Here is a 55,559-nt window from a genome sequence, read left to right on the forward strand (position 1 = left end):
CGTATTTTTAGCAATGGTTTTAATATTACCACCTTCACTATATTCTGCTCTTACAATAGCGGCAGACTCTCAATATCATAAAAAAGAAGAAAAAATTAATACAATGTCTCGAAGGTGGTGTACTCTTTGGCCTGCTGCCATACCCGTCCCTGAAGATTGGTTTAAAATTTGTGGAGTTTATTGAGTATAAATTTAATATACTAACCAGTAACCTTATCAGTTATGACAGACAGGTCTTCTTCATATTTGCTATAAATAAGGCCTGGTTTTTCTTGATAAATAATAAAATCCTGGCTGGCTGTTCCGGTCAGTCAGGTTTAGTTAGATGGCTTCACACAGTTTACTCAAGCACAATACTTTTTCCACTCATCAAGCTGCGCTTTCTCACCATCAGCTCCGCTTATTATGTCCTGACAAAAGTTACCCTATAATGAATCTATGCGGAAGGTACTTCTTCCGCATAAGTTATGAGGTTCAGAAGCGATACCCAACACCAATATTAAATCCATTAATTTGTGTCAAGAGCTCACGGCTTCCTTCATATCCCACATCAATAACAAAATTCTTTGTGGGATTCATTTGTACGCCAGCCCCCCATGCCAGCGCTTTTTCATTGATTGACGCTGAATTCGTGTATGGACTACCATCCTCCCAGGTACCGTTTTCTTTATCTCTTGCTTTAAGGATTGCAGCCCCTACCAGTGCATATAAAGAAAAAGAGTCATTTACTTGATAAGTCGGGCCAACCATTAACGAGCCATATTTTACATTCGACTTATCATGGTAGGTTTCTCCGGTATCCTCATCAGTTCCAGAAGACCTGTCATTGTCATACATGTAAGTTAAAGAGGTGATAATCCCTACAGGAAAATCCCCCTGATAATGATACTTAACATTCACCCCACGGATATTACCGCCATCTTTCATTTTGCCTTGAGAGTATCCAGCAGTAAGTGAGTTGGTATCTGCCTGTGCAGTATTTATAGCAAAAATGCCTGCAGATAAGATAAGTACTAATGCTTCTTTTTTCATAACCACTCCTTAAGATTACTCTAATTATGGTGTTCATGAACACCAGTAGCATCTGTCCAACGCAGAAACATAAATCTTCTGTTGGCCAGAAAAATCTGCCTGAAAGAGTTAGTTTATTGCCTGTTCATTTACATTGTGTCTCTTTCAATTCAGTATGTCTATTAACACAACCGAAACAAGTGATAAAAACAAAAACAACACAAAGCGAGCCTAAATCAACATTATAAATCAACTTATTTTATGCGGACTTGACTTACACAAACCATCTGCCATTTAAACTCTCTAAAAATTTGCCATTAGAGATGTAAACTCTTAGCATGTAAATTTTATTTATTGACTGAACAATTACATAATTTATGATATAAAAATAGAGCAAATACCATTAACTATAAAATTTTATTCATGTTGTTTTAAAATCATTTACATTCACAATGAATAATCACAGAATGAAATATTAATATTTAATGCTGTGATGACGATATTGGAATCAAACAGAACGGTGACGGAACGCAGTATATCCTGGCGAATAACCAGCACACCGTTCGTATTGCGCCCGGAGAAATGCAGGTTCTGGAAATTATTCGTGCTGAAAACACAAACAGACAGCCACTGATAAGTGATAATAACTCCACATTTTATCAACATTACTTTACTGGCTTACAGGCACATCAGGCCAGTCAGGACTTGTGGTGTCCACCCGGTTTACCAACACTCTGTATTTTTTCCATTCGTCGAGCTGCGCTTTCTCATCATCTGTTGCGATATCAAGATCAACAGCATCCTGTAACGGCGCGATTTTTTCAGATGCCATTTGCAGGAGCCTGCTTTTGGTTTCTTCCTCCTGACGAAGTTGCGCTGCTTTTTCAGCCGCTCCGTCTTTTACCCACGCCTTACCATCCCATTTCTGGTATTCACCGCCTGGTGAAACTGATGTGACATTTTCAGGCAGCGGGCCGGGAGCGGAGATATAAACCTGATTGCCAGTTGTTGTGTCGTAAACCGTCTCGCCGCGGTGATCCTCCTGCAGACTCCATGTTTGGGTTTCAGCGTCAAATACAGCAATATGACTGGAGGGAATATCAGGAGGGGCGATATCAGTACAGTTTGCCGGTAATCCAGTGTGCGGCGGGATATATGCATCACCTGCGCCAATAAATTCGTTTGTATCTGAACGAAGATTAAAAATTTTAATTGTCTGCGGGGTGTCGCTCATTTTAAACGTCATTTTTTACTCCGGATAAATATTCTGTATTCAGGTGATGGCTGTGGGGATAAGTACCGGGGGAAACAGTATGGCTATGCGCACCAATATAAATATCATCGACCTGATGACGGGGACTGATGCAGGTGTTACCTGATTTTTTGCAATACGTTCTGTAATCACCAAAACCGATATATTCCGTTCTGGCGTTCGGACAAAGCGCCTTTGACGGACAGTATGCCGTTGTGCTGAATACAGCATCCTGGCGGGCGCTGGCGTATTGCCAGTTAATTTCCGAGGCACAGTTAATAAAACCATCCCACGCCAGCTTCATTTGCCGGGCGACACTGTCCGGAGATACCTGACCACACCCGGCCCCCATCGCAGGGAATACCACTGATTTAATTTTCCTGCCTTCCCCGGCGCTTTTATTGTGCTGAAATATCGCTAATAACGCTGCACGTGTTGCATTATAAACCGCGTCGGTGCCGTCGATTATCAGAGGAACGCGCATCGTCGGGGCATGAACCAGCCACGGATGCTGACTGTTACCCGTTTCAATAACAAAGGCGCTGCCGACGGGCTGTTCTCCCAGATATTCACGGATGATATTTTGCTGTACACGTTCCTGTAACTGCAGCCCAAAATATGCTGTTATCGCAGCATCCACGCCGCCATCCATCAAACCGAAAGAGTTTGCCGCACTGACCATGCAGTCAAATTCCGGTATGGTTTCAAACGGTCCTGGGATAATTTCCACATTTTCGGTATTCTGAAAAGAATGTTCAAAAGCCGCAGCCATTGCTGGCACGGGTGCTGAAAGAATTAATTTAATCATGCCAGCCTCACAATATAATTAAATGCGATATTTCTCACTGTTGTTTCCGCATTACCGTCTGCGTCCACAATAACGACGTGTCCGTGTGGACCGATATACATGGTATGCTCGTGTCCTCCGATATAAACTGTATGCGCATGGTCGCCAGCGGCCTGTGTCCATGCACCACCTCCAGGCTGAAATGAGGTGTGATTGGAATCTCCCCAGTATGAATTGATATAACCGCCGAACTGGTGAGTATGGTTGCCCGTGGTATTGGTCGATTTCGTACCGTAATCAAAGGATGAGGTAGATTTTGTCCCTAAGTCAGTATCCTGCGCCCGCGCGGTGTGCGAGTGCGATTTGTTGCCGTCCATCTCCTGGGAGAGTACAGCGCGCCCACTGATGGGCTTACCCTTTATTGTCCAGCCTCGCATGTCAGGAATAACGCCGGACGGATACGCTATAGCCAGTAACGGGTAAGCAGATTTATCGAAGGACTGCCCATACATAAAAGCATAACCACCATCCGGGAGCACATCAGACGGCCATGCAATCGCCGCCCCTACTGGATGCGAATCCGGAGGTGGGTTTAGTGTGGTGTAGAGCATTGCCCATTCGGACCACTCAGCGTCGGCGTTATCTCGATGGCTGCGAATATATGCGGGTGCTGACGCACCGTTTGTCCCGCTCCAGCCAATGAGGATTTCCCCATCACCGGTTCCGGTCAGACGCAAAATATTCCCGTATTGCGTTGGATAACCGTTATTGTAAACCTCGCCCATTATCAGGCCGCTATCGCTGCCTCTTGTCGTACCAGTCAGTGCCGGAAGCGCGCCGCGTGATGCCAGTCTGTTCGCTGCAACAGCCGTACCTGATGCAGGAAGCGCTCCGATATTTTGTACAAACAGCGGCTTTTCCGGAATATCGCCACCGTTCTGTGATTTTAGTAATGCATCGGCGGCGTGATTTATGGTTTCCCGTAAACCAACGTATTCGATAAGACCGTCAACGCTTTTTCCTGACAGCGCTGTCAGTGTATCGTCCAGCGGCTGCTTGCCCGCCAGTTTATTCAGTACCGTAGTAGAAAAATTAGGATCGTTACCCAGCGCGTCAGCCAGTTCTTTCAGCGTGTCCAGCGCTTCCGGCGCAGAACCAACCAACTGTGCCACTTTCGCCGCAACAAACGCTGCTGTGGCAATTTCAATACCTGCAGCTGTGGTTTCCGGCGTTGGTGCCGTTGGCGTACCGGTCAGTGCCGGACTGTCCAGCGGCGCTTTGGTCTGTGCCTCAATCATGACAGCTTTGACCGCCTTTGGCGTGGCTGCCAGCGCTTCGCTGTCACTGTCCGTGGCGCTGCTTAACTTAACGATACCTTTTTTCGTCAGGCTGGCATCTTCCAAGGAAATCACGTCCGCAATGTCTTCTGCCCGTTTTGCGGCATCTTCTGCTCTGGTGGCTGCTGCTCCGGCAGCAGTACTGCTTTGCGCCGCCAGTGATGCGCTGGTATCAGATGCGGCGGCGTGGGTGGATGCCTCCGATGCTGATGACGAGGCGGCTGTTGCGCTGGCCGCTGCTGTACTTGCTGACGTTGCTGCGTTTGTCTCAGATGTTTTTGCTTCGGCTGCCGATGCGGCTGCCGCCTTTTCCGACGCTGCCGCCGCAGTGGCTGACGCACCTGCATCACCGGCACTGGAAGCCGCCCGCGTTTCTGACGTCTTCGCGGCGGTTTCGGATGCTCCGGCGCGCGCTGCTGATGTCTGCGCCGCCGTCGCGCTGGCGGCTGCGGCAGCAGCTGAATCTCCGGCGGCAGTACGGGAGGCATCTGCATTCGCTTCAGATGTTTTCGCTGCGGCTGCCGATGCGGCTGCCGCCGTTCTGGCTGTGTCAGCCGACGCCGCGCTGGCTGATGCCTCCCCGGCTTTTGTGGTCGCCGTACCTGCGCTGCTCTCCGCAGATGCTGCGGATGAGGCTGCCTGTGTGGCTGATGCTTCTGCCGCTCCGGCTGCATTCACTGCTGCCGTGGCGCTTTCCGCCGCCTGACCTGCTGATGTCTGCGCCTGTTCAGATGCCTGCCCTGCGACAGTGGCATTCCGCGATGCCTCCGATGCCTGGCGGGCAACTTCTTCCACCATCGACTCAAAATACCGCAGCGCCTCCGGGCGGACGTCGTCTTCCGTCATGGCCCCCAGAAAATCATTCAGGGTTCCCGGTTTTGAATCATCGTAGACCGTAATAACTCCGGCATGTGACGGGGGATACCCTTCCACCAGGAGCATGACAGTGTACTGCCCCTGCTCCACATCCATGCTGTAGCGCCCGGCGTCATCCGGATTTTCCGATGCCACCGTATTCACGACCACCGTCGTACTGGTCCGGCTGGCTTTCAGCTGAATGGTGCAGTTCTGTACCGGTGTTCCCGTGGCATCTTTCAGTACGCCGGAAATAAGTACTGGCATATTACCTCCATAAAAAAGCCCGCCCGCAGGCAGGCTTTCAGATTCGTTCACATCTCAGCACTGATTGTCCGGGTCGCGTAAATACGCCGGCAGTGAACACTGGACGCTCCGCGTGATTGTTTTTCCCTTTGCCTCGCGGTGCTGTTTCTGCCCACGGTCGGTGCCGGTATAAATCCGGGTCTGGTTTTCAATATTGCTGTTGCCGCTTCCTCTTCCGTTATCGGCAACGGCAGCAGTGGAAAATAAAACGGACAGGGAAAGCCCTGCCGCCAGAGAAATTACGCGCGACATAGTCATATTTGTTCCTCGTTAAACGAAAGGGACCGGAAATCCGGTCAGTTTGTGAAGTTACTCCCCGACCGGGAAACCATCACCAGCGGCCAGACGGAAGCAGACGTGGTGTACTGCCCACGAACCCTCAGAGAGACGCTGATATCCACGACAGGTGAAGTGGTGTAGACCGAAAAGACGACGGTCTGATACATGGCCGGAATACCTGCGGTATACGGCATAACCTCCGCCGTTTTCACCTGGCCGTTAATATTTATCGTGACGGTGATGGCACCGGAGCCACCATTACGCTCACAGTTAGCCATCACCGTGATGGTTTTCCCAATCTGATAGGTGGCGCTGTCGGTATACCGTGTTGAGGTGCTGCGTTCGTCGTTCGTCGCCCTGATGCTCACGCCCTGCATGACTTTTGAGCCGCAGATATCACCGACAAACTCTCTCGCTTCTATCACGCCAGAAAACTTACCGGAGGTGGCATTGATTTCTCCCGTAAACGAGCCTGATACAGCGTTGATATGGCCGCTGATATCCGCATTTTTCGCAGTCAGCTTTCCATCCGGCGTCAGGGAAAATGCCGGAGGATTCCCGCCACTGGTAATGGTCGGCGCGCTCAGGTATTTCAGGAACGCCTCGTTCATGATTATCTGGTCGCCCTGCATGACGAATCCGGGCGTCTCGTTTCCGTTTGCCGGGTTAATATAAGCAATGCGATCCGCCGCCACCAGGAACTGGCTTATCTTCCCGTCAGGCGTGTCTTCCATGCTCAGTCCAAGTCCGGCCACATAATATTTGCCGTCTTTGGTCTGCTCTATTTTGACGCCCCACATGGCGTTCCATTTATCGTTAGCGTCCTGCCACTCCTTCGAAAACTGCTGCAGTTTGCTGGCGTTATCCTCCGTCAGATCTACTTTTTCCAGCAGCTCCTTACCCAGGTGACTTTCAGTTATCTGCCCTTTGAAAAAATCCAGATAGCCTGCGGCATCGTTGCTGGCCTGCCCGGTCGCCTCCACGAATGCGGATTTACCGACCTGATTTACCGCCCGGATATAAAAATAGTAATCCCTGCCTGGCCTGATATTCACGCTGGCCGCTATCCAGTACAGCGCCGTTCCCAGATATCGTGCGGCGTTTTCCACCTGATAGATATCCGTAATCTGCGCGTCTGAAAACCAGAACTCATACTGCACCGTCGGGTCGTATACCGCCTGACGCGGTGTGGCAGTAATCTGGAAATAGCCAGGGGTGAGTTCGATAAATGATGGTGCCGCCGGCGCGGAGATGCTGAACTGTGTGCTCGCCAGGTCTCCCTGTTGTCCCTGGCTGTTCACCGCCCTGACGGACAGGGTGTAGCGCCCCGGCGTCAGCCCCCGGAACCGGTACTGCGTATCCGGCGTTCCTGCGCTGCTTACCAGCCGGTCACTGCCATCTTCCGCCGCCACGTTCAGGCGCAACGAAAAAGAGACGCCCTTAACGACTCGCGGTGTGTCCCAGCGCGCCAGTACCTGATACTGTCCCTCCTCCGCCAGAATTTCTGTGGTCAGATGCTGTATCGCCGGGGGAACAGTGCCGTGAATCGTTCCGGGCTGCGGGTCGAACGATGCCCCGTTGTCCACGATGGACTCTTTTTCCGGAACATGCTGTACGGCGGTGATGGCATACGTTCCGTCGTCATTTTCCCGGACAGCCACACACCGGAAGAGACGCTGGCGCAGCGACGGCAGTTTCAGCCCCCAGACGCTGTATTCCGCCACGCCGTCCGGTATCCGGCTGACCTGAACCTGCACACCGTCGGTAACAGACTGCACGTCCACGCTGACCGGCAAGCCTTCGCCATCCACCAGGCTTATCAGCGTGGTGCCGGACGACGGCAGGGTAATCTCCCTGTCAAGGGTCAGAATGCGGCGGGCGCGGTCAACGGACAGAATCCGCCCGCCCAGGCTGATGCCGGCATAATCCTCGTCGCAAACCTCAATCACATCACCGGGAACGTGGCGCAGCCCCTCCGCACCCACACTAAAATCAACCGTCTGGGTTTCCAGCAGCTCCGTTTTTATCAGCCACAGCCCGGCGCGGTGCGCCTGCCCGCGACTGGTACAGCCAAACGCATCCATTTTTACCAGATTGCGTCCGTAGTGACTGATGGCGACCGTGTCTTCCACCAGTTCCGTGGATGTCTGCCAGCCATTATCAGGGTCGATCCAGTTCACCTCTACCGCATTATGGCGGTCCTTCCGCGCACTGAAGCTGTAACGGAACGGTGTACCCTCATCCGGCATTACCACATTGCTGCGGGTATAGGTCCAGACTGTATCCGAGGGCCTGTCCTGCACGAAGGTCAGCCTCTGCCCGTTCCACACCGGCATACAACGCATGGCGGAGCAGAAGTCGGTCAGCACATCCCACGCCTTACGCTGCTGTGCCAGATACGCATTAAAGGTCATACGCGGCTCTGTCCCGCCGAATCCGTCAGGGACCATCTGGTCGCAGTACTGGCCTATTGCATACAGCGCCCACCTGTCCACGTCCGCCGCGCCGATTCGCTGTCCCATGCCATAACGGGGATGTGTCAGCACATCCCAGAGACACCACGCCGGATTATTGCTGTATGCAGGCTTGAACGTGCCGTCCCAGATGCCGCTGTAGGTTCGCGCTACCGGATCGTAATTCGACGGCACATGAATAATCCGCCCGAAAAAATGGTAATTTCGCGTCACCTGCTGGCTGCCGAACTGCTCAGACTCCACCTGCAGGCCAATTACGGCGGTGTTGGGATAGCGCTGCCGGACATCAATAATCTCGGTATACGACGACCAGACCGTGTTGTTCTGTAACTGGTCAGTGGTACTGTCTGCCGTCACACGTACCATCCGGATACCAAATGGCCGGGGAGGGAGATTATCCACTATCACCGAGGCCAGATACTGTGTGGTTGTTTTCCCGGTAATCGTAATCTCTTTTTCCACCACCCACTGACCATAGCGCTCAAGATGGATTTGCAGTCTGACGGATGTCGGATTGCGGTCGCCCTTGCTGTTGGCCTCCACCAGTGACTGCACGCCGAACGTAAAACGCAGGCGGTCAATATTTGCAGCCGTGATGGTTCTGGTCACCGGATTGTCGTATTTGACCTGTACACCAAGCACCGTCTCGGCGCCGGACGATTCAAATCCCTCCAGCGGGGTCTGTTCCTGCTCACCGACGCGGTATACCACCTTCACGCCGTGGATATTCGTGTTACCGTCGCGGTCCACCACCGGCGTCTGGTTTACCAGAACACTGTGCAGACCGTTCACCGGGCCTTCTATCGGTCCCTCGCTGATGGCATCGATGACGCTCAGTAGCTGCGTGGATTTCAGGTTATCCGGTGCCTCGCGGGGCGTATGCCCTTTTCCTCCGCCCTTTCCCATTTATTAACCCCGTAAAACGACAAAACCGCCCGGAGGCGGTTCTGTCTGAATCTGTTCTGTTGTCAGCGGCCAATCACCACAACCTGACCACCATCTCCTTCATCAGCGGTACTGACTTCCTGGGAAATCACGCGTGACCCCACCTGCATCTCGCCGTACAGCACCGGCAACGTGTTACCGTTGGCAACCATATTATCCAGCGACGAGAAATACGTGTTCTGCCTGCCGTTATCGGTCTGCCTCATTTCGGACATTTTTGGTTTGGGTGCCAGCATCTGCGCCACACCGCCCAGAATCATCGACGCGCCGGTCATATACATACCGGATACCGCCGCCGCCCCCAGCCAGCCTGCCGGGTTCCACCAGGCAACGGCAATCAGCGCCGCACCAAGCACCGCCTGAAACACCCCGCCAGGTTTGGCCCCGGCCAGACGCGGCACAATATGAATCACCGCGCCAGGCGGCAGCGGGTCATGCAGGCTGGTTGTCAGGGTATCAGCCGTAACATCGTCTCCGGCTATGCGTACCTGATACCAGCCGTCGTTCAGTTTCTGCCGGAGACCGGGCAACTGTACCGCCAGTGCCCGGACAGCTTCAGCACCACTGGCTACCTGCAGGCTGACGCGGCGGCAAAATCGTTGCAGATCCCCGTAAAGGCAAATTCGCGCCATGCCCGGTGTCGCCAGATGGAGTGCGTGCGTCGTTGCCATTTGTCGGTATACCTCTCACGTTTACTCAGTTGTTCAGGAATATGGTGCAGCAGCTCTCCGTCGCCGCAGTAAATCGCTGCGTGGTTCGGAACGGAGGAGCCAAAGCAGCAAATCAGCACGTCGCCGGGCTGCGCACTGGCTGCGCTGACACGGTAAAACCCCGTCGTCTCCAGATTATCCAGATAGAGATTGTCACCATGCCGCCACCAGTCGTCGTCCCGGTGAAAATCCGGCATATCAATCCCCGCCAGATGATAGGCATCACGGAACAGCGTGTAACAGTCAAAAACCCCATGTTTAAAATGCCGTCCGGTCAGGTGTGGTACACAGCGGAATTTATGTACCTGCCCGTCGCATACCAACCACCACGGCAGGTCGCTTTGAACCTGCAGCCTGCGGTCCACATCGCTCAGATACGGCTGGCCGCCAGGATGGCTGTGAACCAGCGCCACAATCTCCCCCTGCGTTTCAGCCCTCAGCCAGTCCTCCGGCGCCATACGGAAATAATCCTCCGGCGCGGCAGAAATATTCACACAGGGGAGATACCGTTCTCCCGCCTGTGTTCTCACCACGAAGCCGCACGACTCCGCAGGCGCACACCGTCTGGCGTGCGCCAGAATATCCTGTTCTTTCATGATGATTTACTGTGAAAGTTTATTAATGGAGAGGAAACCGCCAAAGTTTCCGGTATTGTTACGCAGGGCGCATCCCCGGGCGCAGCGGCTGCAGGCATCTTTTGCCGGATCGGCGGTAGGGTTATCAAATTCATCTGCGACAGCTGGTCCCGTATAACCGCATTCGTCAGAGCGGTATATCCATGTACAGGTATTGGCCAGCATAATTCGCCCGGGGAAGACACATCCGTCCGTTTCAGTCGGTGTTGCCAGGACAAATGTCGCACTTACCGCCGTCAGATCACTGCACTGCTCGATCACCCATCGGCTTACGGATTCCTGCTCCGGGTCAGCCTCCTGGTTGCCGTTTTGAAAATTCACGGCATCGAGAAACCGGGCATATACTATCCTGCGGATGACCGTCGCCCCAACCAGGCTATGCAAATCCTCCACCATTCCGGTCACCATACCGTAAAGATTGGATACCTTCAGTGACGGGCGCGCAGCTGCGCCTTTGCCGTTCATTTCAAATCCGCAACCGTCTACAGGATAAACGTCATATTTCCGTCCCTGCCAGGTAACCGCCTCCCCCTTTTCATTCGCCTCGTTACAAAAAAAATAACGATCACCGCCAGACTGTGTCAGATCGATTTCCCACAAAGTGATCCTGGCGGACTGCGCCAGTTTAGCGGCTTCGTTCAGCGTATCCTGCGAAATGTCCTGCATCACTCCTCCTCAGATAACAACCTGTTCAAAAGTCGTGGTCACAGTCACCCAAAGAGAGCCAACGCTAATCGACCATTTGCGGCAAATCACCCGAATTTGTGTCCAGGTATAAGGCGGTGTCCAGAGAAAGGATTTCACTCCACCGTGGCGGGATAAAAATGCCTCAAGGTTCTGATGTTCTCCCTTACGAATCCGGACCGTTACGTTATACTTCGCCAGATGGTTGTTCAGCCCGGCTGGACGCCGTTGTTCATACCCGTCACCCAGTTTTATGGAGGTGACTTTTGGTTCTGATTCCACTGTCATATCAGGGCGGATCTTCCAGTTAAATGTTTCCATTGTTATCGCCCTCCTCCAGCAATACCCCCGTCACGCGACTGCTGTTGCCAGAAATCAATGGCGGCTTTTTTTCCAATGTTATATACGGCCTGTAATGCCTGCGGACCAATCTGTCCGTTGCCGGCGTCGTTGTGGATTTCAATGTTGTACTCAGGCGCAAACATCGCCATCCCTCCTGAACCGGCTGCCACGACACCCAGCTTACCGTCAGCACCACGACGAAGTGGTAATATTGCCTCCGGTCCTGCCTCGCCCATCACCCCGGCACCTTTGGCAAAAGCAAAAAATGTCGGGCGATTAACAATGCTGCCGCTGTATCGGCTCAGTTCAGAAGACTGATAAACTCCACCAGTCGCATTGGCTGTCACACCAAATCCCAGAGCAGATCCGATTCCCTTTACAGCCTGCATCATTGCCATACGTGCTGAAATTTTTGCCAGATCTGACACGATGGATGCGGTGAAAGATTTAAAGTTTAGTTTTCCAGTGGTAACGAACGTCGCCAGCCCGTTGCCCATACTGTTGAATGCCGATGTGAACATTTGCTCCGTTGCGCCCGCCACGTTGCTGCCCTGCGCCATAAAGTTATCCAGCGCACGCGACGCCCCCAGAGTCCAGTCTCCCTGCGCAGCGTCCACTTTCGAATTGTAATCCGCCCACTCAGCCAGCCGGCGATTGAGACTGCCCTTCAGCGCCTGCTCCGCCTGACGATATTCGTCAGAACCGTATGTCCCTTTTGCCTTGCTGTCGCGTTTAAGCTGCTCCAGTTGTTCCTGGTAGTGCTGCTGAATTTTCAGACGCTCTTCGTATCGGCCACGTTGCTGATCGCCCATACCCATTGTGGCCAGCGCCATTGCGTGCTGTTGCCTGACGCGGGATTCTTCGTCAGCGAGCTGGCTGGTCAATGTGAGCGTCTTTTTCTTCAGTTCATTAAGGGCATTCTGGTGTTGCAAATCCTGTTGTGAGATATCCAACTTCTGTAGCGCAAGCGCAATTTCATCCTTATGTGCCAGTACGCTTTGTTCATCCGCCGTCAGTTTTTTACCGGACAAATCAGCGATGCGCTGCTGAAATGACAAAAGCTGCTTATGCGCTTCCGTCATTTTTTCGGTCGTGGAAAGCTTCGCGGCGGCAATCTGCCCTTCAGTCTGCGCCTGTTGCTGGCTGTACTGCAAAAGCAGTCGCCTGGCCTCGTCGTTGTGGTAAGTCTTTGGCTTTTTCGCCTGTTGTGACAACGCCTTTTTATGACGTTCATTTTCGCGCTCCAGTGCGGCATTGCGTACAGCAGCATCGGCATACTGCATGGCGGTAATGCGCGCCACCTCCCGTTGGTGCCGCAGGGATTCAGTTTCATTATCCCGGTTCAGCGCGGCGTTCTGCTCGTTCCGACGTTTCTGCGTTTCCTGATAATTACGCTCTGCCTGCGCCTTCGCATCCAGCAGGTCCTTCTGGCGTTTCTGTTCCTGAAGTTCGTTCAGCTGCTGCTGATCGTATTCAGTCTGGGAGGAAGACACCGTCCAGGGCGTTTTTCTGCCGCGCGCGATTTTTTCCTGCAGTGTCGCGATCTTTTCATCGAGCGTGTCTTCCCGCCCGATATCCAGCATCCGATCCCATGCCCACTTCGCCGCATCACCGACAGCATTCCATGCTCTTTCAATCCAGCCCAGATTGTCGTGTACGTCCCCCATCCGCTTATTCATTTCTTCCGAATACGCGGACATGGCAATTTTCGCGGCATCAGCCACTCTTCCCTGCTCGCCCAGTACCCTGATTTGTTCAAGCTGGGTGGCGGTCAGAAAATGCAGTGTCCTGTCCAGTTCTTTCGCCGCATTCACCGGATCATCCCGCAGGCGTTTAAACTGGCGGATGGTTTCATCCACTGATTGTCCAACGTTTTCCTGCATTCTGGTCGCGGTACGGGATACCATTGCCACTGCCTGCCCGGTAAACGCTCCGCTACCGACCACCTGTGCCAGCACGCCTGCAGCGTCGTGCTGCGTGACGCCATTTCCGGCGAGCGACTTCGCCATCGCATTAAGCTGGCCTGTGGTTTTTCCGGCATAACTCCCGGTCAGAATAAGCTGTTTATTGAACGCCTCGCTTTCTTTAGCTCCTTCATAGTAGGCCTTACCCAGCCCGTAAACAGCAGCAGCCACGCCGCCAACCAGCCCGCCGAGCATCATGCCCTTCGGAGACATCAGTTGCTCGATCCACCCGGCGCGGTTAGCGAGCGTGATACCACTTCCCCGCAGTGCCCCGAAATTCCCACGGGCCAGCTCACCAGCCAGCACGCCCAGTTCACGACGGGCAGCGGCGCTTTTCAGTCCTAGCGTATGGGTGGCAGTTCCGGTACGCTCCAGTTTACGGATATAAATATCTGCGGCGCTGCTGACACCCAGTTCAGCCGCCTTCACCCGCAGCAGCTCAGTACGGGAGAGGCCCTGTACCGTCGTCTGCTCTTTCAGGCGGCGTATAAACTGTGCTTTTTTCTGCGTGGCCAGCGCTTCGGCATCGGTAAGCTCACGGGTCTTCCTGGCGGTTTGAGACACCAGCGCCAGATAATCGCCCTGTGAGATATCTCCGCGTCCTTTCGCCTGTCGTACCTGCGCCTGGATACGCTGCAGCTCCTGCAGACCACCGCTTAACTGTTTTACACTGTCAATCTGGCGGTAAAAAGCAGCACTTGTCCTGTCCTGTGCTGCCGCCACAGCCGCTGACTGCGCCTGTTCCTCACGCAGTTTCCTTCCCAGTGCCTCCACCCGCTGTCGCGTCTGATCCACATCCGCCGCCAGACGCGCGCTAGCCGCTGCGCTTTTCTCCACAGAGGAACTGTACGCGGTACTGCTGGCAGTCACTTGCTCCAGGCTGGCGGACGTCCGGCGCGTCGCCTCCGTCTGCTTATCCAGAAAACGCTGCATCCGGGCCGCTGAACGTTCTGAGTCACCAGCCGCATCGTTCAGCAATTTTTTAATGCGCGGAACTTCGTTTCGGAACTCTGCGCTGTCGATACTTAAATCAATGACCAGGTTCGCTATCTGGTCCATAGCGGACACCTCCGGTAATACCTTCGCCCAGGATCATCAGTTCATCATCCGTTTTTTCGTGCAACGACTCAGGATCAGTGATCAGGCTGAATATTTCTGCATCGTGATGCGTGCCTGTAACCAGTCCGGAAATCAGCGATTTCAGCGTAGCAAACTCCGCATCCAGCAACATGTCACTGAAGCTGTTCTTCCCGAAATGCTCCGCCCACTCACCCAGCTCTGTCGCACTCATTTCCGCCAGCATCCGCCGCCAGTCTGGTCGCCGGAACTCACGTGCGAGCCGCATCACAAACGCCAGCTCCCGGTTCAGGACTTTTCCGGCGTGGTCGTGTCCTTTTCACTCCCGCTGTCGTCTTCCTGCGATGCCGGAAGACGCATACCACTCAGGGACAGAACCATATCAGCGCCACGTCCCAGCGCCTCATAAGACCATTCCAGTCTGACGGACTCATACAGGGCGCGGGCCTCCTCCTCTTTTTTGCTTTCACACAGGGAACGGGATACCAGCCATGCATTAATATCCACCCCCATCTGCATAAATTCTGTCTGACGCTCTGCTTCCGTCAGGGTTTCAGGCTGTGCGTCATAGTCTGCCGTCCGCTGCTGAATAAACTTCAGATAATCCACACGTTGCAGGGCAGAAAGCTCACTGAGCACGATGGAATGCCCACCGTAGTTAAAGGTGTCTGTATTGAGAAACATGATGATTTTCCATAGAAGCCCCGGAACCGGGGCGGACTGATAAGAGAGGGTTATGACGCCGTCACTGTCACTGCTGCCACCGCGACAAGACTGCCGTCACTGCTGATGCCAACAATATTCACGCTGCCCGCCTTCACGCCTTTAACCGTGGCCACATTATCCTTCAGCGTGACGGTGGCGATCAGCGGATCGGCGGTCGCAACCTGCAGCGTTTTATCTGACGCGTTATCAGGTTTTACCGTAAATGTCAGCGTGGTGGTGGCTCCGGCAGCCACCGTGGCACTGGCCGGCGCAACGGTCACGCCGGATACGCTGACTACGTCAGGTGTATCCTCCTCCGCAAGAGAAGGACGCCCGACGCCGGTGATTTTTACGCTGCGTGTCATCACCTCTTTGGACGTCACGGTTTTACCCAGTGAACTCAGCCAGCCGCGGAACACATCAACCGTCCCGTTAGGATACCTGATACGGAAGGCGCGAACTTCGCCGGTGTCAAACAGCTCAACCAGTTTTTTCTGTCCGGTCTCACCGGGTTTCCAGGCCAGCGTGGCCGTGGTGTCACCGACGCTTTTCTGCCCCTGCGTAGTGCTTTTCCAGTCGGCATTTTCATCATCAAGATAGTCATCGTCTTCCGCATCTGCACTCATTTCTCCGGGCTGAAGATCCTTAATACCTGCCAGTCGCAGCCAGTCATCATCAGCCAGTGGATTTTTAAACGCATCGCCGCTGCCGGTATACAGCCAGAATGTGGTTCCGGCGCCTTTCGTTTTTACCAGTGGGTTTGGTGTTCCCATCATATCCTCCTCAGTTGATATAGGTGATCCGGTAAGTAATTTCTGCCATCCCCCACGTTGCCATTTCGCTGTCACGCTGGTAGTCATAACCCAGCGGGGTCATGGTATCGATAAGGTGCTCCAGACCACTAACCTCTCCCAGCGCAGGAAAGATTTTTTCTTCCATCCAGATATCAAGCTCTGTATCAGGAGCCTGAGCCCTCAGAAAAACTGCCGTATGGAGAGTAGCCTGCCAGTCATCCTCATCGGTCATAAGGCCTGTATACTGTGCGTCTGTCAGCCAGACAGCTATTGCGGGTAAATCTTCCTGTTCTACGAAAGCAGGAAGTCCATCAAAAAGAGTGACAGGTGCGCCAGTCACGGATTCCAGCTTTTCCAGAACGGCCCGGCGGATTAATGTGTGTTTGCTCATCAGAATGCCTCCTTTCCTCCCCGGCCTGAAGGCCGGGGAGGAAAGGAGGCGGTTTTCCGGCTAACTGTCTTTTGCATAATCACATTTTCCTCTTTAATATGTGAAGCCATGAAACGCGCATATAAATACCGGTTTTACCCCACGACTGAGCAGGCTGAGCTTTTAGCTCAGACGTTCGGTTGTGTGCGTTTCGTCTACAACTCCATCCTCCGCTGGCGTACCGATGCGTACTACGAGCGAAAGGAAAAGATCGGTTACCTACAGGCCAACGCTCGCCTTACGGCGCTGAAAAAGGAGCCAGAATTTGCCTGGCTTAACGACGTTTCCTGCGTTCCCCTCCAGCAGTCTTTGCGCCACCAACAAACCGCCTTTGCTAACTTCTTCGCCGGACGGGCTGCATATCCGGCTTTCAAAAGCAAACGGCACAAGCAGGCGGCTGAGTTCACTGCGAGCGCGTTTAAATACCGCGACGGCAAGCTGTACATGGCAAAGAACAAAATCCCCTTAGACGTGCGCTGGAGTCGTCCGCTGCCGTCCGTGCCGTCTACCGTCACCATTTCCAAAGATGCCGCAGGGCGGTACTTTGTTTCGTGCCTTTGCGAATTTGAACCCGCATCACTGCCGATCACCTCTTCAATGGTCGGCATTGATGTTGGTTTAAAAGATTTGTTCGTCACCGATACCGGATTCAGGTCCGGCAATCCCCGCCATACCGCTAAATACGCGGCTCGCCTGGCACTACTCCAGCGCCGGTTAAGCAAAAAGGCCAAAGGCTCAAAGAACCGCGCCAAAGCCCACTTAAAGGTAGCCCGACTCCACGCGAAAATTGCTGATTGCCGACTGGATGCCCTGCACAAGGCCACCCGCAAACTGATTAACGATAACCAAGTTGTATGCGTCGAATCCCTGAAAGTGAGGAACATGATCCGCAACCCGTCGCTATCCAAAGCAATAGCAGACGCGAGCTGGGGCGAACTTGTGCGCCAGCTCCGGTACAAAGGCGAATGGGCGGGGCGGTCAGTGGTAGCCATTGACCAGTTTTTCCCGTCCTCAAAACGCTGTAGCTGTTGCGGTTTCACCATGAAAAAAATGCCTCTTGATGTTCGTAAATGGCAGTGCCCTGAGTGCGGAACTGACCACGACCGGGACGTTAACGCGGCACGTAATATCAAAGCTGCCGGGCTGGCAGTGTTAGCCCACGGAGAGCCTGTAAATCCTGAATCGCTCAAAGCGGCTTAGATTCGGCTCGTTGAAGTGGGAATCCCCGTCCTTCAGGGCGGGGAGCAGTCAACGTGAAAGATAAAGCCTCAGTTGTTGTTTCAGGGCATACCCCAGTTGCTTCGGCATTTCCTCGTCAATCAAGCTTTGTGTGGCGCTTTCGAATGCCTGAGTCAATGGTCCGGAAAGAGGAATTTTCACTACATCAATTGGATAACGGTTTTTCCCGTTAACGCGTCGCATAACATGCCAGCGTCCGTTAGCCAGTTGCTGAATAAAGGCATCCCGGAACAGATATGGCCCGATTTTCAGCACACTTCCGCGATACAGCAGTTTGCCCCTCCGTTTGCTCATCCTGACCTGTGCAGCACCCAACTTTATGGCGGGAAGGTTTCCCCGGTTAATCCGTATCCGGGCAGAGCGTTTACCGTCTGTACCGGCTTTAAATAACCTCACCCTCTGGCGAACCAGCTTCAGCGGAAGCCCTCTTACCTGGTTATCTCCGGCGACAGTCTCCCGCGCCACCTTACGGGTTGCCACTGAAACAGCTTTCTGCGCCACGCGATTCACAGCCCAGATACTGGCCCGGGGAACCATCTGCCGGTCAAGGCTGTTCAGATTCCGGATCGCATTTTCAAGCCCTTTCAAACATTCCTCCCGTCCTGCGCCGGTTATCCGTCGGCGGCTCCCCCCTGCCCAGCAGAATAAAACTGCTGTCTCCACCAGCCGGAGTGATGCGATCCACCCAGAAGGTGTCACCGAGAATGGTTAGTGTGTCCGGGCGCTTCAGATGGACTGTCAGAGATGATTTGACAAAAAATGTGGGCTTGTCCCCCTCAATCCGGACACCTCCGGCGGCATACGACACACTTTCAGGATCGTCAAATACGCCCGTAAGCGTGGCCCCTGCCAGAACGCCGGACGTTATTGTTGCTACCGTTCCCATCACCCGGAGAATGGCATCATCAGCCTGAGAAAGCGCGGTATCAAACAGGTTTTCGGACTGCGACATATCGCCACCCTTACAGTTCAATAATAAGTCCTGCAGCAATCAGCTCGTCCACATCGTGTTGCGAAATACGCGCCGGGTTCCCTGCCATAACTATATCCAGTTCCCGGTTACTGTCCGGATCGATGGCGCAGATGTGTAGTGTACGAAGCGCCCTGATAAGTACCCGTTCGGATCTTTGCCCGATCCCGGACGGCACTATGGGTTCATCACTGTCATTTTCCACAACAGGCAAATGCTCCGCCTCCGCTTCTTCTTCCCATTCCATGACACGCTGGCTGAGTTCAGCGGCGCTCCCGGACACATCCGGATCACGTCCAAGCCGCGTCGCAAGCTCCCGCAGACGCTGTATATTCTCTTCTCTTGTTGCCATAAAAGATCCTCCCGCAATTTGTAACAATAAAGGCCTGAATCAGGCCTTTTGGGATGCTTAACCGACGGTGACAATGACAAACTCATCCGGGTCCGGCAGGACCATCAGCGGCGCAGACTGCGTCATGGTATATTCATTCGCCGGGTCCCCCACCGTCAGCCAGTGTTTGGGATAACGGGTGGCGGCAACAATACCCTCCGCGAGCGCCTGTGAATCCTGAATGGCACCATAGCAGCGGATACCTTCTGCCGCCGTATTTCCCAGAACCAGAGTCCCTTCAGGCAGGTAACGCTTTTCGGTCCCGTTATCAGCAACATAGGATGTTTTAGCCACCACAATGGCCAAATCTCCGTAATATCCCTTGAACGACACCACAGCCCCAAGGTCCTTCACCGCCGTTTCCAGCTGAGAATTTGAACCGTGGCGTGTATCCAGTTTTTCACGGAACAGCTTAAAGCCGTTCAGCAGACGCCAGACTTTCCCGTCCATCACGGCAATATTGATCAGACCGGATGCCTGGTCGCAGTACATATCCAGATCATAAGTTGGGTCAAAGGTTTCCCTGTCCTGCTCTGACCATTTTTTACCTGTGGCCTGAATAATGTTATTCCCGGCGGAGCGACCAAAATCCACCTCCACGGTGTCAAACTGCTCGCCCTGCATGGTGTATTTCCCGTTCAGCACCGCACTGACGGCCTGCATCTCCTCCACCTGGACGATGGCCTTCTCTTCCTGCTTCAGGTTATCGGTCAGAATGCGCAGACGACGGTAGGCCGGATCGTTAAGCCTGGCCGGATCTTCACCCGGCAGACGCTCAACAACCTGCGCATAGTTAACTTCATGCTTCGGTTTGACATACCCCGGACGCAGTACGCGCGTTTCCCCGCCGCGGTTACGCAGAACCTTCCCTCCAACCACCGGAGATACATAAGCGGCAATCGGTGTTTTTCCGGTAATTTTGTCCAGCATGACTTCCTGGGTAGGAAATGTCACAGTACGGCGAAAAAACAGGCTCAGGAAGAGTGGGTTAAATTTAACTTTCTGCTCGGTATAACCCAGCAACTGGCGGGTGGTAAACAATCCCATAAATGGTGTCCTCCGGACGTTAAATACGATAAAGGCCGCTTCGCGGCCTTCTTATTACGGTAAAGCGGCGTGACTGACGGCGCTTCCGGCGAATGCATTTGCCTGCTTAATGGCATCCACACTCTTCGGCCATGCCAGTGATTCTGTGGCAAAGGTGCCGCTCTTCCAGTACGTCAGCAAGTTTTCCGACCCGTCCAGCGCAAGAGCCAGAACCCCGACCGCTGTTCCGGCCTTCTGCCCGTCCCAGGCCACCAGTTTCCCGGTGGTATCATCCAGCATCAGGGGCGTCAGCATCGGTGTGGCCGCCGTTATCCCGCTAACTCCCGTTGCGGTATGTGCCGGATCGTTACCGGCGAAAATGCGGTTATCCGCACGTTTCTCAATAGTGGTGGTAAATGACATGCTGTCTCCTTATCAGGTGGCTGAAGTACCGGGAATACTCATCAACAACGTCGTTTCGGTATCATTACTGTGGCCTTTGCCGCCGGATATGGGGCCCGGGGAATGAGACTGCATGAAAGCATCAAATGCGTTGTTCATGCTCAGCCCCGCATTACCGGATTTGTCCGGCGCGGCAGCCAGCAGGTCACGGGCCTGATCTGTGGTCATACCAGGCATGACAGCCAGTTTTTCCGCCAACTCTTCACGGCCTTTCGCCTCATCAAGCGCCATCACGGCATCATGAAGTGACGTTGCCGCAGCGATCGGCGATGCTGCCAGAATGGTTCTGGCCTGTTCCACCGTCATCTCTGGCATGGCCGCCAGTGTCTGTGCGAGTGTTTCCCGACCACCAGCTTCTTCCAGGGCAAGGATACGGTCAGCGGTGCTGGTCGTGTCCGCCGGCGCGGCGGCAGCCAGAATAGACTTCGCCTGAGCAACGCTCATTCCCGGCTGCCCGGCCAGCATCTGTGCCAGTGCCTCATGCCCCCTGGCCTCCGGGCAACCCAGAATTCCCATTACGCGCTGGTTTTCCTGCGTGACAGCGTCAGCTGCACTTAATTCAGGCATAGTGCCTCCTGTCTTGTTACTGTTGATAGCTTCTGCCATCACGCCGATGGCGTCAGCAGCATTCACCATTCCATCTGCCAGTCCGGTAGTGATAATGGCCTGCCCGTCATACACTGCCGCCTCCGTCGCCATTACCGCATCGACAGACAACCCCGTGTACCGGGCCACTTTTTCTGCAAACATCTTTCTGGCCTCGTCCATTCGCTGCTGGTAGTCGGCATAGACGCTTTCCGGTAATTTCTGGCTGGGCGTCAGATCAGCCTTGTGTGCGCCAGAATAGATAAGGGTGATATCGATCCCTTCCTGTTTCAGTTTTTCGGCGTAGCTGGTATGCGCCATCACCACACCAATTGATCCCATTCTGGACGTCTGGGTCACAAGGCGGTGCGAACAGGCTGCCGCCAGCAACATGGCCGCCGAACAGGCTGTTTCATTTGCCAGTGCCCAGACAGGTTTCTGTTCGCGCATCCGGTAAATCATGTCAGCACAGTCAAACGCCCCGGCAGCCTGACCGCCGGGACTGTCAATATCCAGCAGAATGCCTTTTACCTCCGGATCTGAAACCGCCTGTTGTAGCCGGGCAGTGACACCGTCATATCCGGTCATCCCTGAAAAGGGACGCATTCCGCCGAGTTTATGAACCAGTGTTCCGGTCACGGGTAATACCGCAATACCGTTCACTACCTGATAAAAACGTGCCTGCGGCTTTCCGGTCGCCATAAAATCGCCTGTGACCAGTGCCATATCCGACTGATCCAGACTTTCGTTATTACCGGGAATGTGCAGGCTGTTAATGCCTGACTCCCTGCCCAGCGCGCAAAAGAAAACCCGCGCATAGGCGGGTTCAAGCAGCAACGGAGCACTGGTTGCCTGGCTGATGATGTGCGAGAGATTACGTTGCACGCTTTTCCTCCTCCGTCTGACGGCTCGCCGCGATCTGTTGTTGATAGGTATCGGTGATCCATACCGGACGCGAAAGTCCGGCTGCCCGCCGTTCTTCGGATTCCCTGACCTGCTGGCGGAATATCTCCTGGTAATCCTCGCCCATAATGGCGAGTTCTTTTTCATAGGTACTCAGCCCGGCCTCAATACGCATCACGGATTCCTGAACCTCCTTGAGTCCGTCAATCGCCATACGTCCGGCACCAATCCACTCCGAGCGGCTCCAGCTGGATCGGGCCTCCCAGAAGGAAAACCTGGCCCGGGGTGCCCGGATAACTCCCCGTATCAGCGCCTCCTCCAGCCAGCAGGAAAACATTTGTGTCGCCAGCCGTCCGGCAATGAACCGGCGCCGCCCCAGGAAATAGCGCCAGGACTCATTGGCAGATGCGCGGGCGCTGGAATAGCTGACCTGAGAATAATCACGCGAAAGCTGCTCATAAGAGACCCCCAGCCCGGCGGCAATATACCGGAGCAGCGCCTGCTCCAGTGCTGAAAAGCCATTATCGGAATCCTGCGCAGTCTGCAGATTCAGCTCATCACCCGGGTACAGGTGGGGAATTTTTACACCGCCCAGTTTGATACTGTTGGTACTGTAATAGCGGGCATAATTTGCCAGCATGTTAACAAGGGGCGTATCTTTGTTATCTGCCGCCGTGATGTATTCAAAGGCTTTCTCGGAATCGAGTTCGCTTTCGATCGTGGCGGCGTACATGGCTTTGACAATCGCGGACTGAAGCTGCGTTGCCTGCAGGGTATCAAGCATCTTCAGCCGCTCCATCACACTGTAAAACTGATTGGCACCGCGCGTCTGTCCGTCCTCAACCGGCTCGAAAATATGTAACATCGCGGGTCGTCCGGACGGCAGAAAACGAGGAATACGGGTCCAGCGTTCCCCACCAGCCACCGGCCAGTCATCATCACAGACATGATAGGCGAGGGCTTTTCCATTCCGGTCCGTTTCCACTCCTGCGCGAAGCTGGCGGTTTCCGCGGGCATACCCCGGCGTGTCCACCCGTTTCGGACTGACAGCCTTGAATCGGGTACGGAAAACCTGCGTGGTTTCAGCGTCCCAGACAGGCTGGAGAAAAATTTCACCATTAAAGGCGTGAACGCCCACGCCTTCACGGATGAACTCTGTAAAAGTACGCTTCCCCTCGGCATCCATTTCGCCAAAAATACCATCGCAATATTCTGTCCATGCAGCTTCAACCTCATCCACAAAACTCTTCGCTGCGCTCTCACGCATACCAAGATAGCGCCAGTTTGGACGATAGCTGATAAGAAACAGGTGTCCGACAATATGATCCTTGTGCAGCGCCACCGCATTTGCTGCAATACCATTATTACGGACCAGATCATCAGCCCGCGCATTGCCGAGGCGCAACGAAGGCAGCAGCGCGGCATCCACGCTTTCCGCCGGGGGCATCCAGTCAGCCATCTGTCCGCCGAAACCGATCCCCCCGCCGGTGTATCCCAGACTTTCCCGTAGCGGCGTGCCGTGAACATCCACCAGAACCGGGGTGCGCTTCACAGTCTCACCCCCACAGGTGCCCGGCGGCGACCATTGCACAGTGACGCCTCAAGTTCCGCGACATATTTTTTCAGATCCCCCACCGATGTCGCGGTAAATTCAACCCGTCGCCCGTCTTTCTGAACCGTCGCCACCCGTTTTCCCGTCATCAGGTCATGCAGCGCGACGCGGGCTTCCTGTAGCTCAGTGATTGTTGCCATTAACTCCTCCTGCCAGCATTGCGGCCAGTTGTTCAAGTGTCGGGGTATCCTGCTCTTCGCTTTTCCTTGATGTCGCCAGCGCCTCCAGATCCAGTTGCCAGCGCTGCACAGACACCCGTAACGCTGCACTGGCATAGACAAGACAATCCAGCGCTTCGTTACGACGTCCTTTGGCATCCCATAACAGCCGGAATTTTCCGTTAACCAGTTTCTCCACCAGCTCTTCGGCTACCAGTTGCTTCGCTTCCACCTCCGTAAAAACATCCGGATTATCCGGAAAGCGGATCGCATAAGGCGTGGCTTCGTCGGCAGGCGCAGTAACCGCCCCCATTCTGGCGTAAAGCATTTCTTTGGCAGTATCAGTACCGATTTCGCACAGGAATACCCCGCTCTGGTTGCGTTTTTTAGGCATGGTAATAACGGGTTTTCCGTAAACGGAGGCCCCTTTGACAGGCAGCACGCGGAAAATGCCGTGTTTTTTTGAGCGTTTATAGACGATTTCTGCATCGATACCGCCGATATCCCAGCAGATACGGGAAATGGAAATATCCGTCCCGTCAGCATGACGATATTTTTTATTAATGACGGCATCCACACGCTGCAGGGTATCTTCATCATCATGCCGTCCCATGATAATTTGCTTATCAATAAGGAAAGCCTCTTCGCCCGGCGCCCAGCCCCAGACATACATTTCATAACGGTTACGCTGGGAGTCGATACCAGCGGTCAGATACACCACCCGCTCCGGAACCGGCGCCGCATAATGAATCACTTTTTCCAGCAAAAGCTCATGGCTGAGTTTTTCGGCCACCGCCTCTTCATAAGGCTCGCCCAAAGTGGTGTTTATAAAGGTTTTCACACCATTTGGATCTTTCAGCGCATCCAGCCAGTCATAAATAATCTGTATCCAGGTGGTAAAGGGACTGTAAGCCGTCCAGATATGAAAGGTAATGGATCGTGGCGGCGGAACCTCCTCACCGGACACGCTGAAATAAGCCAGTCCATCGCGTGTCCACATGCCTGTGTTATCGCAAATCCAGCGGCCTGCTTTCTGATCAAGTTCCGATTGACGGATCACGCATCCATTATGTTCACAAAGGTAATACACCGTCTCCGGCTTGCTTTTCTCCCATTTCAGACCGAACGGCGTACTGCCATCACCGAATTTAAGGTACTGTTCTTCGCCACAGTGCGGACACGGTACATGAAAACGCATAAAATGCGCCGATTCATTTGCCGCCTTTTCAATCTGGCATGACCCTTTGACTTTTGGTGTGGAGCCCCGAATGGATTTAGGCCAGACAGAACCTTCAATACGTTTATCCCCCAGCAGCGTCGGCGAACCTTCTTTCTCGACATCCGGCTCAAAAGATGACAATTCGTCATAGCAGACCACATCCACCGATTTTTCACGGTAGTTTTTGGCTGCTGCACCGCCGAGGCACCAGAACCCGACACCGGAAGAAAAGCGTTTCAGGGTAAGCGTGTTATCACGATGTTTACGCCCGAACCAGGGGGCCAGCTCCAGCAATACAGGAACATCCCTGATAGTCGGCTCCACGTGGGATTTCATAAAATCCTCAGCGGATGAGTCGGTCGGCTGGAACAGCAGGCTGTTGCGCGACTTGTGCTCTATGAAATAGCCTTCCACCCCCAGCAACATTTTGGTATAGCCCACGCGGGCAGACTTAATGAGGTTTACAACGCGGATCAGTTCATACCCCATCGCGTTCATTATCGCTACCTGAAACGGCAGCGTTTCCCATTTGCCGGGGGTGTAGGAGGACTCTTTTGGCAGATAGTAATACTCATCAGCCCACTGCACGGTGGTAAGCGGTACGGGAATATGAAGCGCTATCAGCCCGTTAGTTATGGCTCTGTTGGCATTATTCGCCCTGCGCTCTCCGGAAATCATCGGTCCACTTCTCCACATCCGCTATCGTGGCGGCCCTGCCTGACGCCCTGGCGATTTCCGTTCTGACCACATCGATGTGCGACTGGCACAGATCAGGATATTTGCGCTGTAATACCAGCGGTACCCTTGACAGTATCCCTGCTATTTCCTGAGCCACCCGTTGCAGGATGTAGGTGAACAGTTCGGTCTCAAGAACCAGCCCTTCGCGCTCAGCATTTTTAAGTTCCTGCGCATCCGCCTGGGCTTTTGTCAGGCGGTAGCGCTCATAGTCGATGGTGCCGGGATTAAGATCTGATTCCGCAGCGGCACGTAAATCATCAACCTCTTTACGCAGCTTTTCATTTTCAATAGACGCATCACGCTCCGCGTACCATGAAATCGCTGCCGCGGTGTCGAACACTGCTTCGTTACCTTTTCCTCCTCCGGAAACAAGTGGCAGCCCCTGGCTTTGCCAGGCTGTGACAGTTCTGACGTCACAACCAAAAATTTCAGCCAGTTTTTTTTTATTCACGTTCATGGAAAAGTCTCCCGGAAACAGGAAAGGATCTGCGATCTTCGTTTTTAACTAAAAACGTTATCCAGCAGATCCTTTCTTTTTTCTAAAAAAACCTTTAAAAACAGTAAATAAACGATAAGAAGAACGGATCTGGCTTTTCTCTGAAAATTTTCATAAGGAGTGAAATCCTGCGACGCTGCCGCCCCGTAATGTCCCTGACTGCCGGAAAGGACCCGTAAAGATTGATGTCCTCCCACGGATTAGCCCCTGCTGTAATGCTTACTTACGTAACCGTTCCAGCAAATCCTTCTCAAATATCCCGGTACTTTTACACTCAACCGGCTTCACCTTATCGTTACCGTCGGCAGTATCCAGTCCGGCAGTGCCTGTCACCATTACCGAAACATTACTGCCTTCACCGGCACTCCAGACCTGCGCGACGATACGGTAATGCTCCTGTATATTTTGTGTCTGCGGTAACAGTGAACAGTCCAGATACAACGAGCTCAGTTCCGGGTCATCCCCGGTACCGGCGATAATCCCTGTGGTCTGGTCATTAACACTGGCTGTGATGGCCTTCTCCCTGAAATACAGCGCCACGGCATTCAGCAACTCATCCGGTTTACGGTTACCGATGAATGAGGTCGATATCTGTTCGCTCATCCCTGGCTGCTGCCCGGCCTGGCTGCCCTGCTGTTGCTGCCCTCCCGTTTTAACCGGACCATACACAGTAATACAGCCGCCAAGACAGAGTGCGGCGGCGGTGGCTAATATACGGCGCATAGTCATTACCGATAATAAAGCGTTGTACAACCGGCGAGGGACACACATACCAGGGCCAGTACGAATAATTTTGCCTTCATTAATTTTCCTTGTTATCAGGTTTCAGTTCTGCCCGGTCACTTTGTCCCAGGTACGTTCGCATGTGCTTCCGGCGACATAACGCTCATCAGCCTCTTTTGCGAACTTTCCCGCCAGATCGTCAGCTTCGCCAAGCAACTGGGCGAGCAGTATTCCGGTCTCGGCTTTTGCCTGGCTTGCTGCGGCAAGAGCGGAAAGCCTGCCGGTTTCACTTCCTGCAAGTTGCCGTTGTACTGCTGCGAGCTGCTGTTGCAGCCCACCGCGAGCACGCTCAGCAGCATCAGCATCGGCCTGTATTTTTGCCAGTTCTTCATCGGCTCTTTTCCGTTCTTCATCTGCGGCGTGCTGGCGACGCTGCTCTTTCGCTCTTTCGGTTACTTCTTGCTGCAATGCGGCGGTCGCATCGGTAAGGTCTCGTTGCGCCCACTGGAATTTCCAGGATGAATCTGCCTTCTGATAACCTCGTGAATAACACCAGTACGCACCAGCACATAACAAAAAAGCCACCAGCAGTATTTCTGCTAATGGCTTCCAGAATTTTTTAAGCAATTTCAGCAGTACTATCATACGAGCACCGATTTTGCTTTCTCAAAGCGCTCCCGCCGATCACCAATACCGTTCTGTCCTCCGTTGATTATCTGCGTAACGCGTACCATGTCGCCGGAGTATTTCAGACACCCTTTAGTCATAAAAAACCACGCTGCGGATCGGGCGGCATGACGTTCCAGCTCAAGCTGTCCCGGATTCGCCACCAGATCCAGTTTCAGGGCAACGCCACATCTGGTGTAATTCTCCAGCCCGGTAATCTGGATAAGCCCACGCCCACGATACTTCCAGCCATCTCCGGCGTCTTTGTTGCCCATGCGGCCGCCATAAACCAGATTGGCTATTTGTGGCTGATGGGCCACCTGCTTACCATCTACACGCCCCAGCATTTCGCACTGATAAGTCGTCAGGCGTTTACCAAACGTATTTTTCAGTGCCTCCACCGAATAATTGAAGCTTTCCTTCAGAACAGTAAATCCGGCTGATTCATGTCCCGTTTGTGCAATAAACATGGCCTGATCCAGTGGCGCAGTGATACCGAATTCGCTCATTGCCGCCGTAATATGTGGATACCAGCTCGCAGAAAGCTCGGCGCTGATACCAGCCGCCTGCTGAAATTGTTGTTGATTCATCAGTGCCTCAGTGCATCGACCAGACGCGCCACATTACCGCGAGCCCACAGCACAGCGGCGCAGATAAGGATATTCACCATCACCACCAGCCAGTGGGATGATTCATATAAACCAAAAACAAACCGGAAAGGGACGCTGGCATATACCAGCACCATGACATAGGCCAGTAACGAAATCAGGGGACGGTGTGTCGCATCACCGCGTCGGTAAAACATCAGAACGATGACTATTACCCCACAAATTACGGCATTCAGAACTGCAGAAGGGTCATTTGCTACCATTTGATCCCCCTCCCCTGATACGAGAAAGAATACTGAACAGGCTGTTCAGATCCTGACTGTTAAGAAAAGTGAGAAACTTTATACACATTGCAGAAATAATCACTGCGCCAAGTGCATCCAGTGGTTTTTCATAATGCGTTATTGCCGCAAGCTTAGTACCTATCAACCCGGCGCCAAGCACTCCCACAATAAATGACGTGATAAAATAAGCGACCAGCCTGATGCGTCCGATGTTGGTTGCCGTGGCGACATAAAATACCGAGCCGGCAAAAGCGCCGAATACCACACCATAGTCGGTTCCGGTTGCCAGACCAAATACACTGGCCCCCATTAATCCACCAGCCAACACTGTCGCACTGGATACAGGTTCGGACATTCATCCCCCTCTGGTTGTGTGGGTCCTCTCAGTTATGAGGGGAAATAAAAAAGGCTGCCTGATGGCAGCCCTGATAAGGTTGAAATCATTTAAACTGGTGATTGTAACGGTCCGGAAAGTACTTCTGCTTCGCCGTTATGGCAGATATCATCGCCCCTTGTCAGATGCCAGATACCAACAATAAGCTGTCCTGATTCCAGATCGTCAACTGTGTCGTTCGTATAGTATGCCACCTGAACAACACCGTTATGCTGAATCCAGTAATACCCTTCTTTCATTCACACCTCCGCAAGACAAAGCAAATAGTATATGGCGAAGCAGAAAATGCCGCGGTGCAAGAAACCACAACTCAAATCCTGTTGTACAGGCTGCTCTTTCCAGTCACAGCCTCACCACCGATAGCTCAGTGTGTGATCAAAGGGGGAAGGCTTCACGGGCTGGATTTATCAACAAAGCACGTAGCGGATGATTCCCGTGAGCCTGAAAATTTAAAAGGCCGCAAAATGGCGGCCCTTAAAATGTGAGAGCCCCGTGAATGCGGGGCTGAATATTATTACTAAACTACCATGCATATGGTATATTTAAAGCTTATTTAATCTCAGATAAGCATCATATCGAGCATTTAACAGGGGAGTTACTCGTTTTTGCACGGATAATGGTGATTCATTTTCAATAAGCTTCCAAATTCTTTTTAATTTGTTTATATAATCTTCCAGTTTGTCAATATCATCTCCAGCCTGTTCTGAGATCAAATATACTAATGTATCCAAACGTACCTTAGTATGGTCTACGACTGATTTGCAGAAAGTGGTGCAATAGACATCCTTAACTTTCCCAATAATACCGTCAGATGTATAATTATAACGCCATGAAGATATATCAACTCGAATTATCGCGTTATGTTCCATACCAACAACATATATATTTTGTTGACATTCTCCAGCCTGCTCATTTCCTAAAATTGTCGACAAGCCAGTTTTCACCAACCCCTTAAACCCATCGACTAATCCGCTTTCTCCGGTAAAAAAGGCATCAATTACTTTATCAATACTATCCGAAGCTCCAGATTTTACATTACAACGATACTCATCGTACCATCTGATTTGCGTATCAGGAATAACTCTTATTTTTTCTTCAGCAGACGGATTCAAAAAAATTTTCTCTAACTTCTCTTTTTGCTCATTTAATTTCCCTTGAGCTGCATTTATGAGGAATTGAAGTTGTTCTTTAGTTTGAGCTTCTTGTGATTGATCCAACATTTCCCTAATTTGAGCCATTTCCTACTCCTTAAGAATAATTGGTTTCAAGGTTGTCAATCATTATGGCAACATATAAAACTATAGCCCATTAAATTCATTCCATATTATTTAGACACAAAAAACATTTCATTTTTTGATGTATAATAAAAAAGAATTTATTAATTGATAAATTATTAATAGATGTTCACTAAAAAGTTAACGTATAGTAGAACCTGCAACATTGCGGGCCTTTAAACTTAATCACCAAAAGGCGCAAAAATCCATAATCATGTAGCGTACGGACAACTTCGGACAAAATCAAGCCCCACGTTGTAAAAAAACTAAATTTTTCCGCCATCATCATTAAAACGCGTGGCATTCTGAAATGCACTGTCTGCCCTGGATTCTTCTCTGTAACAAATCTCCACCAGCGACTCCAGAAAAGGTTTCCAGTTGCGGGTCCACGTTCTGACATGCAGATCTGGAACACGTTTTAGTATCGCTTTATAGGCTGCAGTAGACGGTACCGCAGAAAATCCCTTCCCGCCGCAACGCTCACAGGCTTTAAACACCGGCGCACCACACTCGCTTGTGGCTTTGCGGTCGAGCACCTCACCCTTACCACCGCAACGGCACCGGGCGCTTATCGTTCCCTTACCTTCGCAGGCGTCACAGACTGTCGGCACTATCTCCGTTACCTCTGTCCACTGCTCCCAGTCTGACGGACGAACGGCACGGGAACGGCTGGCCCAGTATGGCGCTTTTCCCCACGGATAAGATACTTTGCGTGTTGTCTGCGTCCTGGTAATTCGTCCGCTGCCTTTACAGGTGTGACATGCCACAGTGGTGGCCGCCGAACGGGAATATTCAGCAAAGGCAAACTGCGCCAGTACCTGCATACACCATCCGAACTCACATCCGGCGGCCTTCCTGACGTTCTTCGGAGCCGTCTCCATCGCATGTCGCGCCAGCGCCTGTACCGCCAGTTGCTCATCCGTTTTGCTGATCCCGGCCTTACCGAAAAATGCTGACAGACCAAACCGCGCGCGGCTGCTGGTGGTACCAATAGCCGCCATAACATCGGTGCCGGTGATACGATCCGGAGAGGTTCCTTTCACGTCGTCGCTGATGTGCATTCCCTGAGGGCTAAAGTGTTTTAGTGATGCCTCCAGTTTCATTCTTCACACTCCCCTACCAGGTTAAACATCACCGCCGCGCCGTGGTTTTCCATGTACTGGCCCTTTTCACTTGCAAGGAACCAGCGGCACACCTCCTCGGCTTCAGCACGCGTCACGGGTTTGATGGTTGCCAGCAATTTTTCGAGATAACGCTCACGGTCATACACTGTTTTATGATGTTCAGAATAACCATATCCGTTACCGAGTTCCCTACCAGCAGTGTGGCGAACCATTTCACCAGACTTACCAACTTCAGAAGGTTTAATCATTAAGCGTTCTCCATTTACGCCAGCACGCCAATTGCCAGCGCGCGATCGATAAAACGAAATATCAACTCCAGTTGAGAGCCGTATTTCTCTTCGAATGCCACGGTGTCCGCATGTAACTCATTGTGATGCGTTCTGCACAACGGCAGCACAAAGAGGTCATGCGCCTTTGTTCCCATCCCTCCCTGACCGTAGCCTATCAGGTGGTGCGGATCATCCGCCTGCTTCCCGCAGCAGGCGCACGGCTGGGATTTAACCCAGCGGGTATATCTCTCATTGACCCATCGATGGCGTTTCGGACGTAACATGAAGCTTTCCGGCGATTCCGGATCAACCCTGAGCGCCAGTACCTTTTTCGCCTTATCCTGTACAATGCTGGTGGCCGGCACCGACGGAACAATTTCACTTTCACGGGTAGCTGACTGGACAATTGCCTTCGGCATCCTTAATGCTTTTCTCGCAGCGCTCTCCGGTAAGACTTCTGCCAGGTCATTGCGTACCATCCACCAGCACAGTTCCGGGAGAGTAACTGCGTGCATATCGTCAAAACCCAGATCACGACAAACAACCGATAAAACCCATTTTGTCGTGTTCTCCACAGCTATTGATTTCAGCCGTTCCGTAAACTGTTCGCGCAGCAGGTTATCGCAGTGCCAGCACAGTCGGATTGCCCCCGGGGCGTGGCGCATGGTTGTCATCTGTTCGCTGTGCCAGTCTGAATGCGGCCACTGACAGCCATTCCCCCGGAGTAGCCAGCTTTCCAGACTAGCCAGACCACCAGCACGATAGATAACCGACTCATTACGGAACACATCACGAACAGCAGGATCATCCGCCAGCGGCTGTGATACCGCCGGGACCGCGCCGCAGGCGAAAGATGAATATTGTTCCGGCTCTGGTTCAAGCAGAACACGCCCCTGCATAAACAGGGGCATCAGTTCCGATCCCGGCCTGAACAATACAACGCCCATACGGGGAGCAATTTCAGGGGTCAGTAACGCTCTCACGATCACCTCAATGAACGGTATCGAGCAGCTTCAGCAGCTCAGGGAATTTGGATTCGAAGAAATGCGGTTGCGTCTCGCGAGGGTTTGCCGGGCTGGTGATGTTTTTGCCGAACATGCAGCCCTTCGCCGTCAGCGACCAGAATTTTTTAATGCCGTTAATCGCGGAACGACTGTAACGCTCACGATGTTCAACAACACCCAGCTTCGCTAACTGCTGATACACCTGATTAGCCGTCATCCGGATACCATGCTGTTTTAACAGCGCGCTCAGTGCAAGCGTCGGGCGGCTTGAACCATCCGGCGCGCCAGCCGGAGCATCAATGGCATATTGTGGCGCCAGGTTAGGTAGTCCCACTGCCTCCTGGAGTTTCTGGCACGCGCCCAGTACCGATGAATTGGACAGGTTTAACTCTTTGCGCATAAAACCCAGCAGAATCACCCCCGCCTGCATCTTATCGGCAGCCATACCAGAAGATGTTTGTGGCGCACTGGTAATCCGATCGAACGTGCGGATCACCTTGAGATGGAAAGACGGGCTGATCCACATTGCATAAGCAAACACCAATTCTTTGCATACGTATGTACCTTGTTCAGCACCACCGCGAATAGTATTTACTGGAGCACGTACCAAACTTCGGGTATCACTACCGCCCTGAAAAAATCTAACTGATTGATTTTGTTCCGAGGATGGAATTCCGCCCTCGGTGAAAAGTTGCTCAATCAGCTCACGGGTTTGCTTATTATCAAGCCAGTATTTCGGACGATATTTCTGCTCTCCACCAGCAGCACGGTGCAAATCGTTAAGACAATAGCGCCCATGAACGTCGCGGCGAACTTCGATACCATCAATGACCATTAAATTATTCATGCTTCTTTCTCCATGTTCAGGCAGCTGCACCCGCCCCTGTTTCAAATTTCGTGATCGTGATTTCTACCTTCCCCTTCGGGAAAACTGGTCCCCACTCCACCAGCATTCTCTTTACCTGGCTGTCGTCCTCCCAGACTCCTGCGTGGGTCAGTGCGTCGAACAGCGCTTTGTTGTAGTTGTCCAAATCCCTGATCCGCTTATCTGGCGGATACAGGATGATTTCTACCGCTGCTAGTTCAGTCGATGGCTTCGGGAGACGTCGTAATTGCTCAATGATCGCCACGCAGGCAGCGCTCTGGTATTTACGGCCATCAGCGCTAATGAGGTGACGACCGGCCAGCGGCCCCTTGTTAGGGGCGCGCCAGTAAGTGTTCACGCTCGGAGGAAAAGGCAGGATCAGTTTCACACGGCCTCTCCCCGCATATTGCGAACAAGTTCAGAAGCTGCAGTAATGATTTCGCTGGTGGCCGTTCGTTCCAGCCAGAGTTGATTAATGTTGGCTTTCAGCTTGTTCTGCTGTAATGCGTCCAGAGAATCCGCCCCCTCAACCTGGTTGAACACCAGACCAACCTCAAGCGGCCAGATACGCGAATCCACATCAGGTAATACTGCTGGCGCTACAATGGGTTCTTCTTGCTCTGGAACCGTGGTGGCTGGTGGCTGAACCTTTCCCGCAGCAAATTCGACCAGTGACATAAACGCCTTCCCTTTTTCCTCCAGTTCGGTACGGCTGATGTAGCTGAAATGCTCGCCGCGCCAGGATTTATCGAAGATTGCAATGGCGCCAGCAAAGAAAGCACCAGTGGGTTTCTGCTTATTGTCCGCAGGAACAAACCACACTGGGAGATCGAAACCAATACGACCGCGGATAAACATGATGTGGTCAGCGTCTTCCGGCCACCACGTTTCACTTGTCGCTGCTTTAATGAGGAACACGTAACGCCCACCCTTTTCACGCATCGCCATTGTGTGATCCATGATGTGGGTCATGCCGGTGATCGCCTGCTTCTCGTGGTACTGAGAGCGGCTATAGGGTGGATTACCGAATGCGGCCCCGCCGATTGACTCCAGCATTTCAGCCCAATCTTGTACCAGCGCGTTATCATCGGCGGTGTACCACACAGGGCACTTAGCGTTATCGTCGTCAGCAAAGAGATCCAGCGTTAGGGGACCGAACATCGCATTAATGCCCCAAAAAAGCAGGTCTGGTGTCCGCCACTGATCGCCGACTTCTTTTAGTTCATGTGCTGATTTGTTGCGCAGTTCTGCCAGCGCCTGCCAATATTTATTGCTCATTAAGACCCCACATAATTCCCTGACAGATACCACTCACTACCTGATGCAACATACTTTCTGCTCTTCCGCAAACACCGTTCACGGCGCGCCAGAAAGGCGCTACGTTCCGACGGGATATGACTCTCCCGGAATGCCTCCATCCATACCGTAGCTGCACGACGGAACAACCCTCCCGACTCCAGTGTTTCTGCCTGACGTATCAGATGCATAATCACCTGCGGGTCGTTGGTTCCGACATAACAGCTCCGCACAGGTTTAGTTCCGATATCTGGCTCCTGATCCGGCTGTATGTCTGTCTCAAGAGCAAAATGCCTGCGAGTTTTACCTTCAAAGCGATGAGCAACACGCCCGCACTGGCGTAACTTACTTGCCGACTGCAGGACGCTTTTACGCGGGAAATCTGCAAAAGCATTCGCTATATCGCTGGAAGTACATCCCGGATGTGATTCAATGAATTTCTGAACGTCTCCCATAAGACTCATATCACCCCCTGAACCCTGTCGGGATCTGGCTGTAATCCACATTCCCGTAGCTGGATTTGAACATCGGATCTTCACGGTTTTCGAAACGTCCGCCGATGGGTGCGGACAAACGCAGTGACAATTCATCCCACTTTTCCCGGAGCTTTGAGGGGCTGAGAATGTTACGGCACCAGAACGGATCACGGCTGACCCGGCTGTACATTTCGCAGATCTGTTTGTGGGTACGCCCGTCCTGAGCACACATCAGGCGAATTTCATTTGCCCAGACGGTCCAGTTAGGTTCCTTCGGACGAACCAGCTCGCCGTCACTCTCCGCGGCCTGTTCGTACAGGGCGATGATTTTTTTCCAGATCCACTGAGCACAGGTCAAATCGTCCTGCGTTCCCCACTGACGCTTTTTAGGGCTGAACACAGCGGCATCCGGATGACGGGTTAAAAACTCCTGGTCTGTCATCTGCTGGTCCGGTTGCGAAGCGTCCGGACAAGAAAGGGTTTTATTACCTTGTGGATCTTGTTTTGATTTTACTGACGGATCCCCGCCAGATTCTGACGGGTCAAAACCGCCGTTTTTGCCAGATTTCGACGGGTCAAATTTTGATGGGTCAGATTTTGATGCGTCAGATTCTGATGGGTCAGATTTTGACTGGTCAGGATCTGACAGGTGAGCAAATGCAGCCGCCTGCAGCTTTGCCACATTTAGCTGATAAACATTGGAGGCATTACGGTTTCCCTGACGTCTGGCTTTACGTGATAACCAGCCGTCAGCTTCCAGTTTTGCTATCGCCGTTCTGACTGTGCTTACCCCGGCCCCAAGCTGACGAGAAATTGTCTCAATGGATGGCCAGCAGACCCCTTCGTCATTGCTGAAATCAGCCAGGCGAGCCATGATAGCCACACTGGATAATTTCATTCCCGAAGCTGCACAGGCATCCCACACATAGCCTGTTAATTTAGTGCTCATGCAGCACCTCCGAGATGCTTCATGTTTTTGCCGGAACGAAAGGCAATAAGAGGCATGTTGACGCGGTAATTACGCCCAAGAGGCTCACAGACAACCTTCTGACATTCGCGATCGACCAGGCTAATACGCAGAACGTACCCTTCTGGTGTGCTGTACCACTGTCCTGGACGAGGGCAATGAAAACGTTGGCTGGTGAACCGTTTAAAAATATTCCGGATCATTTGCGCCCCCTTACCTCTGAACGGTTCAGTGTCATATTGATAAGGCTCGCAAGCGCCGCAGCGTCATTGATGCGGTCGTACAGGTTTACGGCCAGCGGAGATTCCGCTTTTTCCAGCATGGGATAAAGCTGCTGTAACCAGACTTGATGAATGGATGAAATGTAGGAATAAAGAACGCTGGCATTATGTGCTGCATCGCTCAGCACCGATGGAGTTGAAAGTTGTTTCTCCATCTGGTTAAAGGCATTGATGTATGCCTCTTTGAACTGGGCGGCGCGTTTGCCCGTAAAGCCCATAGCAAGGAAAGCAAAGCCGTCGCGGGTGATGTTGTAGCAGGGAAGTTTGCGGCCAGATGCGTCGGTGTAATCACTCACCGCAAAATTGCGGGCAGTAAACTCAGGAGAGCAATCAAGTGCGCGGATCTTTTTCAGAACATCGTCATGACGTTTGGTGAAGTAGTCGGCAACAGCAAGGGAAGAAGTAACGGCTTGCCCGTTAATAACACTGATTTCAGGTTGAGCGAGAGTTGGGACTGTAGCCATGATGGCCGCCTCCGTATGCAATGGATAACTTCCACCACCGGAAACGCCAATTTCGCTGGTGGTGAACTGAGCAGGGTTGGCGTAACCGGCGCATACGGAAACCGGCGCACCTTTCGGTGCCCCCACCCAGCCCACCATAATTTGGGTATAGCTGAGGTGTAGCAACAAAAAAGACGCTAACGCGCCCATTGTCGCCGTATGCAATTCCAGGACGCCAATCCCGGCACCCGCTTTATGAGGTGCCTGAACAGTGTAACGTCCCGGAATTGCAGAATCAATGTGTTCCTGGCGCTTCACACTCAACAAAATCACGCCTGAATTTCCATAAAGGGCTAAAACACTCATGCGGATAGCCCTTGCGCAGATAGATAACTCGCTCAGTTTCTGGTTCCCAGCGAATGACATGGACATAAAGACCCCTTCCATCACGAAACCAGCGGTTAAGTTCCTGCACGAGTCATCCCCCACGGTCAGGCTGTGTTCCCTGTGGTTACGCACGACCAGGCTATTTGGTAATCTGCATTCATGACGCAACGGCCGGTACTCATACATCCCCGGTTGTTGCGACAAACGGTTATTTACCGTTAAACTGTTCATGCGTTGGTTTTCTCCATAAAATTTGACGCCACGGCGCCCGGAGCTGCACACTCGCGGGCGTCACCCTTTTCTGGCGCGCAAAAAACTCTGTATACCAGTGTCGAATGCTGTTGCAGCTTTGCGATCGCCTGATACAACTCCTCATCAATCACGGCTTTTTCATGTGGCTCAATAACGCCATCTTCGATAGCCACCCTGATTTGCTGGGAATAACTGGTGATCTGCTCAATCGCTTCCAGCAGGCGCTGATTAATATCTGCGTTATCCACTTCTTCCATATCTGCCAGCGGAACAAAAACGCCACCTGATGCCCTGGCTACTGAATGTGCCAGGTGATAGGTTCCTCCGGCACGTTGCAGTACCAGCGCCCACCCAATCGGGAAGATCTGATCACCACCAGTACGCAGGCGGTTAAACAGAGCATCTTTGGTGACATCCAGCCATTCCGCAGCTTCTTCATAACCGCCATGCAGACTGGAAATCGTCTTTTTAATCGCAGCCACCAGCCAGCGGGGCTGCTTTTCAACTTTCCATTCAGGTTCATGTCCCACGGATCTACTCCTTCTGCTGTGGTGGCGGTCAAATCGCCGAATCACTAAGCTGATATCTGTTTGGATACAAAATTTGCATCTCGCTAATTTCTCCGGCGTAAAATTGAGCCAGGCGCTCAGCAAGCTCTGTTGAAGGAGCCTGCTCGCATCTTTCAACCCGGCTTAATGTTGCAGGATCAACCTGAACCCCTTTAGCGACGTGCTGTAACGTATAACCGTGCGATTTCCGCAATTTTCTCAATGGTGATTGCATAAAACCCCCTTCTTTTGCGTATGTCGCATGTTATTTCATACAGCAAACTTGCGCAAGTTGATTTGCACAATGCGCAAAAAATTAATGTAATGAACGCATGAATATAGGAAACCGTGTCAGACAACTTCGCCGCGCGAAGAACATGAAAATTGCTGAGCTAGCAGAAGCCATCGGCGTGGATGCCGCAAACATCTCTCGTCTGGAGACTGGCAAGCAAAAGCAATTTACCGAACAAACACTTTCTAGGCTGGCTGACTGCTTAGGTGTTGATATAGCAGAACTCTTTACCTCAGACCCAAAAGGTAATACTGTATGTAAACACAGTGATATGAGAAAGGATTCAGCTAACGTGAAGGATTTGTTCCGTATCGAGATACTGGATGTCAGTGCAAGCGCCGGTAATGGACTCATTCAGGGCGGTGATGTTATCGATGTAATCCATGCTATCGAATATAACAAGGACAAAGCATTAGCTATGTTTGGCGGGCGCCCTGCCGCTGAGCTTAAAGTGATTAACGTGCGCGGTGACAGCATGGCGCCAACAATTGAACCGGGAGATCTTATTTTTGTCGATATAAGCATCAACCAGTTCGATGGTGATGGCATCTATGTCTTTGGCTTTGATGATAAAATATACGTAAAAAGGCTGCAGATGATCCCCGATAAATTATTGGTGATATCTGATAACACTAACTACAGGGAATGGAGTATTACCAAAGACAACGAGTGCAGGTTCGGCGTTTTTGGCAAGGTTCTGATAAGCCAGACGCAGTCACTCAAACGACATAATTAATAGAAAGCGTCGACAAGGCCACCATTATGGTGGCTTTTTTTTTGACTCAAAATTGCATATATCGCAATTTTATACTTGCGCGATATGCAATTTAAATGTAATTTGCATTCATAGAGCAGCGAACAGGCAGGACGCCCACGAAGTAGCCGCCGGTGGCGTATGAATAACCGGATGATTCGCGAATGATTTAACTAAGGTATGGATATGCAACAAGAAAGATGGGTGATTGAAATTTCTGATGGGCGCTACGCGTTCACCAAAGAAATTAACGGGAGCATTGATGAAAGTTACGCCCCCGTATGCAAGGCGAAAGCTGCAGTGTTCGCATCAGCGATTATTCAAGGTTTTCAACCACCACGTGACCTTCGGAGTTGCGATAAACAAGCTGGTTGAATTCTACCTGGATTAGATTTTCCCCTCGTTGTTTAAGGCGATAGAAATCTAACCCACTGAATGAAATTTTAGTGTCGCGCGGGTAGTGCTTTAGACGGTCAAGCAACTCACCCACAGTAATAAGCTGTTCATCAAGCATAAAAATATCCTCAAGTTATAGAGACTTTAAGGATACCACCGAGCCTGAAGTGGTGAAAAGACAGGCACACAACGATGAGGGCATTGACGAGCAAGGCATAAGTGCTGGTTCGATTCCAGACAGACCTCTTTAGCGAGGTGGGTTGGGCAGAGAAAAGGTCCGTTCAATTCGGACACCGGTAATGCTCTCATCGTTGTGGTGAATGCGGCTCAGCGCACGCGGGTAAGGTTGAAGCTGACAGTCGATCCTCTGTAGTTAAGCACCCGTCTGGCGTGCAACCTTCGCCAGATACCGGGAGGCACCCGGCACCACAACGTTATTGCTGTGTGAAGTCTTGTCGGCGTCCGGCTCTTCCAACAACAGGAGGAAGGCGACAGTGTTCTGCCGTGACGCCGACCTTTTTACACAACAGAAAAGTGCATCTCCGCGCGACGGGCTCATTACCCCATCCACCCAGAAAGCTGTTACAGCAGGTGCTCTTTTCTGTTTTGTGGAGAAACCAACTGGCGGTGGCAACCGCCATCTTGAGTGGTTAACGATGAATGATGACCGCATGACCGTAGTGCCCGACTTTCTGGGCGAACTGGATGCCGGCGTGTTCATGAACAAAATCGCGGCAGCGCTGAATACTGTCGGATTAGGCGTTCTGAATAACGGCAATAAAGGCAAGGTAGTCCTCACCTTTGATTTTGAGCGCATGGGAAATTCAGTCGAAGAGAAGCGCGTCAAAATTAAACACAAGCTGCAGTACAGCACTCCGACGCCGCGCGGTAAAGCGTCAGAAGAGGACACAACAGAAACCCCAATGTGGGTTAACAAGGGCGGAAAGCTCACCATACTGCAGGAAGATCAGGGTCAACTGTTCAGTATTAAAGGCACTACTGACGGAAAGCTTAAAGCGGCTCAGTGAACCGCAGCTAACCAATTCACTGCCACCACTTTGATCATTAGTTAATAAGGAATTTTTATGTCTCAGTTAGACAGCGGCACTTTTCAGCAGGTAAAAGACCTGGTTCTTTCTGGCTATCACCTGAACGATATTCAGGGGCTGGCTTGCCCGACAGCATTATTGCCTGCCGGGACAGGTGTTGAAAGCCTCGAACGCTTTGCTCTGGAGCGTTTCCGCTTCCGCGGCGCCATGACTACCACCAGCATTGAAGACTTTGTTCGTTATTCAAAGGGCTATGCCAGTGCAACCGAAAAAGCACGCTGCTTTATTGATGCTGACCATATGACAGCTCGCTCAGTTTTCAATATTGGTACGCTGGATAACCCCGGTCATGCAGACAACGTTGCTTCTATCACGCTGAAACAGACTGCACCATTCCGCGCCCTGCTCCAGATCAACGGGGAACGCCTGAAACAAAAACAGATCGCCGAATGGCTTGAAGACTGGAGCGATTATCTCCTGGCGTTCGATTCTGACGGTAACACAATGCAGATTTCACAGGCTGCCCAGGCTGTTCGCCGCATTACGATCCAACAGGCAACCCAGCAGGATCATGAAGATGGCGATTTCAGCGGTAAGAAATCCCTTATGCAAAGCATTGAGGCCAGCAGCAAAGACGTTATGCCGGTGGCTTTTGAGTTCAAATGTGTTCCATATGAGGGTCTCGGTGAACGTGCGTTCAGCCTCCGCAACAGCCTGTTGACCGGTGATGAACCTCGCTTTGTTCTGCGTATCGTACAACTGGAAGCGCAGGAAGAAGCGATCGCCAATGAATTCCGCGACCTGCTGATCAGCAAATTCGACGGTGAATCAGTAGAAACGTTCATCGGTAACTTTAAAGCGTAATTGCTCTGCATTAAATCCCCGGCGCCGCGGGGATTTATTGAAGTGTAATTCTGTTAATTATCGCCACTAGGCGAGGGATTCGCACAACCAAAATTCACGCGGTGCAGCGCGAAATAAATTATAAGGAGAACCAACGATGAGTTTTATTCAAACACTTTCAGGTAAACAATTTGATTATCTCAGCGCAACTATTGACGACATTGATATTGAAGATATCGCCGTGGCGCTTTCCAATATTTGCCGCTTCTCCGGACATCTCCCTGAGTTTTATAGCGTGGCGCAGCATTCCGTACTGTGCAGCCAGCTTGTATCACCGGAGTTTGCCTTTGAAGCCCTGATGCACGACGCAGCCGAAGCGTATTGCCAGGATATCCCTGCCCCATTAAAAGCGTTACTGCCTGATTATCGCGAGATTGAGAAACATACCGATCAACTGATCCGCTTTAAGTTTGGCTTGCCACTGGAAGAAGCCAGCGTAGTGAAGTATGCAGATCTGACCATGCTGGCAACTGAACGCCGCGATCTGGATATTGATGACAGTATTCCCTGGGTAATACTGGAAGGTATCCCCCCGACAGATTTATTCGAAATCTACCCACTTCGCCCCAGTCAGGCTTTCGGCCTGTTTATGGCCCGCTTTAATGAACTGATGGAGCTACGCCAATGTGCTGCATAAAAAGATAAAGAGTCTGTAGTGAAGGCAATCAGATCAAGACGTTGGTGGGAGCGCGTTGAAGGCGGCTGATATCAATACCGACCACCAGCACTGATATTTGATGTTACAGCCCGGGTGCAGCCGGGCTTTGTGGAGAAAAATAAATGTCACGAATGATCTCCTTACTCGACTGGGCCAATGAGGAGTTCGGAGCGCAAGCACCAAGTGAGCGTATCCTTAAGAAATACGCTAAAGGCAAAATGATGATACCTCCAGCTGTTAAAGTAGGTCGTTACTGGATGGTAGACCGTAATGCTCGATTTGTTGGTACGCTTGCCGAACCGAAAATTCCGGCAAACGCCAGTCCAAGATTACAACGGATTATTGCAGATGGCTGCTAGACCACGTTCTCACAAAATTTCAATTCCGAATCTATACTGCAAGCTAGATAAGCGGACGGGCAAGATTTATTGGCAATATAAACATCCTGTTTCAGGACGCTTTCACAGCTTGGGTACTGATGAAGTGGAAGCTAAAAAGGTTGCATCCGAAGCGAACACGATCATTGCAGAACAAAGAACCAGGCAGGTTCTTAGTGTTAACGACCGTCTTGCCAGAATGAAAGGCAGAAGAACGGACATTACTGTCACTGAGTGGATTGATAAGTATATTGAAATTCAGGACGAACGGTTAAAACACCGTGAACTCAGACCTAATTCTTATCGACAGAAAGCAAAACCAGTCAGGTTATTTCGCGAACATTGCGGTATGCAATATTTGAAAGATATTTCCGCATTGGATATCTCTGAGATAACGGATGCAGTTAAGGCTGAAGGCCATAATCGTATGGCGCAAGTTGTTCGCATGGTTTTGATTGATGTATTCAAAGAAGCGCAACATAACGGTCATGTCCCTCCAGGCTATAACCCTGCCCTGGCGACCAAGCAGCCGAGAAACAGAGTCACTCGTCAGCGTCTTTCTCTGGAAGAGTGGAAAACTATTTATGAAGCTGCCGAAAAGCAAGAACCGTACCTCCAGTGTGGAATGTTGCTCGCGATAATAACAGGTCAGCGTTTGGGCGATATCTGTAACATGAAGTTTAAAGACATATGGGACGATATGCTCCATGTCGAACAGGAAAAAACAGGATCGCGTTTAGCGATACCATTGGACTTGAAATGTGAAGCCCTGGGTTTAACTCTTCGGGACGTTGTATCTAAATGCCGGGATGCAGTCATCAGTAAATATCTTGTGCATTTCAGACATACCACCTCACAAGCAAACCGCGGTGATCAGGTTTCAACCAGTTCTTTAACTTCAACATTCAAAAAAGCACGTGACAGAAGTGGACTGAAATGGGATAAGGGATCCCCACCCACTTTTCACGAACAGAGATCATTATCAGAACGCTTGTACAGAGAACAAGGTGTCGACACGCAAAAATTACTCGGCCATAAATCAAGAAAAATGACAGACAAATATAATGATGACAGAGGAAAAGATTGGGTGATCGTCAACACAAAAACAGGGTGAAATCATAAGGGTTTTGGGGAAACGTTTTGGGGAAAGTTTTGGGGAAGAATTTTAAGAAGGTAATAAAAACGGGAACCCTTCGGCTCCCGTTCTTGTTTAACCCAAAAACTGGATTACATGTTTTCGATGATCGCGTCACCAAACTCTGAACATTTCAGCAGCTTAGCGCCGTCCATCAGACGTTCGAAGTCATAGGTCACGGTCTTCGCGGCAATCGCGCCTTCCATACCTTTAACAATCAGGTCTGCGGCTTCGAACCACTGCATGTGGCGCAGCATCATCTCCGCAGACAGAATAATGGAGCCTGGGTTGACTTTATCCTGGCCCGCATATTTCGGCGCAGTCCCGTGAGTCGCTTCAAACAACGCGCATTCGTCGCCGATATTCGCACCCGGTGCAATACCGATACCGCCAACCTGAGCCGCCAGGGCATCGGAAATATAGTCACCGTTCAGGTTCATACAGGCGATAACGTCGTATTCCGCCGGACGCAACAGGATCTGTTGCAGGAACGCATCGGCGATAACGTCTTTAACCACGATCTCTTTACCCGTGTTCGGGTTCTTAATTTTCAGCCACGGACCGCCGTCAATAAGCTCACCGCCGAACTCGTCGCGCGCCAACTGGTAGCCCCAGTCTTTAAACGCGCCTTCGGTGAACTTCATGATATTGCCTTTATGTACCAGCGTGACGGAATCGCGATCGTTGGTAATAGCGTATTCAATCGCCGCGCGAACCAGACGTTTAGTGCCTTCTTCAGAACACGGTTTGATACCGATACCGCAGTGCTCCGGGAAGCGAATTTTCTTCACGCCCATCTCTTCGCGCAGGAACTTGATCACTTTCTCAGCGTCTGCAGAGTCAGCTTTCCATTCAATTCCGGCGTAGATGTCTTCAGAGTTTTCACGGAAGATGACCATATCGGTCAGCTCCGGATGTTTCACCGGACTTGGCGTGCCCTGATAGTAGCGAACGGGACGCAGACAAACGTACAGGTCAAGCTCCTGACGCAGGGCAACGTTCAGAGAGCGAATACCGCCGCCAACCGGCGTGGTCAACGGACCTTTAATCGCTACGCGGTAATCACGAATTAAATCAAGGGTTTCAGCGGGAAGCCAGACATCCTGGCCGTAAACCTGTGTGGATTTTTCTCCGGTGTAAATTTCCATCCAGGAAATTTTACGCTCGCCTTTATAGGCTTTCTCGACGGCGGCATCGACCACTTTAAGCATGGCTGGAGTGACATCAACACCGATACCATCGCCTTCAATAAACGGGATAATCGGATTCTCAGGAACGTTGAGTTTGCCGTTTTGCAGGGTGATCTTCTTACCTTCCACCGGAACAACTACTTTGCTTTCCATTCACCTCTCCTTCGAGCGCTTCTGGTTTGCTCGTCTGTCATCGCGCTGCATGTGCAATGGCGTCCTGCTGCACGACTGCGTTAGAGCAATTTTTTGTTAATGTTTTGTAATGAGCATGTCAATACTACCCTATTGTTTGCCGCCATGAAAGACACTCATTATTGCGCTATAATGCGGCAATTAATAAGTTCTGAAAACACCATGCAAAAAACTTCTTTTAGAAATCACTACGTTAAGCGATTCAGCTCACGACAAGCATCTAAATCACGGAAAGAAAACCAGCCAAAACGCGTGGTTTTGTTCAATAAACCTTACGATGTGTTGCCGCAGTTCACGGATGAAGCAGGTCGCCGCACGTTAAAAGATTTTATTCCTGTGCAAGGCGTATATGCCGCAGGCCGCCTGGACCGCGACAGCGAAGGGCTTTTGGTGCTGACTAATGACGGCGCGCTGCAGGCGCGCCTCACGCAACCGGGCAAACGCACCGGCAAGATTTACTATGTTCAGGTAGAAGGTATCCCGGATAATGAAGCGCTACAGGCGCTTCGTACTGGCGTCACGCTCAACGATGGCCCTACCCTGCCCGCCGGTATTGAGATTGTCGCGGAGCCTGACTGGCTGTGGCCGCGCACCCCGCCGATTCGCGAACGGAAGAATATTCCCACCAGTTGGCTAAAAGTCACCTTATATGAAGGCCGCAACCGCCAGGTAAGACGCATGACAGCGCATGTCGGTCATCCCACTCTACGATTAATTCGTTACAGCATGGGCGACTACACGCTCAACGGCCTCGATAATGGACAGTGGCGCGAGATCGCACAGGAGAAAGACAGATGAAACGGCTTCTCATTGCTTTTGCTTTATTAACACCGTTATCCGTTAATGCGGCCAGCTTCGACTGCCAGAAAGCGCAGGCTGCGGATGAAAAGGCTATCTGCGCGCACCTGACGCTGAATGATAAAGACGTGGAAATGCACACCAAATATCAGTTTCTGAAAGGGTTGTTCGCGATGGGCAGTCGCGGCGCCCTGCAGGACGCCCAGCAGAGCTGGCTTAAACAGCGTCAGCAGTGCAAGGCCGACGTCACCTGCCTGACAAAAGCTTATAACGAGCGTCTGAAACAGCTTGACGCGATCTATGACCACATTGATAAACCGCTTTAATAAGGATGCCTATGTTCAAGCCGCACGTGACCGTTGCCTGCATCGTACATGCCGAAGATAAATTTCTGGTGGTGGAAGAGACCATCAACGGTAAATCGTTATGGAATCAACCTGCCGGACACCTGGAGGCAGATGAAACGCTGGCGCAGGCCGCCGCGCGTGAACTGTGGGAAGAGACTGGCATCACGGCGCAACCACAGTATTTTATCCGTATGCATCAGTGGATTGCGCCGGATAAGACCCCGTTCCTGCGCTTTTTATTCGCTATCAAGCTTGATCATATTTGCGCGACCGCCCCCCATGACAACGACATAGATTGCTGCCGTTGGGTGAGCGCCGACGAGATTCTGAACGCGCCGAATTTACGTTCTCCGCTGGTGGCTGAAAGCATTCGCAGTTATCAAACGGGACAACGTTACCCCTTATCTATAGTGGGCGAATTTAACTGGCCGTTTACAGAGGGTGTCAAGTAAAGGGCTGCGTGATAGAATACGCCGCCTTGAAGTTCAATGTCGCGAGTATTCCAATGTCAGAAAGCCCAAAAAAAGTGATCGTCGGCATGTCCGGCGGTGTCGATTCCTCCGTTTCCGCCTGGCTGTTGCAACAACAGGGTTATCAGGTAGAAGGCCTGTTCATGAAGAACTGGGAAGAGGACGATGGTGAGGAATACTGTACCGCGGCAGCCGATCTGGCTGACGCGCAGGCCGTGTGCGACAAGCTTGGCATTGAACTGCATACCGTTAATTTTGCCGCAGAATATTGGGATAACGTCTTTGAACTGTTCCTTGAAGAGTACAAAGCGGGCCGTACGCCGAACCCGGATATTCTGTGCAATAAAGAGATCAAATTTAAAGCCTTCCTTGAATTTGCCGCAGAAGATTTAGGCGCCGACTATATCGCCACCGGTCACTACGTCCGCCGCGCGGATGTAAACGGCAAAAGCCGGTTGTTGCGCGGGCTCGACGGCAACAAAGATCAGAGCTACTTCCTCTATACGCTTGGCCATGAGCAGATTGCGCAAAGTCTGTTCCCGGTTGGCGAGCTGGAAAAACCGCAGGTGCGTAAAATCGCCGAAGATCTGGGGCTGGTAACCGCCAAGAAAAAAGATTCTACCGGTATCTGCTTTATCGGCGAGCGCAAATTCCGCGACTTTTTAGGGCGCTATCTGCCTGCGCAGCCGGGGAAAATCATTACCGTTGACGGCGATGAAATCGGCGAGCATCAGGGTCTGATGTATCATACGCTCGGTCAGCGTAAAGGGCTGGGAATCGGCGGCACCAAAGACGGTAGCGAAGACCCCTGGTATGTGGTGGATAAAGACGTTGAAAACAATGTGTTAATTGTCGCCCAGGGGCATGAGCACCCACGCCTGATGTCGGTAGGCCTCATCGCCCAGCAGCTACATTGGGTCGATCGCGAACCGTTCACCGGCACCCTGCGCTGTACGGTAAAAACCCGCTACCGCCAGACCGATATTCCGTGCACGATTAACGCGCTGGATGACGATCGTATCGAGGTCATTTTTGACGAGCCGGTTGCCGCCGTTACGCCGGGCCAGTCCGCTGTCTTTTACAGCGGCGAAGTCTGCCTGGGCGGCGGCATTATCGAGCAGCGACTGCCGCTGACGGTCTGATTATTCAATACACAACACCATTCAAGTCGCCTCAAAGCGGCTTAAAAGATGAAGTGTATTTTATTTGATACAAGGAAGCAGTGATTGTGGCAAAGAATTATTATGACATCACCCTCGCGCTGTCTGGCATTTGCCAGTCGGCACGCCTGGTGCAACAACTGGCGCACCAGGGGCACTGTGATGCCGACGCGTTGCACGTTTCACTCAACAGTGTCATTGATATGAATCCCAGTTCTACTCTGGGCGTGTTCGGCGGCAGCGAAGCTAACCTGCGTCTTGGTCTGGAAACACTGCTCGGCGTGCTGAATGCCAGCAGCCGACAAGGACTTAACGCCGAACTGACGCGTTATACGCTTAGCCTGATGGTGCTGGAGCGCAAGCTGTCATCCGCCAAAGGCGCATTGAATACGTTAGGCGATCGCATTAACGGCCTGCAGCGCCAGCTTGATCATTTTGATTTACAGTCAGACACGTTAATGAGCGCCATGGCGGGCATCTACGTGGATGTGATTAGCCCATTGGGCCCGCGCATTCAGGTGACGGGCTCCCCGGCCGTTCTGCAAAGTCCGCAGGTGCAGGCCAAAGTCCGCGCCTCGCTACTGGCAGGCATCCGTGCAGCCGTGCTCTGGCATCAGGTAGGCGGTGGTCGCCTACAGCTTATGTTTTCTCGTCATCGCCTGACGACTCAGGCAAAACAAATTCTTGCTCATTTAACCCCGGAGTTATGATCTATGGAATTATCCTCACTGACCGCCGTTTCCCCTGTCGATGGACGCTACGGCGATAAAGTCAGCGCGCTGCGCGGAATTTTTAGCGAATACGGTTTGCTGAAATTTCGTGTACAAGTCGAAGTACGTTGGCTGCAGAAATTAGCCGCGCACGCAGCGATCAAGGAAGTTCCTGCTTTTGCTGCCGACGCAAACGGTTACCTGGATACGCTTGTGGCAAACTTCAATGAAGAAGATGCCGCGCGCATTAAAACCATTGAGCGCACCACGAATCACGATGTGAAAGCGGTTGAGTATTTTCTGAAAGAAAAAGTCGCCGCGATCCCGGCGCTACATGACGTTTCCGAATTTATCCACTTTGCCTGCACTTCTGAGGACATTAACAACCTGTCGCACGCGTTAATGCTCAAAGCCGCGCGCGATGAAGTGATCCTGCCTTACTGGCGTCAGGTGATTAACGCGGTTAAAGATCTCGCCACGCAGTATCGCGACATTCCTCTGCTCTCCCGCACCCACGGCCAGCCGGCAACACCTTCCACTCTGGGTAAAGAGATGGCGAACGTGGCGTATCGGATGGAGCGTCAGTTCCGCCAGCTCAACCAGGTGGAGATCCTCGGTAAAATTAACGGCGCCGTAGGCAACTATAACGCGCATATCGCCGCCTATCCGGAAGTTGACTGGCATCAGTTCAGCGAAGAGTTCGTCACCTCGCTGGGCATCCAGTGGAACCCTTACACCACCCAGATTGAACCACATGATTATATTGCGGAACTGTTTGACTGTATCGCGCGCTTTAACACCATCCTGATCGATTTCGATCGCGATGTCTGGGGCTATATTGCGTTGAACCATTTCAAACAGAAAACCATCGCCGGGGAGATCGGTTCTTCTACCATGCCGCATAAAGTTAACCCCATTGACTTTGAAAACTCAGAAGGCAACCTCGGTCTGTCTAATGCAGTGTTGCACCATCTGGCAAACAAACTGCCGGTTTCCCGCTGGCAGCGCGATCTGACCGACTCAACCGTCCTGCGTAACCTGGGTGTCGGCATCGGCTATGCGCTTATCGCTTATCAGTCCACCCTGAAGGGCGTCAGCAAGCTGGAAGTAAACCGCGATCATCTGCTTGACGAACTGGATCACAACTGGGAAGTATTAGCCGAACCGATCCAGACCGTCATGCGCCGCTATGGTATTGAAAAACCATATGAAAAACTGAAAGAGTTGACCCGTGGCAAGCGTGTTGATGCCGAAGGAATGAAACAGTTTATTGATAGTCTGGCCCTGCCGGAAGCAGAAAAAACGCGCCTTAAAGCCATGACGCCGGCAAATTATATCGGTCGCGCTGTGACTCTGGTCGACGAACTTAAATAATGCCTGCCTCACCCTCTTTTCTTCAGAAAGAGGGTGACTATTTGTCTGGTTTATTAACTGTTTATCCCCAAAGCACCATAATCAACGCTAGACTGTTCTTATTGTTAACACAAGGGAGAAGAGATGATGCGCGTACTGGTTGTAGAGGATAATGCATTATTACGCCACCACCTGAAGGTTCAGCTCCAGGATTCAGGTCACCAGGTCGATGCCGCAGAAGATGCCAGGGAAGCTGATTACTACCTTAATGAACACCTTCCGGATATCGCTATTGTCGATTTAGGTCTGCCGGATGAAGACGGCCTTTCCTTGATACGCCGCTGGCGCAGCAGTGATGTTTCACTGCCGGTTCTGGTGTTAACCGCGCGCGAAGGCTGGCAGGATAAAGTCGAGGTTCTCAGCTCCGGGGCCGATGACTACGTAACGAAGCCATTCCACATCGAAGAGGTAATGGCGCGTATGCAGGCGTTAATGCGCCGTAATAGCGGTCTGGCCTCCCAGGTGATCAACATCCCGCCTTTCCAGGTGGATCTCTCACGTCGGGAATTATCCGTCAATGAAGAGGTCATCAAACTCACGGCGTTCGAATACACCATTATGGAAACGCTTATCCGTAACAACGGTAAAGTGGTCAGCAAGGATTCGCTGATGCTTCAACTGTATCCGGATGCGGAACTGCGGGAAAGTCATACCATTGATGTTCTCATGGGGCGTCTGCGGAAAAAAATACAGGCCCAGTATCCGCACGATGTCATTACCACCGTACGCGGACAAGGATATCTTTTTGAATTGCGCTAATGAATAAATTTGCTCGCCATTTTCTGCCGCTGTCGCTGCGGGTTCGTTTTTTGCTGGCGACAGCCGGCGTCGTGCTGGTGCTTTCTTTGGCATATGGCATAGTGGCGCTGGTCGGCTATAGCGTAAGTTTTGATAAAACCACCTTTCGTTTGCTGCGCGGCGAAAGCAACCTGTTTTATACCCTCGCCAAATGGGAAAATAATAAAATCAGCGTTGAGCTGCCTGAAAATCTGGACATGCAAAGCCCGACCATGACGCTGATTTACGATGAAACGGGCAAATTATTATGGACGCAGCGCAACATTCCCTGGCTGATTAAAAGCATTCAACCGGAATGGTTAAAAACGAACGGCTTCCATGAAATTGAAACCAACGTAGACGCCACCAGCACGCTGTTGAGCGAAGACCATTCCGCGCAGGAAAAACTCAAAGAAGTACGTGAAGATGACGATGATGCCGAGATGACCCACTCGGTAGCGGTAAATATTTATCCTGCCACGGCGCGGATGCCGCAGTTAACCATCGTGGTGGTCGATACCATTCCGATAGAACTAAAACGCTCCTATATGGTGTGGAGCTGGTTCGTATACGTGCTGGCCGCCAATTTACTGTTAGTCATTCCTTTACTGTGGATCGCCGCCTGGTGGAGCTTACGCCCTATCGAGGCGCTGGCGCGGGAAGTCCGCGAGCTTGAAGATCATCACCGCGAAATGCTCAATCCGGAGACGACGCGTGAGCTGACCAGCCTTGTGCGCAACCTTAATCAACTGCTCAAAAGCGAGCGTGAACGTTATAACAAATACCGCACGACCCTGACTGACCTGACGCACAGTTTAAAAACGCCGCTCGCGGTTTTGCAGAGTACGTTACGCTCTTTACGCAACGAAAAGATGAGCGTCAGCAAAGCTGAACCGGTGATGCTGGAACAGATCAGCCGGATTTCCCAGCAGATCGGCTATTATCTGCATCGCGCCAGTATGCGCGGTAGCGGCGTGTTGTTAAGCCGCGAACTGCATCCCGTCGCGCCGTTGTTAGATAACCTGATTTCTGCGCTAAATAAAGTTTATCAGCGTAAAGGGGTGAATATCAGTATGGATATTTCACCAGAAATCAGTTTTGTCGGCGAGCAAAACGACTTTGTCGAAGTGATGGGCAACGTACTGGACAACGCTTGTAAATATTGTCTGGAGTTTGTCGAGATTTCGGCTCGCCAGACCGACGATCATTTGCATATTTTCGTCGAAGATGACGGCCCAGGCATTCCCCACAGCAAACGTTCCCTGGTGTTTGATCGCGGTCAGCGCGCCGATACCCTACGACCAGGACAAGGCGTGGGGCTGGCTGTCGCGCGCGAGATTACGGAACAATACGCCGGGCAAATCATTGCCAGCGACAGTCTGCTCGGCGGTGCCCGTATGGAGGTCGTTTTTGGCCGACAGCATCCCACACAGAAAGAGGAATAAACATTTCTGTGCGTTCTTCCACGCATCTCGTTAAGCATCCGTTATAATCGGTGTCAGATACCAGCCTGCGGATACTTAACATGGAATACCAATTAACTCTTAACTGGCCCGACTTTCTTGAACGCCACTGGCAAAAACGCCCGGTGGTCTTAAAACGTGGGTTTAGCAACTTTATCGATCCGCTCTCGCCGGATGAGCTGGCGGGGCTGGCGATGGAAAGCGAAATCGACAGTCGTCTCGTTAGCCATCAGGATGGCAAATGGCAGGTCAGCCATGGCCCTTTCGAAAGCTACGATCATCTGGGTGAGAGCAACTGGTCGCTGCTGGTACAGGCGGTAAACCACTGGCACGAACCCACCGCCGCCTTGATGCGCCCGTTCCGCGCTCTGCCGGACTGGCGTATCGACGATCTGATGATCTCCTTTTCCGTTCCCGGCGGCGGCGTTGGCCCGCATCTGGATCAGTATGATGTGTTTATTATCCAGGGAACCGGTCGCCGTCGCTGGCGCGTGGGCGAAAAGCTGCAAATGCGTCAGCACTGCCCACATCCCGACCTGTTACAAGTCGATCCGTTCGAGGCCATTATTGATGAAGAGCTGGAGCCGGGCGACATTCTGTATATTCCTCCAGGATTCCCGCATGAAGGCTATGCGCTGGAAAACGCCATGAACTATTCGGTCGGTTTTCGCGCGCCCAATAGCCGTGAGCTGATCAGCGGTTTTGCCGATTACGTCCTGCAACGGGAGTTGGGCAATACATACTACAGCGATCCGGATATGCCGTCCCGCAAGCATCCGGCGGATATCCTGCCGCAGGAGATGGATAAACTGCGTAATATGATGCTCGATTTGATCAATCAACCCGCGCATTTCCAACAGTGGCTTGGCGAGTTTCTCTCTCAGTCACGCCACGAACTGGATATTGCGCCGCCGGAACCGCCGTATCAGCCGGATGAAATTTACGATGCCTTAAAGCAAGGCGAGGTATTAGTACGTCTCGGCGGGCTTCGCGTATTGCGTATCGGCGATGAGGTCTATGCGAATGGCGAAAAAATAGACTCTCCGCATCGCCCCGCTCTGGAGGCGCTCGCCAGTCATATTGCACTGACCGCTGAAAACTTCGGCGATGCGCTGGAAGACCCGTCCTTCCTCGCTATGCTGGCGGCACTGGTAAATAGCGGGTACTGGTTTTTCGAAGGATAAGAACATCGCAATGCCCGGCGACCGCCGGGCTGACGCAAACTATCCACAACGATCGCCGCCAGGTTTGGCGAAATCGTTATATTGCGGATCGCCCGGATAAATCGAGTGGGCCATTCGATGGCGAAATGACATTTGCCGATAGCGCCGCGCCAGTACGTTATCTCCAAGACCTTCGGCAATATTAGCCAGTTGCTGTAATCGTTCATACTGCATCTTTGCTGGATAAGCTACGGCATCAAGCGTAAAGGCGCGTTCCGCAAAGTCTTTTGCTTGTTCAAACTGTTGATTATTCTTATAAAGCAGCGAAATACCATACAACACCATTGATACGTCAGACTGCCGACGTTTATATTCTTCCAGCAATGGGAGATAGGGGGAGGTACTGTCCAGGTCGATGTTTTCGGGCAAATAAAAGCGTAATCGTGATATTACCGTCGCCATTGGCGTTAAACGGCTCTGGTAATACGCGATAAGTTTAAGGTAGAGATCTTTCGCTTCCTTATAATGATGGCCCTGTGCATAAAAGCCAGCAAGATTATTGCTGTCAACCGTCATTTCGCCGAATTCGGCGCCATAAAGCGTTTGCTTAATTTTTAGCGCCTGACTTAGCGCATTAATCGCCTCGCTAATATGTCCTGCATTATAAGCAATATCCGCTTTCTGCTGCAAAAAAAAGGCGACGCGCTCACGATTATCCCAGGTTTTATCCCGTAAAATAACGCCCAACCACTGCCGCTCCGTTGCGTCTATCTTCGCCAAATAATAGGCTTTACGCGCACTATCACATTCGACATCCCGCTCTTCCAGCGCATCAGAATAAGCGTCGCGCATCCTGTTTAAGGTATAAACCAATGCCTCCGTCGATGCCTTTTTGTCTTTAAGACGCCACGTTAATGCCTGCTCTTGCCAGGCTATTCGCTGACGGTAATCAACCTTGATCTCGTATCGCCACTGCTCTGTAGATGAATACTCTATATGGCGATCGTCACTGTAAACATTAAAGGCCGCAAGGTGTTCAAACATATCGGCCCGATCGCCCGGATAAGTGCCCGCCGGAAATATTTTCATGATTGCCCGCGCTCGCAGCAGCATTTGCGGCGTTAATTCAGGTTTACCCAGCCATTGATAAATATCGCTTTGTAATAGCAGGCTACGAACAAGCTGTATTGAGCGTTTGCCATATTGCCGCGAGGCCAGCCTCACCGCATCATCAATAAACGTCATGCAGGTTTCATCGCCGGTCATAAAACATGCTGCAGATTGTTGCTGGCGCTGGGACCAGGAAGGCGGATATTCGGCGCTCCAGGCAGAAAAATTTATGGCGGAAAATATCCCGCCATAAATAATAAAACGCTTCACCACAATGCGTAACATTCGCTACTGGCCGCGCTTCGCCGTCAGCTCCGCGATACGTACAATCACCTGTACCGCTTTTTCCATCCCCTCCAGCGTCACAAACTCATGTTTACCATGATAGTTATATCCGCCGGTAAAGAGATTAGGACACGGCAGGCCCATAAACGACAGTTGCGCCCCGTCTGTACCGCCGCGAATTGGTTTCATCTCCGGCGTAATATGACAGTCACGCATGGCCTGCTGGGCGATATCGAGAATATGCGGATGCTCAACCACTTTTTCGCGCATATTGTAATAACTGTCTTCAATCACCAGTTCGATATAGCAGTCCGGATGCAGCCCCTTACCGACTTTTTTGGCAATCTCCATCATTTTGCGTTTACGCGCTTCAAACTGCTTACGGTCGAAATCGCGAATGATGTAGTGCATTTCGGCCCGGTCAACGGTGCCTTTCATGCTGGCCAGATGATAAAACCCTTCGTAACCTTCGGTGGTTTCAGGCGCTTCATCCGCCGGCACTTCCGCGTGAATCCTCGCCGCCAACGACAGCGCATTGACCATCACGCCTTTCGCCGTACCAGGATGCACGTTATTGCCGACGATTTTGATATTCACCGAGGCGGCATTGAAGTTTTCAAACTCCAGTTCTCCCACGCCGCCGCCGTCGACCGTATATGCCCACTGCGCG

The 55,559-nt window shown here is 51.9% G+C and carries 64 protein-coding genes and 2 pseudogenes (1 of these 66 running past the window's edge); 17 read left to right on the plus strand and 49 right to left on the minus strand.

Translation table 11 applies throughout. From position 1 onward, the window contains the following. Positions 1–184: PagK family vesicle-borne virulence factor (locus ACLJR2_RS20785; protein WP_219828626.1), on the plus strand; the 184-nt coding region annotated here is incomplete at its 5' end. A 290-nt stretch (positions 185–474) separates the two neighbouring features. Here ACLJR2_RS20785 and ACLJR2_RS20790 read toward each other — a convergent pair. From ACLJR2_RS20790 to ACLJR2_RS20860, 15 genes are all read right to left on the minus strand, one after another. Beyond that, positions 475–1,032: an Ail/Lom family outer membrane beta-barrel protein gene (locus ACLJR2_RS20790; protein ID WP_000711200.1), complete on the minus strand. Its 558-nt coding sequence runs from the start codon at positions 1,030–1,032 to the stop codon at positions 475–477. A 649-nt stretch (positions 1,033–1,681) separates the two neighbouring features. Further along, a complete protein-coding gene (locus tag ACLJR2_RS20795) occupies positions 1,682–2,257 on the minus strand; it encodes a tail fiber assembly protein (protein ID WP_000143155.1) in 576 nt (191 codons plus the stop codon). After that, on the minus strand, positions 2,247–3,071 hold the full coding sequence (locus ACLJR2_RS20800) for a macro domain-containing protein (RefSeq protein ID WP_000593428.1): 825 nt from the start codon (positions 3,069–3,071) through the stop codon (positions 2,247–2,249). Before ACLJR2_RS20800 ends, ACLJR2_RS20795 begins: the two co-directional genes overlap by 11 nt. After that, positions 3,068–5,509 (minus strand): phage tail protein, encoded by a 2,442-nt coding sequence (locus ACLJR2_RS20805; RefSeq protein ID WP_043991221.1) that lies wholly within the window; start codon positions 5,507–5,509, stop codon positions 3,068–3,070. Before ACLJR2_RS20805 ends, ACLJR2_RS20800 begins: the two co-directional genes overlap by 4 nt. A 54-nt stretch (positions 5,510–5,563) precedes the next feature. Further along, positions 5,564–5,806, minus strand: coding sequence for a hypothetical protein (locus ACLJR2_RS20810; protein WP_000178849.1), 243 nt, complete (start codon positions 5,804–5,806; stop codon positions 5,564–5,566). A 38-nt stretch (positions 5,807–5,844) separates the two neighbouring features. Next, the gene (locus ACLJR2_RS20815; RefSeq protein ID WP_001534665.1) at positions 5,845–9,207 is read right to left on the minus strand and encodes a host specificity protein J; all 3,363 of its coding nucleotides are present in this window, start codon (positions 9,205–9,207) and stop codon (positions 5,845–5,847) included. Positions 9,208–9,269: 62 nt separating this feature from the next. Then, on the minus strand, positions 9,270–9,917 hold the full coding sequence (locus ACLJR2_RS20820; RefSeq protein WP_001736578.1) for a tail assembly protein: 648 nt from the start codon (positions 9,915–9,917) through the stop codon (positions 9,270–9,272). Then, complete coding sequence (locus ACLJR2_RS20825) at positions 9,815–10,552, minus strand: C40 family peptidase (RefSeq protein ID WP_031606484.1); 738 nt, start codon at positions 10,550–10,552, stop codon at positions 9,815–9,817. The genes ACLJR2_RS20820 and ACLJR2_RS20825 overlap by 103 nt, the downstream gene beginning before the upstream one ends. Positions 10,553–10,558: 6 nt before the next feature. Further along, a complete protein-coding gene (locus ACLJR2_RS20830; RefSeq protein WP_001534642.1) occupies positions 10,559–11,257 on the minus strand; it encodes a phage minor tail protein L in 699 nt (232 codons plus the stop codon). Positions 11,258–11,266: 9 nt separating this feature from the next. Beyond that, a complete protein-coding gene (locus ACLJR2_RS20835) occupies positions 11,267–11,596 on the minus strand; it encodes a phage tail protein (protein ID WP_000447370.1) in 330 nt (109 codons plus the stop codon). Between the two features lie 2 nt (positions 11,597–11,598). Then, a complete protein-coding gene (locus ACLJR2_RS20840) occupies positions 11,599–14,640 on the minus strand; it encodes a phage tail tape measure protein (protein ID WP_057517015.1) in 3,042 nt (1,013 codons plus the stop codon). Beyond that, positions 14,612–14,950, minus strand: a complete 339-nt coding sequence (locus tag ACLJR2_RS20845; RefSeq protein ID WP_077905125.1) for a phage tail assembly protein T — start codon at positions 14,948–14,950, stop codon at positions 14,612–14,614. Before ACLJR2_RS20845 ends, ACLJR2_RS20840 begins: the two co-directional genes overlap by 29 nt. Beyond that, positions 14,947–15,342 carry a phage tail assembly chaperone G gene (gene gpG / locus ACLJR2_RS20850; RefSeq protein WP_000479607.1) on the minus strand — a complete coding sequence of 132 codons (396 nt, stop codon included), beginning with the start codon at positions 15,340–15,342 and terminating at the stop codon, positions 14,947–14,949. Before gpG ends, ACLJR2_RS20845 begins: the two co-directional genes overlap by 4 nt. Positions 15,343–15,392: 50 nt before the next feature. Further along, entirely contained in the window at positions 15,393–16,139 is a 747-nt protein-coding gene (locus tag ACLJR2_RS20855; RefSeq protein ID WP_000971954.1) for a phage tail tube protein, read from the minus strand. 7 nt (positions 16,140–16,146) lie between these two features. Then, entirely contained in the window at positions 16,147–16,548 is a 402-nt protein-coding gene (locus tag ACLJR2_RS20860; protein ID WP_023184817.1) for a phage minor tail U family protein, read from the minus strand. Between the two features lie 108 nt (positions 16,549–16,656). On the opposite strand from ACLJR2_RS20860, the gene ACLJR2_RS20865 reads away from it, so the two are divergent. Beyond that, a complete protein-coding gene (locus ACLJR2_RS20865) occupies positions 16,657–17,787 on the plus strand; it encodes an RNA-guided endonuclease InsQ/TnpB family protein (RefSeq protein WP_043991247.1) in 1,131 nt (376 codons plus the stop codon). 48 nt (positions 17,788–17,835) lie between these two features. Here ACLJR2_RS20865 and ACLJR2_RS20870 read toward each other — a convergent pair whose 3' ends face one another. The 30 genes and pseudogenes from ACLJR2_RS20870 to ACLJR2_RS21015 all read right to left on the minus strand — a co-directional run bounded on the left by ACLJR2_RS20870 (position 17,836) and on the right by ACLJR2_RS21015 (position 38,482). Continuing rightward, positions 17,836–18,414, minus strand: a complete 579-nt coding sequence (locus ACLJR2_RS20870; RefSeq protein WP_001534814.1) for a phage tail protein — start codon at positions 18,412–18,414, stop codon at positions 17,836–17,838. Continuing rightward, entirely contained in the window at positions 18,401–18,778 is a 378-nt protein-coding gene (locus ACLJR2_RS20875; protein ID WP_000083295.1) for a head-tail joining protein, read from the minus strand. Before ACLJR2_RS20875 ends, ACLJR2_RS20870 begins: the two co-directional genes overlap by 14 nt. A gap of 10 nt (positions 18,779–18,788) precedes the next feature. After that, positions 18,789–19,148, minus strand: coding sequence for a DNA-packaging protein FI (locus ACLJR2_RS20880; RefSeq protein ID WP_000235459.1), 360 nt, complete (start codon positions 19,146–19,148; stop codon positions 18,789–18,791). A 57-nt stretch (positions 19,149–19,205) separates the two neighbouring features. After that, positions 19,206–20,234 (minus strand): major capsid protein, encoded by a 1,029-nt coding sequence (locus ACLJR2_RS20885; RefSeq protein WP_057515266.1) that lies wholly within the window; start codon positions 20,232–20,234, stop codon positions 19,206–19,208. A 54-nt stretch (positions 20,235–20,288) separates the two neighbouring features. Next, on the minus strand, positions 20,289–20,636 hold the full coding sequence (locus tag ACLJR2_RS20890) for a head decoration protein (protein WP_000011258.1): 348 nt from the start codon (positions 20,634–20,636) through the stop codon (positions 20,289–20,291). Between the two features lie 12 nt (positions 20,637–20,648). Next, positions 20,649–22,145, minus strand: coding sequence for a S49 family peptidase (locus ACLJR2_RS20895; RefSeq protein ID WP_001189503.1), 1,497 nt, complete (start codon positions 22,143–22,145; stop codon positions 20,649–20,651). Continuing rightward, a complete protein-coding gene (locus ACLJR2_RS20900; RefSeq protein ID WP_000831821.1) occupies positions 22,135–23,715 on the minus strand; it encodes a phage portal protein in 1,581 nt (526 codons plus the stop codon). The genes ACLJR2_RS20895 and ACLJR2_RS20900 overlap by 11 nt, the downstream gene beginning before the upstream one ends. Then, positions 23,712–23,915 carry a phage head-tail joining protein gene (locus ACLJR2_RS20905; RefSeq protein WP_000201415.1) on the minus strand — a complete coding sequence of 68 codons (204 nt, stop codon included), beginning with the start codon at positions 23,913–23,915 and terminating at the stop codon, positions 23,712–23,714. The genes ACLJR2_RS20900 and ACLJR2_RS20905 overlap by 4 nt, the downstream gene beginning before the upstream one ends. Beyond that, positions 23,899–25,830: a phage terminase large subunit family protein gene (locus tag ACLJR2_RS20910; protein WP_001534812.1), complete on the minus strand. Its 1,932-nt coding sequence runs from the start codon at positions 25,828–25,830 to the stop codon at positions 23,899–23,901. Before ACLJR2_RS20910 ends, ACLJR2_RS20905 begins: the two co-directional genes overlap by 17 nt. Continuing rightward, positions 25,802–26,347 (minus strand): terminase small subunit, encoded by a 546-nt coding sequence (locus ACLJR2_RS20915; protein WP_001102153.1) that lies wholly within the window; start codon positions 26,345–26,347, stop codon positions 25,802–25,804. The genes ACLJR2_RS20910 and ACLJR2_RS20915 overlap by 29 nt, the downstream gene beginning before the upstream one ends. A 258-nt stretch (positions 26,348–26,605) precedes the next feature. Further along, the gene (locus ACLJR2_RS20920) at positions 26,606–27,109 is read right to left on the minus strand and encodes a hypothetical protein (protein ID WP_001252725.1); all 504 of its coding nucleotides are present in this window, start codon (positions 27,107–27,109) and stop codon (positions 26,606–26,608) included. A 102-nt stretch (positions 27,110–27,211) separates the two neighbouring features. After that, positions 27,212–27,754 (minus strand): DUF2514 family protein, encoded by a 543-nt coding sequence (locus ACLJR2_RS20925; RefSeq protein WP_000636436.1) that lies wholly within the window; start codon positions 27,752–27,754, stop codon positions 27,212–27,214. Continuing rightward, a complete protein-coding gene (locus ACLJR2_RS20930) occupies positions 27,751–28,365 on the minus strand; it encodes a glycoside hydrolase family 19 protein (RefSeq protein ID WP_001075992.1) in 615 nt (204 codons plus the stop codon). Before ACLJR2_RS20930 ends, ACLJR2_RS20925 begins: the two co-directional genes overlap by 4 nt. After that, positions 28,365–28,646, minus strand: coding sequence for a phage holin family protein (locus ACLJR2_RS20935; protein ID WP_000226307.1), 282 nt, complete (start codon positions 28,644–28,646; stop codon positions 28,365–28,367). The genes ACLJR2_RS20930 and ACLJR2_RS20935 overlap by 1 nt, the downstream gene beginning before the upstream one ends. Further along, positions 28,633–29,022 (minus strand): phage holin family protein, encoded by a 390-nt coding sequence (locus ACLJR2_RS20940; RefSeq protein WP_001294875.1) that lies wholly within the window; start codon positions 29,020–29,022, stop codon positions 28,633–28,635. The genes ACLJR2_RS20935 and ACLJR2_RS20940 overlap by 14 nt, the downstream gene beginning before the upstream one ends. Positions 29,023–29,111: 89 nt before the next feature. Then, positions 29,112–29,300 carry a hypothetical protein gene (locus ACLJR2_RS20945; protein WP_000658036.1) on the minus strand — a complete coding sequence of 63 codons (189 nt, stop codon included), beginning with the start codon at positions 29,298–29,300 and terminating at the stop codon, positions 29,112–29,114. Between the two features lie 303 nt (positions 29,301–29,603). Beyond that, positions 29,604–30,299 carry a hypothetical protein gene (locus ACLJR2_RS20950; RefSeq protein ID WP_000057291.1) on the minus strand — a complete coding sequence of 232 codons (696 nt, stop codon included), beginning with the start codon at positions 30,297–30,299 and terminating at the stop codon, positions 29,604–29,606. Between the two features lie 302 nt (positions 30,300–30,601). Continuing rightward, positions 30,602–31,438 carry an antitermination protein gene (locus ACLJR2_RS20955; protein ID WP_001534776.1) on the minus strand — a complete coding sequence of 279 codons (837 nt, stop codon included), beginning with the start codon at positions 31,436–31,438 and terminating at the stop codon, positions 30,602–30,604. Continuing rightward, positions 31,435–31,668, minus strand: a pseudogene (locus ACLJR2_RS20960) (hypothetical protein); the annotation flags it as partial. The pseudogene ACLJR2_RS20960 and the gene ACLJR2_RS20955, both read right to left, overlap by 4 nt. 53 nt (positions 31,669–31,721) lie before the next feature. Next, a complete protein-coding gene (locus ACLJR2_RS20965) occupies positions 31,722–32,711 on the minus strand; it encodes a DUF968 domain-containing protein (RefSeq protein WP_024134153.1) in 990 nt (329 codons plus the stop codon). A 7-nt stretch (positions 32,712–32,718) separates the two neighbouring features. Further along, on the minus strand, positions 32,719–33,579 hold the full coding sequence (locus tag ACLJR2_RS20970; protein ID WP_001061461.1) for a KilA-N domain-containing protein: 861 nt from the start codon (positions 33,577–33,579) through the stop codon (positions 32,719–32,721). A gap of 16 nt (positions 33,580–33,595) precedes the next feature. Beyond that, positions 33,596–33,985, minus strand: coding sequence for a RusA family crossover junction endodeoxyribonuclease (locus tag ACLJR2_RS20975; RefSeq protein WP_000767086.1), 390 nt, complete (start codon positions 33,983–33,985; stop codon positions 33,596–33,598). Further along, complete coding sequence (locus ACLJR2_RS20980) at positions 33,982–34,875, minus strand: phage N-6-adenine-methyltransferase (RefSeq protein ID WP_000066940.1); 894 nt, start codon at positions 34,873–34,875, stop codon at positions 33,982–33,984. Before ACLJR2_RS20980 ends, ACLJR2_RS20975 begins: the two co-directional genes overlap by 4 nt. Continuing rightward, on the minus strand, positions 34,875–35,357 hold the full coding sequence (locus ACLJR2_RS20985; protein WP_001669427.1) for a PerC family transcriptional regulator: 483 nt from the start codon (positions 35,355–35,357) through the stop codon (positions 34,875–34,877). Before ACLJR2_RS20985 ends, ACLJR2_RS20980 begins: the two co-directional genes overlap by 1 nt. A gap of 1 nt (position 35,358) precedes the next feature. Further along, positions 35,359–36,318 (minus strand): helix-turn-helix domain-containing protein, encoded by a 960-nt coding sequence (locus ACLJR2_RS20990; RefSeq protein ID WP_000104923.1) that lies wholly within the window; start codon positions 36,316–36,318, stop codon positions 35,359–35,361. After that, positions 36,315–36,539 carry a hypothetical protein gene (locus ACLJR2_RS20995; RefSeq protein ID WP_000620702.1) on the minus strand — a complete coding sequence of 75 codons (225 nt, stop codon included), beginning with the start codon at positions 36,537–36,539 and terminating at the stop codon, positions 36,315–36,317. The genes ACLJR2_RS20990 and ACLJR2_RS20995 overlap by 4 nt, the downstream gene beginning before the upstream one ends. Further along, positions 36,536–37,486 (minus strand): Rha family phage regulatory protein, encoded by a 951-nt coding sequence (locus tag ACLJR2_RS21000; RefSeq protein WP_326333416.1) that lies wholly within the window; start codon positions 37,484–37,486, stop codon positions 36,536–36,538. Before ACLJR2_RS21000 ends, ACLJR2_RS20995 begins: the two co-directional genes overlap by 4 nt. After that, a pseudogene (locus ACLJR2_RS21005) lies at positions 37,440–37,535 on the minus strand (DUF4222 domain-containing protein); the annotation flags it as partial. The pseudogene ACLJR2_RS21005 and the gene ACLJR2_RS21000, both read right to left, overlap by 47 nt. Before the next feature lie 139 nt (positions 37,536–37,674). Continuing rightward, the gene (locus tag ACLJR2_RS21010) at positions 37,675–38,229 is read right to left on the minus strand and encodes a YmfL family putative regulatory protein (protein ID WP_000509731.1); all 555 of its coding nucleotides are present in this window, start codon (positions 38,227–38,229) and stop codon (positions 37,675–37,677) included. A gap of 28 nt (positions 38,230–38,257) precedes the next feature. Next, complete coding sequence (locus ACLJR2_RS21015) at positions 38,258–38,482, minus strand: helix-turn-helix domain-containing protein (RefSeq protein ID WP_001191666.1); 225 nt, start codon at positions 38,480–38,482, stop codon at positions 38,258–38,260. 97 nt (positions 38,483–38,579) lie between these two features. Between ACLJR2_RS21015 and ACLJR2_RS21020 the strand changes: the two genes are divergently transcribed. Further along, on the plus strand, positions 38,580–39,275 hold the full coding sequence (locus tag ACLJR2_RS21020; protein ID WP_001020636.1) for an XRE family transcriptional regulator: 696 nt from the start codon (positions 38,580–38,582) through the stop codon (positions 39,273–39,275). A gap of 334 nt (positions 39,276–39,609) precedes the next feature. Here ACLJR2_RS21020 and ACLJR2_RS21025 read toward each other — a convergent pair whose 3' ends face one another. Further along, entirely contained in the window at positions 39,610–39,807 is a 198-nt protein-coding gene (locus ACLJR2_RS21025) for a hypothetical protein (RefSeq protein WP_000883481.1), read from the minus strand. Between the two features lie 538 nt (positions 39,808–40,345). Between ACLJR2_RS21025 and ACLJR2_RS21030 the strand changes: the two genes are divergently transcribed. The 5 genes from ACLJR2_RS21030 to ACLJR2_RS21050 all read left to right on the plus strand — a co-directional run bounded on the left by ACLJR2_RS21030 (position 40,346) and on the right by ACLJR2_RS21050 (position 43,790). Beyond that, entirely contained in the window at positions 40,346–40,717 is a 372-nt protein-coding gene (locus ACLJR2_RS21030) for a hypothetical protein (protein WP_000997190.1), read from the plus strand. Positions 40,718–40,774: 57 nt separating this feature from the next. Then, positions 40,775–41,602 (plus strand): YfdQ family protein, encoded by an 828-nt coding sequence (locus tag ACLJR2_RS21035; RefSeq protein ID WP_000080410.1) that lies wholly within the window; start codon positions 40,775–40,777, stop codon positions 41,600–41,602. Positions 41,603–41,738: 136 nt separating this feature from the next. Beyond that, a complete protein-coding gene (locus ACLJR2_RS21040; RefSeq protein WP_000008350.1) occupies positions 41,739–42,278 on the plus strand; it encodes a hypothetical protein in 540 nt (179 codons plus the stop codon). A gap of 143 nt (positions 42,279–42,421) precedes the next feature. Beyond that, positions 42,422–42,658, plus strand: coding sequence for an excisionase (locus ACLJR2_RS21045; RefSeq protein WP_000089142.1), 237 nt, complete (start codon positions 42,422–42,424; stop codon positions 42,656–42,658). Continuing rightward, entirely contained in the window at positions 42,648–43,790 is a 1,143-nt protein-coding gene (locus tag ACLJR2_RS21050) for a site-specific integrase (protein WP_000741325.1), read from the plus strand. The genes ACLJR2_RS21045 and ACLJR2_RS21050 overlap by 11 nt, the downstream gene beginning before the upstream one ends. Positions 43,791–43,903: 113 nt before the next feature. Here ACLJR2_RS21050 and icd read toward each other — a convergent pair whose 3' ends face one another. Then, positions 43,904–45,154: an NADP-dependent isocitrate dehydrogenase gene (gene icd, locus ACLJR2_RS21055; RefSeq protein ID WP_000444507.1), complete on the minus strand. Its 1,251-nt coding sequence runs from the start codon at positions 45,152–45,154 to the stop codon at positions 43,904–43,906. 171 nt (positions 45,155–45,325) lie between these two features. On the opposite strand from icd, the gene rluE reads away from it, so the two are divergent. From rluE to roxA, 9 genes are all read left to right on the plus strand, one after another. Next, positions 45,326–45,991: a 23S rRNA pseudouridine(2457) synthase RluE gene (gene rluE / locus ACLJR2_RS21060; protein WP_001249415.1), complete on the plus strand. Its 666-nt coding sequence runs from the start codon at positions 45,326–45,328 to the stop codon at positions 45,989–45,991. Beyond that, positions 45,988–46,317 (plus strand): lysozyme inhibitor LprI family protein, encoded by a 330-nt coding sequence (locus ACLJR2_RS21065; protein WP_000825956.1) that lies wholly within the window; start codon positions 45,988–45,990, stop codon positions 46,315–46,317. Before rluE ends, ACLJR2_RS21065 begins: the two co-directional genes overlap by 4 nt. An 11-nt stretch (positions 46,318–46,328) precedes the next feature. Then, positions 46,329–46,790: an NUDIX hydrolase gene (locus ACLJR2_RS21070; RefSeq protein ID WP_000476064.1), complete on the plus strand. Its 462-nt coding sequence runs from the start codon at positions 46,329–46,331 to the stop codon at positions 46,788–46,790. A 53-nt stretch (positions 46,791–46,843) separates the two neighbouring features. Next, positions 46,844–47,950 carry a tRNA 2-thiouridine(34) synthase MnmA gene (gene mnmA / locus ACLJR2_RS21075; protein ID WP_000004540.1) on the plus strand — a complete coding sequence of 369 codons (1,107 nt, stop codon included), beginning with the start codon at positions 46,844–46,846 and terminating at the stop codon, positions 47,948–47,950. 86 nt (positions 47,951–48,036) lie between these two features. Further along, positions 48,037–48,678, plus strand: a complete 642-nt coding sequence (gene hflD / locus ACLJR2_RS21080; RefSeq protein ID WP_001519653.1) for a high frequency lysogenization protein HflD — start codon at positions 48,037–48,039, stop codon at positions 48,676–48,678. Between the two features lie 3 nt (positions 48,679–48,681). Beyond that, the gene (purB, locus tag ACLJR2_RS21085; protein WP_000423758.1) at positions 48,682–50,052 is read left to right on the plus strand and encodes an adenylosuccinate lyase; all 1,371 of its coding nucleotides are present in this window, start codon (positions 48,682–48,684) and stop codon (positions 50,050–50,052) included. Between the two features lie 126 nt (positions 50,053–50,178). Beyond that, positions 50,179–50,850: a two-component system response regulator PhoP gene (gene phoP, locus ACLJR2_RS21090; protein WP_001537766.1), complete on the plus strand. Its 672-nt coding sequence runs from the start codon at positions 50,179–50,181 to the stop codon at positions 50,848–50,850. Beyond that, a complete protein-coding gene (gene phoQ / locus ACLJR2_RS21095; RefSeq protein WP_001031687.1) occupies positions 50,850–52,313 on the plus strand; it encodes a two-component system sensor histidine kinase PhoQ in 1,464 nt (487 codons plus the stop codon). The genes phoP and phoQ overlap by 1 nt, the downstream gene beginning before the upstream one ends. Before the next feature lie 80 nt (positions 52,314–52,393). Continuing rightward, on the plus strand, positions 52,394–53,515 hold the full coding sequence (gene roxA, locus ACLJR2_RS21100; protein WP_000456514.1) for a [50S ribosomal protein L16]-arginine 3-hydroxylase: 1,122 nt from the start codon (positions 52,394–52,396) through the stop codon (positions 53,513–53,515). 39 nt (positions 53,516–53,554) lie between these two features. Here roxA and ACLJR2_RS21105 read toward each other — a convergent pair whose 3' ends face one another. After that, positions 53,555–54,889 carry a tetratricopeptide repeat protein gene (locus ACLJR2_RS21105; protein WP_000944533.1) on the minus strand — a complete coding sequence of 445 codons (1,335 nt, stop codon included), beginning with the start codon at positions 54,887–54,889 and terminating at the stop codon, positions 53,555–53,557. Positions 54,890–54,892: 3 nt separating this feature from the next. Further along, on the minus strand, positions 54,893–55,559 hold the 3' portion of the coding sequence (pepT, locus tag ACLJR2_RS21110; protein ID WP_000359422.1) for a peptidase T. It continues 563 nt past the right edge of the window; only the last 667 of its 1,230 coding nucleotides appear in the window; its start codon lies off the right edge, out of view; the stop codon is at positions 54,893–54,895.

Origin of the sequence: Salmonella sp. SAL03688, from assembly GCF_046551895.1 — a bacterium.
Classification (GTDB): domain Bacteria; phylum Pseudomonadota; class Gammaproteobacteria; order Enterobacterales; family Enterobacteriaceae; genus Salmonella; species Salmonella enterica.

What these genes read in the sequence shown, in the direction of transcription:
- ACLJR2_RS20790 (WP_000711200.1), bottom strand. Translation starts at nt 1,032, where the DNA reads ATGAAAAAAGAAGCATTAGTACTTATCTTATCTGCAGGCATTTTTGCT.
- ACLJR2_RS20795 (WP_000143155.1), bottom strand. Translation starts at nt 2,257, where the DNA reads ATGACGTTTAAAATGAGCGACACCCCGCAGACAATTAAAATTTTTAAT.
- ACLJR2_RS20800 (WP_000593428.1), bottom strand. Translation starts at nt 3,071, where the DNA reads ATGATTAAATTAATTCTTTCAGCACCCGTGCCAGCAATGGCTGCGGCT.
- ACLJR2_RS20805 (WP_043991221.1), bottom strand. Translation starts at nt 5,509, where the DNA reads ATGCCAGTACTTATTTCCGGCGTACTGAAAGATGCCACGGGAACACCG.
- ACLJR2_RS20810 (WP_000178849.1), bottom strand. Translation starts at nt 5,806, where the DNA reads ATGACTATGTCGCGCGTAATTTCTCTGGCGGCAGGGCTTTCCCTGTCC.
- ACLJR2_RS20815 (WP_001534665.1), bottom strand. Translation starts at nt 9,207, where the DNA reads ATGGGAAAGGGCGGAGGAAAAGGGCATACGCCCCGCGAGGCACCGGAT.
- ACLJR2_RS20820 (WP_001736578.1), bottom strand. Translation starts at nt 9,917, where the DNA reads ATGGCAACGACGCACGCACTCCATCTGGCGACACCGGGCATGGCGCGA.
- ACLJR2_RS20825 (WP_031606484.1), bottom strand. Translation starts at nt 10,552, where the DNA reads ATGAAAGAACAGGATATTCTGGCGCACGCCAGACGGTGTGCGCCTGCG.
- ACLJR2_RS20830 (WP_001534642.1), bottom strand. Translation starts at nt 11,257, where the DNA reads ATGCAGGACATTTCGCAGGATACGCTGAACGAAGCCGCTAAACTGGCG.
- ACLJR2_RS20835 (WP_000447370.1), bottom strand. Translation starts at nt 11,596, where the DNA reads ATGGAAACATTTAACTGGAAGATCCGCCCTGATATGACAGTGGAATCA.
- ACLJR2_RS20840 (WP_057517015.1), bottom strand. Translation starts at nt 14,640, where the DNA reads ATGGACCAGATAGCGAACCTGGTCATTGATTTAAGTATCGACAGCGCA.
- gpG (WP_000479607.1), bottom strand. Translation starts at nt 15,342, where the DNA reads ATGTTTCTCAATACAGACACCTTTAACTACGGTGGGCATTCCATCGTG.
- ACLJR2_RS20855 (WP_000971954.1), bottom strand. Translation starts at nt 16,139, where the DNA reads ATGATGGGAACACCAAACCCACTGGTAAAAACGAAAGGCGCCGGAACC.
- ACLJR2_RS20860 (WP_023184817.1), bottom strand. Translation starts at nt 16,548, where the DNA reads ATGAGCAAACACACATTAATCCGCCGGGCCGTTCTGGAAAAGCTGGAA.
- ACLJR2_RS20865 (WP_043991247.1), top strand. Translation starts at nt 16,657, where the DNA reads ATGAAACGCGCATATAAATACCGGTTTTACCCCACGACTGAGCAGGCT.
- ACLJR2_RS20875 (WP_000083295.1), bottom strand. Translation starts at nt 18,778, where the DNA reads ATGTCGCAGTCCGAAAACCTGTTTGATACCGCGCTTTCTCAGGCTGAT.
- ACLJR2_RS20880 (WP_000235459.1), bottom strand. Translation starts at nt 19,148, where the DNA reads ATGGCAACAAGAGAAGAGAATATACAGCGTCTGCGGGAGCTTGCGACG.
- ACLJR2_RS20885 (WP_057515266.1), bottom strand. Translation starts at nt 20,234, where the DNA reads ATGGGATTGTTTACCACCCGCCAGTTGCTGGGTTATACCGAGCAGAAA.
- ACLJR2_RS20890 (WP_000011258.1), bottom strand. Translation starts at nt 20,636, where the DNA reads ATGTCATTTACCACCACTATTGAGAAACGTGCGGATAACCGCATTTTC.
- ACLJR2_RS20905 (WP_000201415.1), bottom strand. Translation starts at nt 23,915, where the DNA reads ATGGCAACAATCACTGAGCTACAGGAAGCCCGCGTCGCGCTGCATGAC.
- ACLJR2_RS20910 (WP_001534812.1), bottom strand. Translation starts at nt 25,830, where the DNA reads ATGATTTCCGGAGAGCGCAGGGCGAATAATGCCAACAGAGCCATAACT.
- ACLJR2_RS20915 (WP_001102153.1), bottom strand. Translation starts at nt 26,347, where the DNA reads ATGAACGTGAATAAAAAAAAACTGGCTGAAATTTTTGGTTGTGACGTC.
- ACLJR2_RS20920 (WP_001252725.1), bottom strand. Translation starts at nt 27,109, where the DNA reads ATGCGCCGTATATTAGCCACCGCCGCCGCACTCTGTCTTGGCGGCTGT.
- ACLJR2_RS20925 (WP_000636436.1), bottom strand. Translation starts at nt 27,754, where the DNA reads ATGATAGTACTGCTGAAATTGCTTAAAAAATTCTGGAAGCCATTAGCA.
- ACLJR2_RS20930 (WP_001075992.1), bottom strand. Translation starts at nt 28,365, where the DNA reads ATGAATCAACAACAATTTCAGCAGGCGGCTGGTATCAGCGCCGAGCTT.
- ACLJR2_RS20935 (WP_000226307.1), bottom strand. Translation starts at nt 28,646, where the DNA reads ATGGTAGCAAATGACCCTTCTGCAGTTCTGAATGCCGTAATTTGTGGG.
- ACLJR2_RS20940 (WP_001294875.1), bottom strand. Translation starts at nt 29,022, where the DNA reads ATGTCCGAACCTGTATCCAGTGCGACAGTGTTGGCTGGTGGATTAATG.
- ACLJR2_RS20945 (WP_000658036.1), bottom strand. Translation starts at nt 29,300, where the DNA reads ATGAAAGAAGGGTATTACTGGATTCAGCATAACGGTGTTGTTCAGGTG.
- ACLJR2_RS20950 (WP_000057291.1), bottom strand. Translation starts at nt 30,299, where the DNA reads ATGGCTCAAATTAGGGAAATGTTGGATCAATCACAAGAAGCTCAAACT.
- ACLJR2_RS20955 (WP_001534776.1), bottom strand. Translation starts at nt 31,438, where the DNA reads ATGAAACTGGAGGCATCACTAAAACACTTTAGCCCTCAGGGAATGCAC.
- ACLJR2_RS20970 (WP_001061461.1), bottom strand. Translation starts at nt 33,579, where the DNA reads ATGAATAATTTAATGGTCATTGATGGTATCGAAGTTCGCCGCGACGTT.
- ACLJR2_RS20980 (WP_000066940.1), bottom strand. Translation starts at nt 34,875, where the DNA reads ATGAGCAATAAATATTGGCAGGCGCTGGCAGAACTGCGCAACAAATCA.
- ACLJR2_RS20985 (WP_001669427.1), bottom strand. Translation starts at nt 35,357, where the DNA reads ATGAGTCTTATGGGAGACGTTCAGAAATTCATTGAATCACATCCGGGA.
- ACLJR2_RS20990 (WP_000104923.1), bottom strand. Translation starts at nt 36,318, where the DNA reads ATGAGCACTAAATTAACAGGCTATGTGTGGGATGCCTGTGCAGCTTCG.
- ACLJR2_RS20995 (WP_000620702.1), bottom strand. Translation starts at nt 36,539, where the DNA reads ATGATCCGGAATATTTTTAAACGGTTCACCAGCCAACGTTTTCATTGC.
- ACLJR2_RS21000 (WP_326333416.1), bottom strand. Translation starts at nt 37,486, where the DNA reads ATGTCATTCGCTGGGAACCAGAAACTGAGCGAGTTATCTATCTGCGCA.
- ACLJR2_RS21015 (WP_001191666.1), bottom strand. Translation starts at nt 38,482, where the DNA reads ATGCAATCACCATTGAGAAAATTGCGGAAATCGCACGGTTATACGTTA.
- ACLJR2_RS21020 (WP_001020636.1), top strand. Translation starts at nt 38,580, where the DNA reads ATGAATATAGGAAACCGTGTCAGACAACTTCGCCGCGCGAAGAACATG.
- ACLJR2_RS21025 (WP_000883481.1), bottom strand. Translation starts at nt 39,807, where the DNA reads ATGCTTGATGAACAGCTTATTACTGTGGGTGAGTTGCTTGACCGTCTA.
- ACLJR2_RS21030 (WP_000997190.1), top strand. Translation starts at nt 40,346, where the DNA reads ATGAATGATGACCGCATGACCGTAGTGCCCGACTTTCTGGGCGAACTG.
- ACLJR2_RS21035 (WP_000080410.1), top strand. Translation starts at nt 40,775, where the DNA reads ATGTCTCAGTTAGACAGCGGCACTTTTCAGCAGGTAAAAGACCTGGTT.
- ACLJR2_RS21040 (WP_000008350.1), top strand. Translation starts at nt 41,739, where the DNA reads ATGAGTTTTATTCAAACACTTTCAGGTAAACAATTTGATTATCTCAGC.
- ACLJR2_RS21045 (WP_000089142.1), top strand. Translation starts at nt 42,422, where the DNA reads ATGTCACGAATGATCTCCTTACTCGACTGGGCCAATGAGGAGTTCGGA.
- ACLJR2_RS21050 (WP_000741325.1), top strand. Translation starts at nt 42,648, where the DNA reads ATGGCTGCTAGACCACGTTCTCACAAAATTTCAATTCCGAATCTATAC.
- icd (WP_000444507.1), bottom strand. Translation starts at nt 45,154, where the DNA reads ATGGAAAGCAAAGTAGTTGTTCCGGTGGAAGGTAAGAAGATCACCCTG.
- rluE (WP_001249415.1), top strand. Translation starts at nt 45,326, where the DNA reads ATGCGGCAATTAATAAGTTCTGAAAACACCATGCAAAAAACTTCTTTT.
- ACLJR2_RS21065 (WP_000825956.1), top strand. Translation starts at nt 45,988, where the DNA reads ATGAAACGGCTTCTCATTGCTTTTGCTTTATTAACACCGTTATCCGTT.
- ACLJR2_RS21070 (WP_000476064.1), top strand. Translation starts at nt 46,329, where the DNA reads ATGTTCAAGCCGCACGTGACCGTTGCCTGCATCGTACATGCCGAAGAT.
- mnmA (WP_000004540.1), top strand. Translation starts at nt 46,844, where the DNA reads ATGTCAGAAAGCCCAAAAAAAGTGATCGTCGGCATGTCCGGCGGTGTC.
- purB (WP_000423758.1), top strand. Translation starts at nt 48,682, where the DNA reads ATGGAATTATCCTCACTGACCGCCGTTTCCCCTGTCGATGGACGCTAC.
- phoP (WP_001537766.1), top strand. Translation starts at nt 50,179, where the DNA reads ATGCGCGTACTGGTTGTAGAGGATAATGCATTATTACGCCACCACCTG.
- phoQ (WP_001031687.1), top strand. Translation starts at nt 50,850, where the DNA reads ATGAATAAATTTGCTCGCCATTTTCTGCCGCTGTCGCTGCGGGTTCGT.
- roxA (WP_000456514.1), top strand. Translation starts at nt 52,394, where the DNA reads ATGGAATACCAATTAACTCTTAACTGGCCCGACTTTCTTGAACGCCAC.
- ACLJR2_RS21105 (WP_000944533.1), bottom strand. Translation starts at nt 54,889, where the DNA reads ATGTTACGCATTGTGGTGAAGCGTTTTATTATTTATGGCGGGATATTT.